The organism is Salmonella sp. JXY0409-18, from assembly GCF_020268625.1.
GTDB lineage: Bacteria > Pseudomonadota > Gammaproteobacteria > Enterobacterales > Enterobacteriaceae > Salmonella > Salmonella enterica.
This window is the reverse complement of sequence record NZ_CP084216.1, coordinates 2,814,755-2,872,425: the sequence shown is the minus strand read 5'-3', so window position 1 is coordinate 2,872,425 and position 57,671 is coordinate 2,814,755. Positions and strand designations below refer to the sequence as shown.

Below are 57,671 nucleotides of genomic sequence, written 5' to 3'. Positions count from 1 at the left end.
CAGCGGCGAAATGACTAATTTGTTGCGCCAGATATTGCGGATGGATGGCTTTGTCGCTGAGTTTGGCTAAGTCATCAAGTCCCTTACGGGCGTCCCGATAGTGCTCCAGAGCTTTATCGAGGAATTTACGATTGCTTTTTTCTTCCACCAGCGGCAGCAGGGCGCGAAGCGTGGCTTTAATATCGCCCACCAGCGCCATGTCGACTTTGCTGTGTGCGCCAATACTACCCGGGTTGATGTCAATCTGAATGATTTTGGCATCGCTCGGATAAAAGGCGCGGTAGGGGAACTGGGTGCCGAGCAGGATCAGCGTATCGGCGTTCATCATGGTGTGGAAGCCAGAAGAAAAGCCAATCAGGCCGGTCATTCCCACATCATAAGGGTTATCGTACTCAACGTGCTCTTTGCCGCGCAGGGCATGAACGATTGGCGCTTTTAGTTTTGCCGCCAACGCGACCAACTCCTCATGCGCGCCCGCGCAGCCGCTACCGCACATCAATGCGATATTGCTGGAGTAGCGCAGCAGTTGCGCCAGTTTTTTCAGCTCTTCCTCCGCCGGCGTGACGACGGGGTGCGGGGCATGGTACCAATGAGTGACGGCGTTTTCAGGCGCGGGTTTCAGCGCTACGTCACCCGGAAGTACGACCACGGAGACGCCGCGATTTAGCACCGCTTTGCGCATGGCGATGGCGAGTACCTGCGGGATCTGCTCCGGGCTGGAAACCAACTCGCAATAGTGGCTGCATTCACGGAACAACTCCTGCGGGTGGGTCTCCTGGAAATAACCGCTACCGATTTCACTGGACGGAATATGGGCGGCGATCGCCAGAACAGGGACGTGGTTACGGTGGCAATCAAACAGGCCATTGATCAGGTGCAGGTTGCCCGGTCCACATGAACCGGCGCACACTGCCAGCTCGCCGGTAAGCTGCGCTTGTGCGCCGGCGGCGAAAGCGGCGACCTCTTCGTGGCGGGTTGGCATCCATTCAATGGTTCCCATACGATTAAGACTATCGCTCAGGCCGTTCAGGGAGTCGCCAGTGACGCCCCAGATTCGTTTTACGCCAGCCTGTTCCAGCGTTTTGGCGATAAAAGCAGCAACGGTTTGTTTCATGGTTCTCCATCTCCTTAAATGTGATAACGGTTACAAGTTTAGTTGAAGATGACGATGACGTTTTTCTTTGGCGAAGAGAGGGGCGAAAGGATGAAGTGAGTGGTAAATCGCCCGGTGGCGCTAACGCTTACCGGGCCTACTATGGAACGTTTACCGATTATGCGAGAACAAGATCGCCCTGCGGATGGCAGGAGCAGGCCAGTACGTAACCTTCGGCAATCTCCGCCTCGCTCAGCGTCATGGTGCTGCTCACCGTATAGTCGCCGGAAACGACTTTGGTTTTACAGCAGCCGCAAACACCTGCCCGACAGGCAGCGGCAACCGGTACTTTATTACTCTCCAGCGCCTCCAACAGCGTTGTACCGATCGGGGCATAAAATTCCTGCGCTGGCTGTAGTTTGGTGAATTTCAGGCCGCTGGTTGCCGTTTCCGCCACCGGCGTGAAGAACTTCTCTTTAAAGAAGCGCGTTACGCCAAGCGCTTTCACGCCCTGTTCGACGAAATCCATATAGGGCGCCGGGCCGCAGGTCATGATGGTGCGCGATGCCAAATCCGGTACGCGCTGTAACAATTCCGTGGTCAGACGGCCCGCGACAAAACCTTCCGTGGCATGATTTTCCGCCACTAGCGTGACCGGATACTGTCGCCACTCGTCGGCAAAAATCACATCATCCGGCGAACGGACGTTAAAGATGACCTGCACATCGGCCTGCGGGCGGTATTTCGCCAGCCAGCGACGCATCGACATGATTGGCGTTACGCCACAACCGGCGGCGAGCAGCAGAAACTTATCTTCTGTTTTATCGTCACAGGTAAAATCGCCCATTGCATCAGACAGCCAGATGTAATCGCCGCGCTTGATGTCATGGGTCAACCACTGTGAACCCGTGCCATCTTCAATCCGACGAACGGTCAGCGTGATATATTCACTGACGCCCGGCGTAGACGAAAGGGTGTAGGCGCGCAGCGTTTCCGCTGAATTACGCACGCTCACCAGCGCATACTGCCCGGCGCGGTAAGGGTAGTAGTCATGGCATAATAGCGCAATTGTCCATACATCCGGCGTCTCCTGACGGATGTGATGCACCTGCATTCGCCAGGGACATTGTGAGGTTGGCATCGTCATCATTGGCCTCCTTACGCGCTCAGCAATTGCTTCATGTCTTCTTCAACGGTGGTCACGGAGCGCAGACCGAACTTCTCGTTGAGGATAGCCAGCAGATCCGGCGTGAAGAAGCCCGGCGCGGTCGGCCCGGTGACAATATTTTTCACGCCTAATGACAGCAGCGTCAGCAGAATCACGATCGCTTTCTGCTCAAACCAGGAGAGCACCAGCGATAGCGGCAGATCGTTGACGCCGCAGCCCAGTTTTTCCGCCAGCGTCACCGCCAGGATAATCGCGGAGTAAGCATCGTTACACTGACCGGCATCGACCAGACGCGGCAGCCCTTCGATGTCGCCGAACTCCAGTTTGTTGAAACGGTATTTACCGCACGCCAGAGTCAGGATCAGGCAGTCATCCGGTACGCTGGTGGCGAAATCGGTAAAGTAGTTACGCTCGCCGCGCGCGCCGTCACAGCCGCCGACCAGGAAGATGTGGCGCAGTTTTTTACGACTGACCAGATCGATGAGCGTATCGGCAGCGCCGAGCAGGGTCTGACGGCCAAAACCGACGGTGATGAGATGCGGAATTTCGCTATACGGGAAGCCCGCCATCTGCTGCGCCTGGGCAATGACCGGCCCGAAGTCATCACCTTCAAGATGGCTAACGCCCGGCCAGCCGACGATGCTACGGGTCCAGATACGGTCGTCATAGCTGCCCACGGTCGGGTCGATAATGCAGTTAGAGGTCATCACGATTGGGCCAGGGAAGCGGGCGAACTCGACCTGCTGGTTCTGCCAGCCGCTGCCGTAGTTACCGACCAGATGCTTGAATTTACGCAGTTCCGGATAGCCATGTGCGGGCAGCATTTCACCGTGAGTGTAGACGTTAACGCCGGTGCCTTCGGTCTGCTCCAGCAGGTTGTAGAGATCTTTCAGATCGTGACCGGAGATCAGAATGCACTTGCCTTCAGTCGCTTTGACGTTGACCTGAGTCGGCGTTGGGTGGCCGTATTTGGTGGTTTCACCGGCATCCAGAATGCTCATCACTTTAAAGTTCATCTGGCCGATTTCCATTGCGCACTCCAGCAGCGCGTTCATATCAGCAGGCCAGGTGCCGAGCCAGGCCATGATTTTGTGGTACTGGGCGTAAATGTCGTTGTCGTATTGACCGAGAACGTGCGCGTGCTCCATATACGCCGCCGCGCCTTTCAGACCGTACAGGCACAGCAGACGCAGGCCGAGGATATTCTCGCCAATGGCGGCTTTGTCTTTATTCGGGGTAAATTCCGCCGCCTGACGTTGCAGTTCGCCCAGATCGTCGCTAACCAGTTGCAGATCGGCCATCGGATTGTCGCAATGCGCATTGGCATCCACGCTCAGGCACTGCGCTTTCAACGCTTCACGCAAGGCAATCGCTTCACGGGCGTAGCCGACGATACGCGGAGAGTCGAAGTTAACGTTGGTCAGCGTGGAGAAAAACGCGCGCGGCGCAAAGTTATCAACGTCGTGATTAATGATGCCATATTCACGGGCCTTCACCGCCCAGGCAGACAAACCTTGCAAAGCCGCAATCAGCAGATCCTGCAGATCGGACGTTTCAGCTGTTTTACCGCACATTCCCTGCGCGTAGGAGCAGCCGTTTCCGGCTGGTGTACGGATGGTTTGTTCACATTGCACACAAAACATGGTCACACCTTTTAAAGTTATATTTAATATACATGTTTAAGGTTATGCCTGTGAACAAAGGGATAAAAGGGATTTCTGCCATAATGTGCAAGGAGATTGATTTAGCGCAATTTTGGCGGCAGATGCCTACCGCCAAAGAGGTATCAGGCCGAGAAGAACGCCATTAAGAGGGGGACCAGCAGGCTGAGGATAAAGCCATGTACGATAGCCGCCGGAACAATCTCTACGCCGCCGGAGCGCTGTAATACCGGCAACGTAAAGTCCATTGAGGTCGCTCCGCACAGGCCCAACGCCGTTGAACGGCTGCGGCGAACCAGGCCGGGAATAAGCATAATGGCTAAGAGTTCGCGGGCCAGATCGTTAAAAAATGCCGCGCTGCCGATAACCGGTCCAAACGACTCCGTCAGCAAAATACCGGAAAGAGAGTACCAGCCGAAACCTGACGCCATCGCCAGGGCGGTTTTTAGCGGTAAATCCAGGATAAACGCATTAATCACGCCGCCCAGTAATGAGCTTGCCACGACAACGACCGCGACCATCATTCCCCGGCGGTTAAGCACAATTTGCTTTAAGGTCATGCCGCTATTTCGTAGCTGAATCCCCACCAGGAACAATAAAAAGATCAGCGTATATTCACTGGCTTCGGTGGCGTGCTGTAAAACAGAGAGTCCGCTCAGGCCGATAACAAACCCCAATACCACTACGCCGCACAGTTGCAGCGACTCCAGCGCCATGGCAATACGCGAAGGCAGTTTTTCCTGCTGATGATGGTGACGCCACGGGAGGATACGTTCCAGCCACAATAAGGCAGCGATATTACACAATAAAATAATCGTAATACTGACGGCGGAATAATGAAAAATCGCCACCAGATTACTGGCGAGGTTATCCAAAAACGCCAGGCTTATTCCCATAAAAAAGAGAATAAGATACACGATCCAGCTCAGTAGCCGGTTAATAAGTTGTAATGCGGCTTTATGTCGCAGTGGAATGAGATAGCCCACAATCAGTGGAACCAGAATGATTAAAAGTCCTGAAAACATGAACAGCCGGGCCCTTTTTTATTGTTTGAATAGCGTACATGACACTACCGAATTCCAGACTATCAGTAAAGCGACACCGTCAGCCGTACATTTATCATACAGTTGCCTCAGGCAAAGGGGGGAATATCACGCCAGGCGGAAGCATTTGCCGTTATACTGCGGTGAGTTTAATGGAGTGGTGACGCTTTTCTGGAGGAAGCATGATTCTCGAACGCGTTGAAATAGTGGGATTTCGCGGTATCAACCGACTGTCGTTGATGCTGGAGCAAAACAACGTGCTGATTGGGGAAAACGCCTGGGGCAAATCCAGCCTGCTGGATGCGCTGACTCTGTTATTGTCGCCGGAACTCGATCTCTACCATTTTGTCCGTGAGGATTTCTGGTTTCCGCCTGGCGACATAAAAGGACGCGAGCATCACCTGCATATTATTCTGACTTTTCGCGAAACGCAGCTAGGGCGGCATCGGGTACGTCGTTATCGAGCGCTGGAAGCATGCTGGTCGCCTTGCGAGGATGATTTTCACCGTATTTTTTATCGGCTAGAGGGCGAATGCGGCGCCGATGGTAGCGTGATGACGCTGCGCAGTTTTCTCAATAGCGATGGGCAGCCATTGCCGGTGGAAAATATTAACGATCAGGTGCGCCACCTGGTTCGTCTGATGCCAGTGCTACGTTTGCGCGATGCGCGCTTTATGCGACGTATTCGCAACGGTACGGTGCCCAATGTGCCGGATGTTGAAGTCACGGCCCGACAGCTGGATTTTCTGGCGCGTGAGCTGGCGACCCGGCCGCAAAATTTAACCGACGGGCAGATTCGTCAGGGACTGTCCGCGATGGTGCAACTGCTTGAACACTATTTCTCAGAGCAGGGCGCAGGACAGGCGCGTCACCGACTCATGCGCCGACGTTCGCAAAATGAGCAGCGTAGCTGGCGCTATCTGGATATTATTAATCGGATGATCGACAAACCGGGCAGCCGGTCGCATCGGGTGATCCTGCTGGGGCTTTTCTCCACGCTGTTACAGGCGAAAGGGACGCTGCGGTTACATAAAGACGCGCGACCATTACTTCTGGTGGAAGATCCGGAAACCCGTTTACATCCCATTATGCTTTCAGTCGCCTGGCAATTGCTCAATCTGTTACCGCTACAGCGGATAGCGACGACTAACTCAGGCGAATTGCTCTCGCTAACGCCGGTGGAGCATGTCGTACGGCTGGTGCGCGAATCTTCCCGCGTCGCCGCCTGGCGTTTGGGCCCGGGCGGGTTAAGCGCGGAAGATGGACGGCGCATCGCCTTTCATATCCGCTTTAATCGCGCGTCGTCGCTGTTTGCGCGTTGCTGGCTACTGGTGGAAGGCGAGACGGAAACCTGGGTTATTAATGAGCTGGCGCGTCAGTGTGGACATCATTTTGATGCGGAGGGCATTAAAGTCATTGAGTTTGCTCAGTCCGGTCTGAAACCGCTGGTGAAGTTCGCCCGCCGTATGGGAATCGAGTGGCATGTCTTGGTGGATGGCGACGAAGCGGGGAAAAAATATGCCGCGACGGTCCGCAGCCTGCTTAATAACGATCGGGAAGAAGAACGCGAACATCTCACGGCGCTGCCTGCGCTGGATATGGAACATTTTATGTATCGTCAGGGCTTTGCCGATGTTTTTCACCGGGTTGCGCAGCTTCCGCCTAATGTACCGATGAATACCCGGAAAATTATCACTAAAGCTATCCACCGCTCGTCAAAGCCGGATTTGGCGATTGAAGTCGCGATGGAAGCCGGGCGGCGGGGAATTGACGCCGTGCCGCCGCTGTTCAGAAAGATGTTCTCGCGCGTGGTTTGGCTGGCGCGGGGCCGGGCGGATTAGCGTTTGAATGTGGCCGAAACCTGTTCGACAACGCTATCGAGTAAAGCATAGCGGCGGCGATACTCGGCCCGTTTTTTACTGGCGATCTCCGCTTCGCTTTTTCGGGCGATCGCCAGCGGTAGCGTATAGTAATTCCCTTTAATTCTTTCACCGCCTAACGATTCCCAAAACGCGTCATAGTCGGCATGCATTTGCGTCTTTTTATCCATGTATCGCCAGCTACGGTAAACGTGCGCATCGTTACTCACGGCTATAATCTGCTCCGCCTGAAAGACTTGCGCAAACTGACAGAGAGCCTCCATCACGATGCGTTTGGGAAAAAGACCATGGCAGGCTTTGGTCGCCTGCTGGATAATTTCGTGAGGAACGTCGTTTGCCGCGCCCTGTAATCCGCCGATAAATAGTGTGCGTTGTTGGTTAAAGCGACACAGGGTAAATGTGATCTCTGCCAGAATACGTAACTGTGCGTCGCGAACAACAATAGTGCTTTCACCTTCTTTATCCAGTGAGACCAGACTGACTAAATCAAGTTGAAACAACTCGCCGGTTTTAGTTTCAAATTTAGCAAGATTCAGGCCATACTGACTTAAATAGCTAACTTGTTGTTCCCGCGATAAAAGTTGGCGCATCTGTTGATAATGAAAACACAGAGCGTCTAAGGCGAAATCGCGTTTAATATTTACAGCCATATAAGGACGATGTAGCCGAATAGGCAAACGCGGCTGACGAGCAAGTAACGTATTTAACTCCGGCCATTGGGTGAGATTGGTCAGTAATTGGCTGGTCGCACGCGGCATGACTAATGAGCGGATTAAAAACTTGCGACGAAAGCTGGCTTTACGCCAGAATTTTCCTGGCTGTAATTGCCCGCGCGTCAGACGAATAAATAATTGTAAAGGAGAGATGTGATCTGAAGTGTACCAGGTATTATCTGTAAGCTGTGTCATGATCGTAATCCGCGACATAAGATTGTCGAGATTGAACCACAGGAAACATTAACCAATCGTCAATACAGCCGACGCTATCTTTATTGTGTCAGGTTTGTTTAGATACGGTTTACTTTCTGGTTAAAATTTTGCCGTCAGGGTTTCTATGCGTGCTAAGGGAAAGAAATTTAAAAAGCGTTATCTGGCCATTATTTTAATTCTTTTAGTGGGGGGGATGGTTAGCTGGCGAATGATAAATGCGCCGCTGCCAACTTATCAGACATTAATCGTGCGGCCAGGCGATCTTGAACAGAGTGTACTGGCGACTGGAAAACTGGACGCGTTGCGTAAAGTGGATGTCGGCGCGCAAGTGAGCGGCCAGTTGAAAACGCTGCTGGTCTCCATTGGAGATAACGTTAAAAAAGATCAGCTACTCGGCGTGATTGACCCAGATCAGGCGGAGAACCAGATAAAAGAGGTCGAGGCCACCCTGATGGAGCTGAACGCGGAGCGTCAGCAGGCAGCCGCTGAGTTAAAGCTGGCGCGGGTTACGCTGGCGCGCCAGCAGCAGTTAGCTAAGACTCAGGCGGTATCGCAACAGGATCTGGATACCGCGGCGACGGAGATGGCGGTTAAACAGGCGCGTATTGGCACCATAGATGCCCAGATCAAACGTAATCGGGCCTCGTTGGACACCGCGAAAACCAACCTGGAATATACCCGTATTGTTGCCCCCATGGCGGGGGAAGTGACGCAAATCACTACCCTGCAAGGACAAACGGTGATTGCAGCTCAGCAGGCGCCCAATATTCTGACGCTGGCGGATATGAGCACCATGCTGGTAAAAGCGCAGGTCTCGGAAGCGGACGTGATCCATCTTCGGGCGGGGCAGAAAGCATGGTTCACCATTGCAGGCGATCCGCAAACGCGCTATGAAGGCGTTTTAAAAGATATTCTGCCGACGCCGGAAAAGGTCAACGACGCTATTTTTTATTACGCCCGGTTTGAAGTGCCGAATCCCAAAAGAATCTTGCGTCTTGATATGACCGCACAGGTTTATATTCAACTCATGGATGTCAAAAATGTGCTGATTATTCCTCTCGCCGCGCTTGGCGAACCGGTGGGCGGCAATCGTTATAAAGTGGCGCTGTTGCGTAACGGCGAAAAACGTGAGCGCGAAGTGGTCATTGGCGAGCGTAACGATACAGACGTGGAAGTGGTTAAAGGTCTGGAAGCGGGCGATGAGGTGATCATCGGCGAGAGCAGGCCAGGAGCGGCGCCATGACAGCATTGCTTGAACTGCGCAATGTGAGTCGCAGCTACCCCTCAGGAGAAGAGCAGGTGGCGGTGTTAAAAGATATCTCCCTGCAAATCCACGCCGGGGAGATGGTGGCGATCGTCGGCGTTTCCGGTTCTGGAAAATCAACGCTGATGAATATCCTCGGGTGCCTGGATAAACCGACCAGCGGCACTTATCGGGTGGCGGGGCGGGACGTCTCTACGCTGGACCCGGACGCGCTGGCGCAGCTGCGGCGTGAGCATTTTGGCTTTATCTTTCAGCGATACCATCTGTTGTCGCATTTAACGGCAGCGCAAAATGTTGAAATCCCCGCCGTCTACGCCGGCATTGAACGCAAAAAACGCCAGGCGCGCGCCAGAGAGTTGCTTTTGCGGCTGGGATTAAGCGATCGCGTCGATTACCCACCTTCACAGCTTTCTGGCGGACAGCAGCAGCGTGTCAGCATTGCCCGCGCGCTGATGAACGGCGGACAGGTGATTCTGGCGGATGAGCCGACCGGCGCGCTGGATAGCCATTCCGGCGAAGAGGTGATGGCGATTTTGCGCCAACTGCGCGATCGCGGACATACGGTGATCATTGTGACGCACGATCCGCTGATTGCCGCCCAGGCGGAGCGGATTATTGAAATTCACGATGGCAAGATTGTCCATAATCCGCCCGCGCAGGAAAAGAAACGCGAACAGGGCGTTGACGTTGCCGTAGTTAATACGGCTCCCGGCTGGCGGCAATTTGCCAGCAGCTTTCGCGAAGCGCTGTCGATGGCGTGGTTAGCGATGGCCGCTAACAAAATGCGTACTTTACTGACCATGCTGGGAATTATTATCGGTATTGCGTCGGTGGTGTCGATTGTGGTGGTCGGCGACGCCGCAAAAAAGATGGTACTGGCGGATATCCGCGCTATGGGCACTAACACGATTGATATTCATCCAGGCAAAGATTTTGGCGACGACAACCCGCAGTATCGACAGGCGCTGAAATATGACGATCTGGTGGCTATTCAGAAACAGCCGTGGGTTAACTCTGCGACGCCCAGCGTTTCAAAGAGCCTACGTCTTCGCTATGGCAATATTGATATTGCCGTAAATGCTAATGGCGTCAGTGGCGATTATTTTAACGTTTACGGCATGTCCTTTAGGGAGGGGAACACCTTCAATGCTGTACAGCAACAGGATCGCGCGCAGGTGGTGGTGCTAGATGCCAACACGCGACGCCAGCTATTTCCAAATAAAGCGAATGTCGTAGGGGAAGTGGTGCTGGTGGGTAATATGCCGGTTATTGTTATTGGCGTGGCGGAAGAGAAACCGTCCATGTACGGCAATAGCAATCTGTTGCAAGTTTGGTTGCCCTATAGCACGATGTCAGATCGCATAATGGGTCAGTCATGGCTTAACTCGATCACCGTTCGTGTGAAAGATGGCGTTGATAGCGATCAGGCTGAACAGCAGCTTACCCGCCTGCTCACCTTACGCCACGGTAAAAAAGACTTCTTCACCTGGAATATGGACAGCGTCCTGAAAACGGCTGAAAAAACCACCTATACTCTTCAGTTATTTCTGACGCTGGTGGCCGTCATTTCGCTGGTTGTCGGCGGCATCGGCGTTATGAATATTATGCTGGTTTCCGTCACCGAGCGAACGCGTGAAATCGGCATCCGTATGGCGGTAGGCGCGCGCGCCAGCGATGTGCTACAGCAGTTTCTTATTGAAGCGGTGCTGGTTTGCCTGGTTGGGGGAGCGCTGGGGATTAGCTTGTCGATGTTCATCGCATTTATGCTACAGCTTTTCCTGCCCGGCTGGGAGATCGGTTTTTCACTGACTGCGCTGGCGAGCGCGTTTTTATGTTCGACGTTTACTGGGATACTGTTTGGTTGGCTACCGGCGAGAAACGCGGCGCGACTGGACCCGGTGGATGCGCTGGCAAGGGAGTAATCTTGCTGACGTCATTTGTCGGCCTGATAAGATGTAACAGTGTCGCTATCAGGAACTGGCGTTAAATAAAAATGCCAGCCGATCGGGCTGGCATTTTGCCTCCTGGATGTACACAATGAGACAGAGGAGCTATGCAACGGCCTCTGCTTCGATGGGCACGATGACGCTGGCGTGATTGCCTTTTGGCCCCTGGTGTACATCAAACCGGACAGACTGTCCGGCTTTAAGCGTTCTGTAACCATCCATTTGAATGGTGGAATAATGGGCGAAAATATCCTCGCCGCCGCCTTCAGGGCAGATGAAACCAAACCCTTTGGCATTATTGAACCACTTTACAGTACCCGTTTCCATGCTTCGACATCCTTCGTAAATCTTATATAAGTAAGATGGAATGAACCGGTGACGGAGTGGGGGCTGTTCAAAACCTCACCAACTCTCGACATTACAATTTAGAGAAATCAGGCGAGGCGTCAAGCATCAGGCAGGGGGGATCGGGTAAAAATGAATCAAAAATTTGAAGCAGTTAACGCTATTGCCGGGAATGTGACAGATGTCGCGGATGGTACTGATAGATGTTAGTTATCTATCAATTGAGGTAGATTGATTGTGTGCATAGACTCTGGTCAGCGGCAGATTTTCCTGCCGACAACCGTAACCGATAATGACGACTGACGATGGGTAAGACGAACGATTGGCTGGATTTTGACCAGCTGGTGGAAGATAGCGTGCGCGACGCGCTAAAACCGCCATCTATGTATAAAGTGATATTAGTCAATGATGATTACACTCCGATGGAGTTTGTTATTGACGTGTTACAAAAATTCTTTTCTTATGATGTAGAACGTGCAACGCAATTGATGCTTGCGGTTCACTATCAAGGCAAAGCCATCTGCGGCGTGTTCACCGCCGAGGTGGCGGAAACCAAAGTGGCGATGGTGAACAAGTATGCAAGGGAGAACGAGCATCCGTTGCTGTGTACGCTGGAAAAAGCCTGAATGCAGGTATAAAAATTGGGGGAGGTGCCTATGCTCAATCAAGAACTGGAACTCAGTTTAAACATGGCTTTCGCCAGAGCGCGCGAGCACCGTCATGAGTTTATGACCGTCGAGCATCTGTTGCTGGCGCTGCTCAGCAACCCATCGGCTCGCGAAGCGCTGGAAGCATGCTCCGTGGATCTGGTGGCGCTCCGTCAGGAACTCGAAGCCTTCATTGAACAAACCACACCCGTACTGCCTGCCAGTGAAGAAGAGCGTGATACGCAGCCGACGTTAAGTTTCCAGCGTGTCCTGCAACGTGCCGTCTTCCACGTTCAGTCTTCCGGGCGTAGTGAAGTGACTGGCGCGAATGTGCTGGTGGCTATCTTTAGCGAACAGGAATCACAGGCGGCTTATCTGCTGCGTAAGCATGAAGTGAGCCGTCTGGATATCGTGAACTTTATTTCTCACGGGACGCGAAAAGACGAACCGAGCCAATCTTCCGATCTCGGCAATCAGCCAACTGGCGACGAACAAGCTGGTGGGGAGGAACGTATGGAAAACTTCACGACGAATCTTAACCAACTTGCTCGCGTGGGCGGCATCGATCCGCTGATTGGCCGTGAAAAAGAATTGGAACGCGCGATCCAGGTCTTGTGTCGTCGCCGTAAAAATAACCCGCTGCTGGTGGGGGAATCCGGCGTTGGCAAAACGGCGATTGCCGAAGGGCTGGCCTGGCGTATCGTGCAGGGCGATGTGCCGGAAGTGATGGCCGATTGCACCATTTACTCGCTGGATATCGGTTCGCTACTGGCGGGCACCAAATACCGCGGCGATTTTGAAAAACGGTTTAAGGCGTTGCTGAAACAGCTTGAGCAGGATACCAACAGCATCCTGTTTATCGATGAAATCCATACCATTATCGGCGCTGGCGCGGCGTCGGGCGGACAGGTGGATGCGGCAAATCTGATTAAACCGCTGCTTTCCAGCGGCAAGATCCGGGTGATCGGCTCAACGACCTATCAGGAGTTCAGCAATATTTTTGAGAAAGACCGCGCATTAGCGCGCCGTTTCCAGAAAATTGATATTACCGAGCCTTCGGTAGAAGAGACGGTGCAAATTATCAACGGCTTGAAACCTAAGTACGAAGCGCACCACGACGTGCGTTATACCGCGAAAGCGGTGCGTGCGGCGGTCGAGCTGGCGGTAAAATATATCAATGACCGCCATCTGCCGGATAAAGCCATTGACGTGATTGACGAAGCGGGCGCGCGGGCGCGTCTGATGCCGGTGAGCAAACGTAAGAAAACGGTCAACGTGGCGGATATTGAGTCCGTAGTGGCGCGAATTGCGCGAATTCCTGAAAAGAGCGTCTCGCAGAGCGATCGCGATACGCTGAAGAACCTGGGCGATCGTCTGAAAATGCTGGTCTTCGGCCAGGATAACGCGATTGAGGCGCTGACCGAAGCTATTAAGATGAGTCGTGCGGGTCTGGGCCATGAGCATAAACCTGTCGGCTCATTCTTGTTCGCCGGGCCAACTGGCGTAGGGAAAACTGAAGTTACGGTACAGCTTTCAAAAGCGTTGGGTATTGAGCTGTTGCGCTTCGATATGTCCGAATATATGGAGCGTCATACGGTGAGCCGTTTGATCGGCGCGCCTCCGGGATACGTCGGTTTCGACCAGGGTGGGCTGCTGACGGATGCGGTGATTAAGCATCCTCATGCGGTGCTGTTGCTGGATGAGATCGAAAAAGCGCACCCGGATGTCTTTAACCTGCTGCTGCAGGTGATGGATAACGGTACGCTGACCGATAACAACGGCCGTAAGGCGGATTTCCGCAACGTGGTGCTGGTGATGACCACCAACGCCGGCGTGCGAGAAACCGAACGTAAATCTATTGGTCTTATTCATCAGGACAACAGTACCGATGCGATGGGCGAGATCAAGAAAGTGTTTACGCCGGAGTTCCGTAACCGTCTCGACAACATTATTTGGTTCGATCATCTGTCTGGCGAGGTGATTCATCAGGTTGTCGATAAGTTTATCGTCGAGTTGCAGGCCCAGTTGGATCAGAAAGGCGTCTCCCTGGAAGTCAGTCAGGAAGCGCGCGACTGGCTGGCGGAAAAGGGCTATGACCGGGCGATGGGCGCACGACCGATGGCGCGTGTGATTCAGGATAACCTGAAAAAACCGCTGGCCAATGAGTTGCTGTTTGGATCGCTGGTTGACGGCGGACAGGTCACCGTCGCGCTGGATAAAGAGAAAAATGCGTTGACGTATGGCTTCCAGAGTGCGCAAAAGCACAAGCCGGAAGCCGCGCATTAATCTTCGTTTCACTGCCGTACAAACCGGGCCTTAGCGCCCGGTTTTTTTACGCCGGCTAATAGTTAGCCTGATGGCGTTGTGCTCGCGGTAGGCGGACAAGGCGCTTGTAAATTGCGTCATCATCCGGTAATCGACGGGGGTTTAATGCGAAAAAAAGCCCGTACTTTCATACGAGCTCTTTCTTGAATATGGCGGTGAGGGGGGGATTGACTCGCTGCGCTCGCCCTTCGGGCAGTCTCCTCGCAGGCTCGTCGTCTGTCCAACTGGCTGCGCCAGTTGTCGAACCCCGGTCGGTGGTTCTCATCCCCCCTTGGTTTGGGGGATACATATAAGCAAAAAGCCCGTACTTCTGTACAGGCTCTCAACTTAAATATGGCGGTGAGGGGGGGATTGACTCGCTTTGCTCGCCCTTCGGGCAGTCTCCTCGCAAGCTCGTCGTCTGTCCAACTGGCTGCGCCAGTTGTCGAACCCCGGTCGGGTGTTCTCATCCCCCCTGTAGGGTGGCTTTATGTGAAAAAAAAGCCCGTACTTTCGTACGAGCTCTTTCTTGAATATGGCGGTGAGGGGGGGATTCGAACCCCCGATACGTTGCCGTATACACACTTTCCAGGCGTGCTCCTTCAGCCACTCGGACACCTCACCATATTGTATTGCTGCCTGACCACTTGGGGGGCAACGGGGCGCTACTATAGGGAGTTGCGCTAAAACGGTCAAGCAGAATTTACATATTCACTGTCGTTTGCTCATGCAATAGACATAATCCCCGCCCAAACTGGCGCGGGGGGGCAAATTAGCGCTGTGAATCCAACATTTCGTTGTTTTTCACCACATCCTGCGCTTTGCTGTAGCTTTCGATCAGCAGTTGATAGGCCGGGAATACCTGAGTATAAACGTCGGCCCACGCGGCGGCGTCTTCACGGTTCCAGGTGCCTTGCAGCTCAGAGGCGACCGCGGCAGTATCCATCGGTACGACGCCAGCCTGTACGATACGCGCCAGGGTGATCTCCTGCGCCATCTTACTGTAGGTACCGGATGCGTCGATCACGGCAAATACCTTATAACCTTCCGCTACCGCGCTAATGGCCGGGAATGCCATGCACACGCTGGTAATCGTCCCGGCAATGATCAGCGTCTTACGACCCGTCGCTTTTACCGCCTTAACGAAATCTTCGTTATCCCAGGCGTTAATTTCACCTTTGCGCGCAATGTACTGCGCATGTGGCGCATTAGCGTGGATCTCCGGGATCAGCGGGCCGTTCGGACCTTGCGGTACGGATGCCGTGGTAATGACCGGCATTTTCGCTAACGTCGCCATCTTCGCCAACGCCGCGGCGCGAGCGCGTAATTCCGGCATTGGCATATCGCCTACGGTCTGGAAAAGACCGCTTTGATGATCGATTAAAAGCATTACGGAATCGTTAACATCAATTACCGGGCGCAAACCATTAAAATTAGCAGGACTTGACATCGTGTTCTCCTTCATGTTTTCAGATTTGGCCAAAACGGCCGGAGTTGAAATCGCGGACTGCTTCTGCGATCTCTTGTTTCGTGTTCATAACAAATGGGCCGTAACCCACAATCGGTTCATTCAGCGGCTCGCCTGATAACAGCAATACGCTGGCGTCGCTGCTGGCCTCAAGGTGCAGCGTTTTCCCTTGCTGGCTCAATACCACCAGTTGCGCTTCGTTGACCGGCGTCGTGCCGTTCACCGTGATATTGCCTTTCAGTACCACCAGCGCGGTGCTCCATCCTTCCGGCTGTGCCAATGTAAGCTGGCGATTGCGTTGCAGGCGCATATCCCAGACATTGAGCGGCGAGAAAGTGTGCGCTGGGCCTTTTGTCTCTTCATAACGCCCTGCGATGACCCGCACGACTCCGGCGTCATCCGGCAACGTAACGGTCGGGATAACATCGTGGGTAATGCTTTGATAACCCGGGGTGGTCATTTTGTCCTTCATGGGAAGGTTAACCCACAACTGCACCATTTCCAGTTCGCCGCCCCGACGGGTAAACGCGTCGGAGTGGAACTCTTCATGCAAAATGCCTGCGCCTGCGGTCATCCACTGAACGTCGCCCGGGCCGATAACGCCGCCGCGACCGGTAGAGTCCCGGTGCTCGACTTCGCCACTATAAACAATCGTCACGGTCTCGAAACCGCGGTGTGGATGCTCTCCAACGCCGCGTTTTTCATTACCCGGCGTAAATGTGTGCGGCCCGGCATAATCCAGCAGCAGGAATGGACTCAACTGCTGCGCATGTGACTGATAAGCAAAGAGTGAACGAACCGGAAATCCATCGCCAACCCAGTGCGGGCGAGGTGCGGTATAGACGCCTGTAATCTGTTTCATGGTGTTCTCCTCAGTGGCGTTGTCTTGATGTGAATAAGCTTATATTCATGACAAAAGGTTCGGTAGTGGCTAAAATGGCTCATACCGTTCCATTAATAGGACAATGTAATGATAAAAACGGATCTCAATGATTTTGCGTGGTTTGTGCATGTGGTCGAAGAGGGTGGGTTTGCCGCGGCGGGGCGTGCGCTTGATGAACCAAAATCAAAACTGAGCCGGCGTATTGCGCAACTGGAGGAACGGCTGGGCGTGCGATTGATTCAGCGAACTACCCGGCAGTTTAACGTTACCGAAGTGGGACAAACATTCTATGAGCACTGTAAAGCGATGCTGGTGGAAGCTCAGGCGGCGCAGGATGCCATTGCCGCATTGCAGGTAGAGCCTCGCGGTATCGTGAAGCTGACCTGCCCGGTGACGCTGCTGCATGTACACATCGGCCCAATGCTGGCGAAATTTATGGCGCGTTATCCTGATGTTTCGCTACAGCTTGAAGCGACCAATCGTCGGGTGGACGTCGTAGGGGAGGGGGTGGATGTGGCGATTCGCGTCAGGCCGCGCCCGTTTGAAGATAGCGACTTGGTGATGCGCGTCCTGGCTGACAGAGGGCATCGCCTGTTTGCCAGCCCGGATCTTATCGCACGGATGGGAATCCCTTCCGCGCCGGCGGAGTTGAGTCATTGGCCAGGGCTAAGTCTTGCATCCGGCAAGCATATCCACCGCTGGGAACTTTACGGCCCGCAGGGCGCGCGTGCGGAAGTCCATTTTACCCCGCGTATGATTACTACAGACATGTTGGCGCTACGCGAGGCGGCGATGGCGGGCGTGGGGCTTGTGCAGTTACCTGTCTTAATGGTGAAAGAACAGCTGGCCGCCGGTGAACTGGTCGCGGTGCTGGAAGAGTGGGAGCCCCGGCGGGAGGTTATTCATGCTGTGTTCCCATCCCGGCGAGGATTATTACCTTCCGTACGCGCGTTGGTCGATTTTTTGACGGAAGAGTATGCGCGGATGGTGGAAGAGTAACCTGCTCGTCATTCATCGACTTAATGGACGCAAAAAAGGCCGGTTAAACCGACCTTTTATCCAGCCGCCCTTCAGGGCGTGAGGAGACAATTAGCGACTACGGAAGACAATGCGGCCTTTGCTCAGGTCGTACGGGGTCAGCTCAACGGTCACTTTGTCGCCCGTCAGGATGCGGATGTAGTTCTTACGCATTTTACCGGAGATGTGTGCAGTAACCACGTGACCGTTTTCTAACTCTACGCGGAACATGGTATTAGGTAACGTTTCGAGAACGGTACCTTGCATTTCAATATTGTCTTCTTTGGCCATCTAATCCTCTGGGGTATCACTACCATAATTTGAACCGGCAAGATAATGCCGAACTTCTTTTGATAAGTAAAGATTTGTGCGTTTAAAACACAGCAAACCAGGTTTAGCACATGATTCCGCGACACACGACAACGCCGCGTTATACACCCTTTCCCTGATACTACCGCCTGATGTATCGACATAAGCGCAACATATAAGGGAACGGTGAAATAAACGATGGGCGTTACCTGACAACGGGCTGCGGGATAATATGCTAAACCAATTCTGCGGCAGCAATTATAACACCCCAATAAAAAATGTGCCGAAAACATTCACTTCCGGGGCAAAAATAATGTCCGCGGCACCCAAAAACGGGAGGCCAGCGGTTGTTGGCGTAAGGCCGCGAGGTGATCGAGGTAGTCACGACGTGGAATTTCAATGGCGCCGAGCGAGGCGGTATGACTATTAATTACCTGACAATCAATAAGTTTACCGCCGTGACGGGTAAATTCAGCGCAAAAAACCAGCAGTGCGGTTTTAGAGGCATTCTCCTGGCGGCTAAACATCGATTCGCCGCAAAACAGCGCCCCCTGCGAGACGCCATACATCCCGCCGACCAGTTCCTGATCACGCCACACTTCAATGGAGTGCGCGTGGCCCAATTCATGTAATCGGCGATAGGCTTCCTCAATACCACGCGTTATCCAGGTGCCTTCGTCACGGTGATTGGCGCATCCATCAATGACCCGATCGAAAGCGTAATTGAGCGTCACGCGGTAAGGGGATGCGTTGTGAAAGCGCTTCATGCTGCGACTGAGGTGAAACTTTTCAGGCCACAGCACGGCGCGCGGATCGGGCGACCACCACAGAATCGGGTCGCCCGGCGAAAACCACGGGAAAATCCCGTGCTGGTAGGCCATTAACAACCGGGCAGGGCTGAGATCGCCGCCCAGCGCCAGTAAACCGTTAGGCTCGCGTAAAGCGCCTTCCGGCGAAGGGAAGGCGATAGAATGTCGGGAAAGCTGAACCAGACGCATGACGGCGAAACTCCAGTACGCAAGTCGGATCGTTCAATAATAGCTTACAGACGTTGTTTAAACTGATAATAGCGCCCTTGTCCGGCTAACAATTCTGCATGAGTGCCTCGCTCAATGATACGCCCGTCGTCCATTACGATGATTTGATCAAAACGGGCCAGGCCGCGCAAACGGTGAGTCACCATCAGGACGGTTTTCTCGCGCATCACATCGGCAAGTAATTCCAGCATTTCGCTCTCGGTGGTCGCATCCAGCCCCTCAGTAGGCTCATCCAACAGCATCAACGGGGCATCGTGCAACAGCGCGCGGGCGATGGCCAGGCGACGAAGTTCGCCGCCGGATAGCAGACGACCGCCTTCGCCAAGCCAGCTATTAAGCCCACTATCTTCGAGCAGATTTTCGAGGCCGACGCGACGCAGCATGTCGGAAAGGGCTTCGTCGCTGGCATTGGGTGCCGCCAGTAATAAATTATCACGCAGCGTGGCGCTGAACAGGTGGACACGCTGCGGCACCACGCTGATAGTCCGGCGTAAGGCGGATTCGCTCAGCGAGGATAGCGGAAGATCGTTGAGCAGAATTTCGCCTTGTTGCGGGTCCCAGGCGCGGGTGAGTAGCTGCAACAGCGTTGATTTTCCGCAGCCGGTACGCCCCAGAATAGCGACATGCTCGCCAGGATTAGCCTGTAATGAGAGGGCATTGAGCGCATTAATCGGCTGGTCGGGATAACGAAACGAAACGTCCCGCAGGGTGAGTGTGACCTTTTCCGGCGCGGGAGTTTCTGCCTGCGGAAAGGTCACCTCCGGTTTTTGCTCCGTTAATTCAGTGATACGAAGCGCAGAGGCGATAACCTGCCCCAGATGCTGGAATGCGCCGGTAACGGGCGCAAGTGCCTCGAAAGCCGCCAGCGCGCAGAAGACAAACAGCGCGATGAGCGCGCCGGGCTGCGTATTGCCGCCAACGCCGCCGGAGGCCATCCACAACATTAACATCACCGCCAGCGCGCCAATCAGCAGCATTAACGCCTGCGATAAGGCGGTCAGTTCAGACTGTCGGCGTTGGGCCTCATGCCATTGTAATTCGGTGGCTTCCATTTGCGCCCGATAGCGTTTGCTGGCGCCAAAAATGGTGAGTTCCGCCTGGCCCTGTAACCATGACGTGAGCTGTTGGCGATACTGACCTCGTAGATGCGTCAGATTTTGGCCGGTATTTTTGCCGGCGCGATAAAACACCGGCGGCATAATAAACAGCGTCAACAGCATAATGCCGCCCAGCGTGATCGCCAGCGTCACGTCGAGAACGCTAAGCCCCAGGGTGACAATCATAATCACTACAAAAGCGCCGACTAGCGGGGAGATGACGCGCAAATAGAGATGATCCAGCGTGTCGACGTCGGCAACGATGCGGTTCAGCAGTTCACCTTGCTGATATCGCGCCAGACCCGCGGGGGAGAGCGGTAGAAGTTTGCTGAAGGTGTAAATACGCAGATGTTGCAGCACGCGGAACGTGGCGTCATGACTTACCAGACGTTCAAAATAACGACCGGCGGTACGGGTAATGGCCGCGCCGCGCACGCCGGCTGCCGGGAGCATATAGTTAAAACTGTAAATTCCCGCGAAGCCTGCGATAGCGGACGCGGACAGGAACCAGCCGGAAAGCGTCAGCAGCCCGATACTGGCAAGCAGGGTCAGGATTGCCAGCGCAATTCCCAGCGTTAGCATCCATTTGTGGCGTTTATAAAGCGTCAGATAAGGGAGTAGCGCGCGCATTTAAATATCCTCCTGACGGTGAGCCAATAACGTCGCAAAAGCGCCGTTGGCGGCGCTGAGTTCGGCATAACTGCCTTGTTCGACAATCGCGCCATCTTGCATAACCCAGATAGCGTCCCAGTCGGCGAGATCTTCCAACTGATGCGTCACCATTAATGTGGTCTGGCGTTTTGACGCCGCTTTTAACGCCTGCATGACGCGTTGCTCGCTGTGAGCGTCCAGGCTTGCCGCCGGTTCATCCAGCAGTAGCAGTTGACAGGGATTAAGTAGCGCACGGGCGACCGCTACACGCTGTGCCTGGCCGACGGAAAGTCTGCTGGCATGATTGCCGAGCGGGGTGTCTACTCCCTGCGGCAGCAGCGGTAAAAACTCGCTTACCCATGCGGCGTCAAGCGCGGCATAAAGTTCCTGCTCGCTGGCGTCCGGGCGCGCCAGTAATACATTTTCGCGTAGCGTCGCCGCAGGTAATTGCGGGTTTTGTCCGACCCAGGAGAGATGCTGGCGCCAGGATTCCGGCGAGAGATCGCGAAGCTCGACACCGTTAATACGCAAAGATCCCTGATAGGAGAGAAAACCGGATAATACATTCAACAGAGAGCTTTTACCGGAACCGCTGCGTCCTACCAGGACGGCGCGTTCTCCTGCCGCTAATGAGAAATTCAGCGGCCCGGCAAGCGTTTTGCCTTCTGGCGAGGTGATAATAAGATTGACTGCGTCAATGGTTACAGGTTCGTTTTCCGCCAGCTCAACTTCGCCGCGCGCCGGGTGGGCGAGGGGTGTTTCCAGAAATGTCTTCAGACTATCCGCCGCGCCAACCGCCTGCGCCTTAGCATGATAAAACGTGCCGAGGTCGCGTAACGGCTGGAAAAACTCCGGCGCGAGGATCAAAGCGAGGAACCCGGCGGCGAGCGTCACACCAGTACCGTAATGACCAAAGTTCAGCTCGCCCAGGTAAGAGAAGCCAAAATAAACGGCGACCAGCGCAATAGAAAGCGAGGTGAAAAACTCCAGCACGCCGGAAGATAAAAAGGCGAGGCGCAGTACTTCCATCGTGCGTTGACGAAAATCCTGCGATGCTGCGCGAATGTTCTCGGTTTCCGCTTCTCCACGACCGAAAATTCGCAGCGTTTCCATCCCGCGCAGACGGTCAAGAAAATGGCCGCTTAGCCGGGCAAGCGCCAGGAAATTGCGGCGGTTGGCGTCGGCCGCGCCCATTCCCACCATCGCCATAAATAGGGGAATGAGCGGGGCAGTGCCCAGCAGAATCAGCGCCGCCGCCCAATTTGACGGGAAAATCGCCGCCACGATTAAGAGCGGTACGCAAACGGCAAGCGCCATTTGCGGCAGATAGCGCGCATAATAGTCATGCATATCGTCAATCTGTTCCAACACCAGCGTCGCCCAGCTACCGGCGGGCTTGCCCTGAATCCAGGCAGGGCCGGCTTGCTGCAGACGATCCAACACCTGACGGCGGATCTCAAAGCGAATATGTTGTCCGGCATGAAAACCGACGCGCTCGCGCAACCACACCACCCAGGCGCGAAGGACAAAGACCAGTATCAGCAGGATAAAAGGGAGCAACAGCGCTTCCCGTGGAATGTTCTCCATGATCATATGTTGCAGGATACGCGCCATGATCCAGGCCTGAGCGACAATTAATACGCCACTCATGAATCCCAACAGGCGGGAAATATTCAACCACCGTTGGGAGATTACGCTTTGCTGTTTTAACCAGCGGGTCAGCTCTTTTTGACGGGTTTTATTCATTGCACGCTTAGCAGGTGAGTTATTAGAATTTCAGGCAAGGGCAATGTTACAACGACGCAAAAATAAAGGCGACTTATAGTCGCCTTTTTTACTTTTGTTACTGATTTGTAAAAACTATTTGCTCGCGTCGGCCAGACCATCGAGATAGCGTTCAGCATCCAGCGCCGCCATACAGCCCGTACCTGCAGAGGTGATCGCCTGACGGTAAATATGATCCATAACGTCACCCGCCGCGAATACGCCAGGGATGCTGGTTTGTGTGGCGTTGCCATGGGTGCCGGACTGAACTTTGATATAACCATTTTCCAGCTCAAGCTGGCCTTCGAAGAGCGCCGTGTTTGGGCTATGACCGATGGCTACGAAAAGTCCGGCGATGTCCAGCGTCTCGATATTATCGCTCTGCTGCGTGTCGCGAAGACGCAGACCAGTGACGCCCATCTGATCGCCGGTCACTTCTTCCAGCGTCCGGTTGGTGTGCAGGATGATATTGCCATTTTCGACTTTATCCATCAGGCGCTTAATGAGGATTTTTTCAGCGCGGAAACCGTCACGGCGATGGATAAGGTGTACTTCCGAAGCGATGTTGGACAGATAAAGCGCTTCTTCAACTGCGGTGTTGCCGCCGCCGATCACCGCCACTTTCTGGTTGCGGTAGAAGAAACCGTCGCAGGTTGCGCAGGCGGAAACGCCGCGCCCTTTAAAGGCTTCTTCCGATGGCAGCCCCAGATAGCGCGCGGAAGCGCCGGTCGCAATGATCAACGCATCACAAGTGTACTCTGCGCTGTCACCTGTCAGACGGAACGGACGATTTTGCAGATCCACTTTGTTGATGTGATCAAAGATTATCTCAGTTTCAAATTTTGCCGCATGTTCATGCATGCGTTCCATCAGCAGCGGGCCGGTCAAATCGTTTGGATCGCCGGGCCAGTTTTCCACTTCCGTCGTGGTAGTCAGTTGACCGCCTTTTTCCATACCGGTAATAAGTACTGGCTGTAAATTTGCGCGCGCGGCATACACCGCCGCGGTATATCCCGCCGGTCCTGAGCCCAGAATAAGCAGCTTACTGTGTTTGGTCGTGCCCATGAGATCCCCATAGTTGTTGGCAGACAATGAGCAGAATTGTAGGGAATTTACAGACGTAAAAAAAGAGCATAACGATTTTGTTAACAATATGTGTAATAGCATGAACCGATGAACGACCGGGACAGCGACGTTATCATCACAAATTTTACTTGAAATCGGTAACTTATAAGGTGACGAAATGACAGTTTACCGCCCTCTCTAATGAATAACTGGCATGTTGTACTAAAAATCGATGTTTTGCTTTGACAATCACCTGCTGTTTTGCGAAAACATTCGAGGAAGAAAAAAACTGTGTTATGTATGTGCTGCATAATCATGCATGTAAATACCATGTTTACCGGGCTAGTGAAATCTACGCATGGCGTGGACAGACGCCATTCGTGATGTCGATAGCTGCCGCGAGGCAACGGTCTTCTCACCATAGACCAGGCATTGCGCGCCGTTAATCCCTCTGGGTTTCGGTCTATTGTGATGGGCAGCGACTCTGAACAGTGATGTGAGTAGAGTCAGGCAGGAGTAGGGAAGGAATACAGAGAGACAATAATAATGGTAGATAGCAAGAAGCGCCCTGGCAAAGATCTCGACCGTATCGATCGTAACATTCTTAATGAACTGCAAAAGGATGGGCGTATTTCCAACGTCGAGCTTTCTAAACGAGTAGGGCTTTCGCCGACACCTTGCCTTGAGCGTGTGCGTCGGCTGGAGCGACAGGGGTTTATCCAGGGCTATACGGCGCTGTTGAACCCGCATTATCTGGATGCGTCACTTCTGGTATTCGTTGAGATTACCTTAAATCGCGGCGCGCCGGATGTGTTTGAACAGTTTAATGCCGCCGTGCAAAAGCTTGAAGAGATTCAGGAGTGTCATTTGGTTTCCGGCGATTTCGACTACCTGTTGAAAACCCGTGTACCGGATATGTCAGCGTATCGAAAACTATTGGGAGAGACGTTGCTGCGCTTGCCAGGTGTGAACGACACCCGAACTTACGTAGTGATGGAAGAGGTAAAACAGAGTAATCGTCTGGTTATTAAGACACGCTAACACGGAACAGGTGCAAAATCGCCGTAGTTTGATTACACTCCTGTTAATCCATACAGCAACAGTGCCGGGGTAACCCGGTGCTGTTGTCCGTTTTAGCATCGGGCGGGAAAAGCCTGGAACCTGGAGAGCCTTTTTTGAGCCAGGAATATACTGAAGACAAAGACGTCACATTGACGAAGTTAAGCAGCGGGCGCCGACTTCTGGAAGCGTTGTTGATACTTATTGCCCTTTTTGCCGTCTGGCTGATGGCGGCCTTGTTGAGCTTTAACCCTTCGGACCCCAGTTGGTCGCAAACCGCCTGGCATGAACCCATCCATAATTTAGGCGGCGCGCCGGGCGCGTGGCTGGCCGATACACTGTTCTTTATTTTTGGCGTAATGGCCTACACCATCCCTGTCATTATTGTCGGCGGGTGTTGGTTTGCGTGGCGTCATCAGTCTACGGATGATTACATCGACTATTTTGCTGTGTCGCTACGCCTTATCGGCGTGCTGGCGCTGATTCTCACTTCCTGCGGTCTGGCGGCCATTAATGCCGACGATATCTGGTATTTCGCCTCCGGCGGCGTAATTGGCAGCCTGTTAAGCACCACGCTGCAGCCGTTGTTGCATAGTAGCGGCGGAACGATAATGCTTCTCTGTATTTGGGCTGCCGGGCTGACGCTCTTTACCGGTTGGTCCTGGGTTAGTATCGCCGAAAAATTAGGCGGCTGGTTGCTTAATATACTGACCTTCGCCAGCAACCGTACCCGGCGTGATGATACGTGGGTTGACGACGAAGAGTATGATGACGAATACGATGAAGAAACCGACGGCGTGCAGCGTGAATCTCGCCGGGCGCGTATTTTGCGCGGCGCGTTGGCGCGTCGTAAGCGACTGGCTGAAAAATTCAGCAATCCACGGGGCCGTCAGACCGATGCCGCGCTCTTTTCCGGCAAACGGATGGATGATGACGAGGACATTCAGTATAGCGCGCGCGGCGTCGCTGCCGATCCCGACGACGTTCTGTTTTCGGGCAACCGTGCGACGCAGCCGGAATATGATGAATATGATCCGCTGTTAAACGGCCATTCTGTCACCGAACCGGTTGCCGCCGCTGCGGCCGCAACTGCCGTCACCCAGACGTGGGCAGCGTCCGCCGATCCCATAATGCAAACGCCGCCCATGCCGGGGGCTGAGCCGGTTGTCGCGCAACCGACCGTGGAGTGGCAGCCCGTACCGGGGCCGCAAACCGGCGAGCCGGTTATCGCGCCTGCGCCGGAGGGGTATCAGCCGCATCCGCAATATGCTCAACCGCAGGAGGCGCAAAGTGCGCCGTGGCAGCAACCTGTGCCTGTCGCTTCCGCGCCGCAATACGCCGCGACGCCAGCGACCGCAGCAGAGTATGACTCTCTTGCGCCGCAGGAAACACAGCCGCAATGGCAGGCGCCGGATGCCGAACAACACTGGCAGCCGGAGCCGACCCATCAGCCGACGCCGGTTTATCAGCCGGAGCCGATAGCGGCTGAACCTTCCCACATGCCGCCGCCGGTTATCGAACAGCCGGTTGCCACCGAGCCTGAACCTGTCATAGAAGAGACCAGACCCGCCCGTCCTCCGCTTTACTATTTTGAAGAGGTGGAAGAGAAACGCGCCCGTGAGCGCGAACAACTGGCGGCATGGTATCAACCGATTCCGGAGCCGGTAAAAGAGAACGTGCCGGTCAAACCTACGGTATCTGTCGCGCCATCCATACCGCCAGTGGAAGCGGTAGCCGCCGCCGCGTCGCTTGACGCAGGTATTAAGAGTGGCGCTCTGGCAGCAGGCGCCGCGGCCGCTGCGCCTGCATTTGGTCTGGCTACCGGCGGCGCGCCGCGTCCGCAGGTGAAAGAGGGGATTGGTCCGCAACTGCCGCGTCCGAACCGCGTTCGCGTGCCGACCCGACGGGAACTGGCGTCGTACGGTATTAAGCTGCCGTCACAGAGGATTGCAGAAGAAAAAGCCCGCGAGGCGGAGCGCAATCAGTACGAGACGGGCGCGCAGCTAACCGATGAAGAAATAGATGCAATGCATCAGGACGAGTTAGCCCGTCAGTTTGCGCAGTCGCAGCAGCATCGTTATGGTGAGACGTATCAGCATGATACTCAACAGGCAGAAGATGACGATACCGCTGCGGAAGCTGAATTAGCCCGCCAGTTTGCCGCTTCGCAACAGCAGCGATATTCCGGCGAGCAACCCGCTGGCGCGCAGCCGTTCTCACTGGACGATCTGGATTTCTCGCCAATGAAAGTATTGGTTGATGAAGGTCCGCACGAACCGCTGTTCACGCCGAGTGTCATGCCCGAATCAACGCCTGTTCAGCAGCCGGTAGCACCGCAGCCGCAGTATCAACAGCCGCAACAGCCGGTAGCGCCGCAGCCGCAGTATCAGCAGCCGCAACAGCCGGTAGCGCCGCAGCCACAGTACCAGCAGCCGCAGCAGCCGATAGCACCGCAACCGCAGTATCAGCAGCCGCAACAGCCGGTAGCGCCGCAGCCACAGTATCAGCAGCCGCAGCAGCCGGTAGCGCCGCAGCCACAGTATCAGCAGCCGCAGCAACCGACAGCGCCGCAGCCGCAGTATCAGCAGCCGCAACAGCCGGTAGCGCCGCAACCGCAGTATCAGCAGCCGCAACAGCCGACAGCGCCGCAAGACAGCCTGATTCACCCGCTGTTGATGCGTAACGGCGACAGTCGTCCATTACAGCGTCCGACGACGCCGCTGCCTTCGTTAGATCTTCTGACGCCGCCGCCGAGCGAAGTTGAACCGGTAGATACCTTTGCGCTGGAGCAAATGGCGCGTCTGGTTGAAGCGCGTCTGGCGGATTTCCGCATTAAAGCTGATGTGGTGAACTATTCGCCAGGCCCGGTCATTACTCGCTTTGAACTGAATCTGGCCCCGGGCGTTAAAGCGGCGCGTATCTCCAACCTTTCCCGGGATCTGGCGCGCTCATTGTCAACGGTAGCCGTACGCGTTGTGGAGGTCATTCCAGGCAAACCTTACGTAGGGTTGGAATTGCCGAACAAGAAACGGCAAACCGTTTATCTGCGCGAAGTGTTGGATAACGCCAAATTCCGCGAGAATCCGTCGCCGCTTACCGTGGTGTTAGGTAAGGATATCGCGGGCGATCCGGTAGTGGCGGATCTGGCGAAAATGCCTCACCTGCTGGTGGCCGGTACGACCGGTTCCGGTAAGTCGGTCGGAGTTAACGCCATGATCCTCAGTATGCTGTATAAAGCGCAGCCGGAAGACGTTCGCTTTATCATGATCGACCCGAAAATGTTAGAACTCTCGGTCTATGAGGGTATACCGCATCTGCTGACAGAAGTTGTTACCGACATGAAAGACGCGGCTAACGCGTTACGCTGGAGCGTCAATGAGATGGAGCGTCGCTATAAGCTGATGTCCGCGCTCGGCGTGCGTAATCTGGCTGGGTATAACGAGAAAATCGCCGAAGCGGCCCGCATGGGGCATCCGATTCCGGACCCGTACTGGAAGCCGGGCGACAGTATGGATGTTCAGCATCCGGTTCTGGAAAAACTGCCGTATATCGTGGTACTGGTTGATGAATTTGCCGACCTGATGATGACCGTCGGTAAAAAAGTTGAAGAGCTGATCGCGCGTCTGGCGCAGAAAGCGCGCGCCGCGGGGATTCACCTGGTACTGGCGACGCAGCGTCCGTCGGTCGATGTGATTACTGGTTTAATTAAAGCCAACATTCCAACCCGTATTGCTTTTACCGTATCCAGCAAGATCGACTCCCGCACCATTCTTGATCAGGGTGGCGCTGAGTCGTTATTGGGAATGGGGGACATGCTCTACTCCGGACCAAACTCCACCATGCCGGTACGTGTCCATGGGGCGTTTGTGCGTGACCAGGAAGTCCATGCGGTGGTGCAGGACTGGAAAGCGCGCGGTCGTCCGCAATATGTGGATGGCATTACCTCCGACAGCGAAAGCGAAGGTGGTGGTGGCGGTTTTGACGGCGGCGAAGAATTAGATGCGCTATTCGATCAGGCCGTTAATTTCGTCACCCAGAAGCGTAAAGCGTCCATTTCCGGCGTTCAGCGTCAGTTCCGCATCGGCTATAACCGTGCGGCGCGTATTATCGAACAGATGGAAGCGCAGGGTATTGTCAGCGCTCAGGGGCATAACGGTAATCGTGAAGTGCTGGCTCCGCCGCCTTTTGAGTAAACCTGTAAGCCGGATGGCGCTGTGCAGGCTGCCATCCGGCAACAAAATTCAGTATTTTCTTCTTTCCTCATGCTGATTTTTGGCCTGGAATAGAAAGCAAAAGGAGCTCCTGGTCGGGAGTGTCGAAACCTGAGGAATAATGATGAAAAAAATGGCAATCGCCTGTGCATTACTTTCAAGCGTTGTAGCCAGCAGCGTATGGGCTGACGCCGCCAGCTCTCTGAAAAGCCGTCTGGATAAAGTGAGCAGCTTTCATGCCACCTTTACTCAAAAAGTCACCGATGGCAGCGGTGCCGCGGTGCAGGAGGGACAGGGTGATTTATGGGTTAAGCGGCCAAATTTATTCAACTGGCATATGACGCAACCTGACGAGAGTATTCTGGTTTCTGACGGCAAAACGTTATGGTTCTATAACCCGTTTGTAGAACAGGCTACCGCCACGTGGTTGAAAGATGCCACCGGAAATACACCGTTTATGCTGATTGCCCGCAACCAGGCCAGCGACTGGCAGCAGTATAATATTAAGCAGGATGGCGATAATTTTGTGCTGACGCCGAAAGCCAGCAACGGCAATCTGAAACAGTTCACCATCAATGTGGGACGCGACGGGACTATCCACCAGTTTAGCGCCGTAGAACAAGACGATCAGCGTAGCGCCTATCAGCTAAAATCCCAGCAAAACGGCGCTGTTGATCCGTCAAAATTTACGTTTACTCCGCCGCAAGGGGTAACGATAGACGACCAACGTAAGTAGAGGCGATGAGTGAGCAATCTGTCGCTCGATTTTTCTGATAATACGTTTCAACCGCTGGCCGCGCGAATGCGGCCGGAAAATTTAGCGCAGTATATCGGCCAGCAGCATTTGCTGGCCGCAGGTAAGCCGTTGCCTCGCGCTATTGAGGCCGGGCATCTGCACTCCATGATTTTATGGGGGCCGCCAGGGACGGGGAAAACCACGCTCGCTGAAGTGATCGCCCGCTACGCCAGCGCCGATGTCGAGCGTATTTCCGCCGTCACTTCTGGGGTAAAAGAGATTCGCGAAGCTATCGAGCGCGCCCGCCAGAATCGTAATGCCGGTCGCCGTACCATCCTGTTTGTCGATGAAGTGCATCGCTTTAACAAAAGCCAGCAGGACGCCTTTTTACCGCATATCGAAGATGGCACTATCACCTTTATCGGCGCGACCACGGAAAATCCCTCTTTTGAGCTGAACTCGGCGCTCTTGTCGCGAGCGCGGGTCTATTTGCTGAAATCGTTGACCACTGACGATATTGAGCAAGTACTGGACCAGGCGATGCAGGACAAAACGCGTGGTTACGGCGATCAGGATATCGTGTTACCGGATGAGACACGGCGAGCGATTGCTGAGCTGGTCAATGGCGACGCGCGGCGCGCCTTAAATACGCTGGAAATGATGGCCGATATGGCGGAGGCGGATGATAGCGGCAAACGCGTTTTATTGCCCTCCTTGTTGACCGAGATCGCCGGCGAGCGCAGCGCGCGTTTTGATAACAAAGGCGATCGCTTCTACGATCTTATTTCCGCCTTACATAAATCAGTGCGCGGCAGCGCGCCGGATGCCGCCCTCTATTGGTATGCCCGTATCATTACCGCGGGAGGCGATCCGCTGTACGTGGCGCGTCGCTGCCTGGCGATTGCCTCGGAAGATGTGGGTAATGCCGATCCGCGCGCGATGCAGGTCGCTATTGCCGCGTGGGATTGTTTCACCCGCGTTGGTCCGGCTGAAGGCGAAAGGGCGATCGCGCAGGCTATCGTTTATCTCGCCTGCGCGCCGAAGAGCAACGCCGTCTATACCGCCTTTAAGGCTGCGCTGGCCGACGCGCGCGAACGTCCTGATTATGACGTTCCTGTCCATCTGCGTAATGCGCCAACCAAACTGATGAAAGAGATGGGTTATGGCCAGGAGTACCGCTATGCCCACGATGAGCCCAATGCCTATGCTGCGGGTGAAGTGTACTTCCCGCCGGAAATCGCGCAAACGCGCTATTATCATCCGACAAATCGTGGTCTGGAAGGCAAGATTGGCGAAAAGCTCGCCTGGCTGGCTGAACAGGATCAAAATAGCCCCACAAAACGCTACCGCTAGTGTAAACGTTGCGGTAAGGTTATCTCTAAATATGATGCTCCAGGTATCATGGCGTTGATGATGAATCTCGTTATGCCTGATAGCACGTTGCTTATGAGGTCCGCAGGTATAGCGCAATGGATGCGTTGTTGCTGTCGTCGGTCAGGTAAGGCGAAAACGTCGCTATTACGTAAACGTGGTTTACGTTCATCAATACAATCAGAGGCGATCATCAATTGATCGCGTTTCCTTTTATTATTCGATAAGCACAGGATAAGCATGCTCGATCCCAATCTGCTGCGTAATGAGCCAGACGCAGTCGCTGAAAAACTGGCACGCCGGGGCTTTAAGCTGGATGTAGATAAGCTGCGCGCTCTTGAAGAGCGTCGTAAAGTTTTGCAGGTCAACACGGAAAACCTGCAGGCGGAGCGTAATTCTCGATCGAAATCCATCGGCCAGGCGAAAGCGCGCGGGGAAGATATCGAGCCTTTACGCCTGGAAGTGAATAAACTGGGCGAAGAGCTGGATGCGGCGAAAGCCGAGCTGGATACCTTGCTGGCGGAGATCCGCAATATCGCGCTGACCATCCCAAACCTGCCTGCGGATGAAGTGCCGGTAGGTAAAGATGAAAACGACAACGTTGAAGTCAGCCGCTGGGGTACCCCGCGTGAGTTTGATTTTGAAATCCGCGATCACGTCACCTTAGGGGAAATGCACTCCGGCCTCGACTTTGCCGCCGCGGTTAAGCTGACCGGCTCCCGTTTTGTAGTGATGAAAGGACAGATTGCGCGTATGCATCGCGCATTGTCGCAGTTCATGTTGGATCTGCATACGGAACAGCACGGCTATAGCGAAAACTACGTGCCGTATCTGGTTAACCACGACACGCTGTATGGCACCGGTCAACTGCCGAAATTCGCAGGCGATTTGTTCCATACCCGTCCGCTGGAAGAAGAAGCAGACAGCAGCAACTATGCTTTGATCCCGACGGCGGAGGTTCCGCTGACCAATCTGGTACGCGATGAAATCATCGACGAAGATCAGCTGCCAATTAAAATGACGGCGCATACGCCTTGTTTCCGTTCTGAAGCAGGTTCTTATGGTCGTGATACCCGTGGCCTGATTCGTATGCATCAGTTTGACAAAGTGGAAATGGTGCAGATCGTTCGCCCGGAAGATTCTATGGCTGCGTTGGAAGAGATGACCGGTCACGCGGAAAAAGTGCTCCAGCTACTGGGACTGCCGTACCGTAAAATTATTCTGTGCACTGGTGATATGGGCTTCGGCGCCTGCAAAACCTATGACCTCGAAGTCTGGGTTCCGGCGCAGAATACCTACCGCGAGATCTCTTCCTGCTCTAACGTCTGGGACTTCCAGGCGCGTCGTATGCAGGCACGCTGTCGCAGCAAGTCCGACAAAAAGACCCGTCTGGTCCATACCCTGAATGGTTCTGGTCTGGCGGTAGGTCGTACCCTGGTGGCCGTGATGGAAAACTATCAGCAGGCTGATGGTCGCATTGAAGTGCCGGAAGTATTACGTCCGTACATGAACGAACTGGAATATATCGGCTAATCCTCGCTTTCTCTTCTTCTAAAAAGCGCCTTCGGGCGCTTTTTTTATGCCAGTTTGATACCGGACAATAATCCCTACCCTATTAGGGGTAATACTGATTTCGAATGAAGGTCAGTTTTTAACGCTATTTTTCTATTTTTTCGATATATATCAGACTTTATAGCGACGTTATCGCTATATAAAATTCTATACATCGTTTTATTGTTTTTTTTATTGTGAGCAGCAGAGTGAGCCCTTATGAAAACTAAGATCCCTGATGCCGTGCTGGCAGCCGAGGTGAGCCGTCGTGGTTTAGTCAAAACCACCGCGATAGGCGGCCTGGCGATGGCCAGTAGCGCATTTACCCTGCCATTTACCCGCATCGCTAACGCCGCAGAGGCGATAAGCCCGGCGAAAACCGGCGAGAAAGTCGTCTGGAGCGCCTGTACGGTAAACTGTGGCAGCCGTTGTCCGCTACGTATGCATGTTGTGGATGGCGAAATCAAATATGTAGAAACGGATAATACCGGAAACGATGGTTACGATGGCCTGCACCAGGTTCGCGCCTGCCTGCGCGGTCGTTCTATGCGTCGTCGCGTCTATAACCCGGATCGGCTCAAGTATCCGATGAAGCGCGTCGGCGCGCGCGGCGAAGGTAAATTTGAGCGTATTAGCTGGGACGAAGCCTACGATATCATTGCTACCAATATGCAGCGTCTTATCAAAGAGTATGGCAACGAGTCCATTTATCTGAACTATGGCACGGGTACGCTGGGCGGCACTTTGACACGTTCATGGCCGCCAGGAAAAACGCTGGTCGCCCGTCTGATGAACTGCTGCGGCGGTTATCTTAATCACTACGGTGATTACTCTTCCGCGCAAATCGCAGCGGGTCTGAATTACACCTATGGCGGCTGGGCGGATGGCAATAGTCCATCCGACATTGAAAACAGTAAGCTGGTGGTGTTGTTTGGTAATAACCCTGGCGAAACCCGCATGAGCGGGGGCGGTGTAACGTATTATCTTGAACAGGCGCGGCAGAAATCAAACGCGCGGATGATCATTATCGATCCTCGTTACACCGACACCGGCGCCGGTCGCGAAGATGAGTGGATTCCGATTCGTCCAGGTACCGATGCGGCGCTGGTCAATGGTCTGGCATATGTCTTAATCACCGAGAACATGGTCGATCAGCCGTTCCTGGACAAATATTGCGTCGGTTATGACGAAAAAACCTTGCCTGCCAGCGCGCCGAAAAACGGTCACTACAAAGCCTATATTCTGGGCCAGGGTAAAGACGGTATCGCGAAGACGCCGGAGTGGGCGGCGCAAATTACCGGTATCCCGGCGGATCGCATTATTAAGCTGGCGCGAGAAATCGGCAGTGCTAAACCCGCCTATATTTGCCAGGGGTGGGGGCCACAGCGTCATGCTAATGGAGAAATCGCCACGCGCGCCATCTCAATGCTGGCGATCCTGACGGGTAATGTTGGGATTAACGGCGGTAACAGCGGCGCGCGCGAAGGGTCTTATGCCCTGCCATTTGAACGTATGCCCACGTTAGAAAACCCGGTTGAAACCAGCATCTCCATGTTTATGTGGACCGATGCCATTGAACGCGGCCCGGAAATGACGGCGCTGCGTGATGGCGTGCGGGGGAAAGATAAGCTGGACGTGCCGATCAAAATGATCTGGAACTATGCTGGCAACTGTTTGATTAACCAGCACTCTGAGATTAACCGCACCCACGAAATCCTGCAGGATGACAAGAAATGCGAAATGATCGTCGTTATCGACTGTCATATGACATCGTCGGCAAAATACGCCGATATTCTGTTGCCTGATTGCACTGCTTCTGAGCAGATGGACTTTGCGCTGGATGCCTCCTGCGGGAACATGTCTTACGTTATCTTCACTGACCAGGCGATTAAACCGCGCTTCGAGTGTAAGACGATTTATGAGATGACCAGCGAACTGGCGAAACGTCTTGGCGTGGAACAACAGTTTACCGAAGGACGGACGCAAGAAGAGTGGATGCGTCATCTGTACGAACAGTCGCGTAAATCCATTCCGAATCTGCCCACCTTTGAGGAGTTCCGTAAGCAAGGCATCTTCAAACAGCGTGACCCCGAAGGCCACCATGTCGCCTATAAAGACTTCCGCGAAGATCCGCAAGCGAATCCACTTACAACGCCATCGGGCAAGATTGAAATCTATTCACAGGCGTTGGCGGATATCGCCGCCACCTGGGAGTTGCCGGAAGGTGACGTGATCGATCCATTACCGATCTATACGCCAGGTTTTGAAAACTATAACGATCCGCTAACGGATAAATTCCCGCTGCAGTTGACGGGTTTCCACTATAAAGCGCGTGTGCATTCCACTTATGGCAACGTAGACGTACTGAAAGCCGCCTGTCGCCAGGAAATGTGGATTAACCCAATGGATGCGCAGAAACGCGGTATCAACAATGGCGATAAAGTCCGCATCTTCAACGATCGCGGCGAAGTACATATCGAGGCTAAAGTGACGCCGCGCATGATGCCGGGCGTGGTCGCCCTGGGAGAAGGCGCATGGTACGACCCGGATGCAAAACGCGTGGATCAGGGCGGATGTATTAACGTACTGACGACCCAACGTCCTTCTCCGCTGGCGAAGGGGAACCCGTCACATACGAACCTCGTTCAGGTTGAAAAGGCGTAAGGAGTAACCGATGACAACCCAGTATGGATTTTTTATTGATTCCAGCCGTTGCACCGGTTGCAAAACCTGCGAACTGGCCTGCAAGGACTACAAAGATTTGACCCCGGATGTCAGCTTCCGCCGCATTTATGAGTATGCAGGCGGTGACTGGCAGGAAGATAACGGCGTCTGGCACCAGAACGTCTTTGCCTATTATCTCTCTATTTCATGCAACCACTGCGAAGACCCGGCCTGTACCAAAGTCTGCCCGAGCGGCGCGATGCACAAGCGCGATGACGGTTTTGTGGTGGTGAACGAAGAGGTCTGTATCGGTTGCCGCTACTGCCACATGGCCTGCCCGTACGGCGCGCCGCAATACAACGCGGCCAAAGGTCATATGACCAAGTGCGACGGCTGTTATGACCGGGTGGCGGAAGGCAAGAAACCGATCTGCGTCGAATCCTGTCCGCTGCGGGCGCTGGATTTCGGCCCGATAGACGAACTGCGCAAAAAACACGGTGAGCTGGCTGCCGTCGCGCCGTTGCCGCGCGCGCATTTCACGAAGCCGAATATTGTGATTAAACCCAACGCCAACAGCCGCCCGACCGGGGACATCACCGGTTATCTGGCCAATCCGAAGGAGGTATAAGATGGGAAGTGGATGGCATGAATGGCCGTTGATGATCTTCACGGTCTTTGGTCAGTGCGTGGCCGGTGGTTTTATTGTTCTGGCTCTGGCGCTGATGAAGGGCGACCTGCGCGCGGAAACGCAGCAGCGGGTGATCGCCTGTATGTTTGGTCTGTGGGTGCTGATGGGGATTGGCTTTATCGCCTCGATGCTGCATCTGGGCTCGCCGATGCGCGCGTTTAACTCGCTTAACCGCGTAGGTGCTTCCGCACTGAGCAATGAAATTGCCAGCGGCTCGGTGTTTTTTGCGGTCGGCGGGATTGGCTGGCTGCTGGCGGTACTGAAAAAGCTGCCGCCGGCACTGCGCACACTCTGGCTGATTATCACGATGGTACTGGGCGTCGTCTTCGTCTGGATGATGGTACGCGTCTATAACAGCATCGATACAGTACCGACCTGGTATAGCGTCTGGACGCCGCTGGGCTTCTTCCTGACGCTCTTTATGGGGGGGCCGCTACTGGGTTATCTGCTGCTGCGCATCGCGGGCGTGAACGGTTGGGCGATGCGTTTGTTACCTGCGGTGTCGGTGCTGGCGCTGGTGGTTATTGCCATTATGGTGGCCATGCAGGGCGCGGAACTGGCGACGATTCACAGTTCCATTCAGCAGGCGTCTGCTCTGGTACCGGATTATGGTTCGCTGATGGCCTGGCGTATGGTGCTGCTTGCGGCGGCGTTGTGCTGCTGGATTGTGCCACAGTTAAAAGGGTATCAACCTGCGGTACCGTTGCTCTCTGTCGCCTTCATTCTGATGCTGGCGGGGGAATTGATTGGCCGCGGCGTATTCTATGGGCTGCATATGACCGTGGGCATGGCGGTAGCCAGCTAACGCGTTGACGCGTATTCGGCCTGCAGAACGTGCAGGCCGAATACGCCTTTAGCCGCCATCAATTTAAGGGATATAACCGGGGCGGAGAAGGTGCATATAAATCCATAGAGAAGAAAACGAAGCTAAAGGAACCATGAAATTTTTCGACTGAACAAAACGCCGATTTTGCGGGTTAGATCAATAAAAACAAGGGGATGAATTTTTAGCCTTTTAATATATTCACGTACAGAATAAGTAAATCAAATCGATAGTCTCAAAACTTGCGGATCGCCCATGCGGAGCCGATTGACAATGTTTTTGGCGATGGCATGATGCGCATGAAATTTGAACTTCCTCACGGTTTTTATTCATGTCCACCTATACCCGTCCCGTCATGCTTTTGCTGTGCGGGCTACTTTTGTTGACCCTGGCCATTGCGGTACTGAATACGCTTGTGCCGCTGTGGCTTGCTCAGGCAAACCTTCCGACCTGGCAGGTGGGGATGGTCAGCTCGTCTTATTTTACCGGCAATCTGGTCGGGACGTTATTTACCGGGTATTTAATTAAACGCATTGGGTTTAACCGTAGCTATTATCTTGCCTCGCTGATCTTCGCCGCGGGTTGTGTCGGGTTGGGGGTGATGGTGGGGTTCTGGAGCTGGATGAGCTGGCGTTTTATTGCCGGTATCGGCTGCGCTATGATTTGGGTGGTTGTCGAAAGCGCGTTGATGTGCAGCGGAACCTCGCATAATCGCGGGCGCCTGCTGGCTGCCTATATGATGGTCTATTACATGGGGACCTTCCTTGGACAATTATTGGTCAGTAAAGTGTCTGGTGAATTGCTGCACGTCCTTCCCTGGGTGACCGGAATGATTCTGGCGGGAATTCTGCCGCTACTCTTTACCCGGATTGTAAATCAGCAAACACAGGCACGTCATTCCTCTTCTATTAGCGCCATGCTGAAGCTACGCCAGGCGCGTCTTGGCGTGAATGGTTGTATTATTTCCGGCATTGTTCTTGGTTCATTATATGGTCTGATGCCGTTATATCTGAAGCATCAGGGGATGGCTAACGCCAGCATCGGTTTCTGGATGGCGGTACTGGTGAGCGCCGGTATTTTGGGGCAATGGCCAATGGGACGTCTGGCGGACAAATTTGGTCGCTTGCTGGTATTACGCGTACAGGTATTCGTTGTCATACTCGGTAGTATTGCCATGTTAACCCAGGCGGCGATGGCGCCAGCTCTGTTTATTCTGGGGGCGGCGGGTTTTACGCTTTATCCCGTCGCAATGGCCTGGGCCTGTGAAAAAGTCGAACATCACCAGCTTGTGGCAATGAACCAGGCGCTGTTGTTAAGTTATACAGTAGGGAGCCTGTTGGGGCCGTCTTTTGCTGCGATGTTAATGCAGAATTATTCAGATAATCTGCTGTTTATTATGATCGCCAGCGTATCGTTTATTTATCTGCTGATGCTGTTACGTAACGCCGGCCAGACGCCTAATCCTGTCGCCCACATCTAACTGTTCTCTGAATCGTATGCAGGACGTGAGTCTTGCATACTCTTTGTTTATGTTTTACGTAAAATAATTGACCTGCATAATTTTCTTGCTTTACTGAAAAATAAAATGTGCCGAAGGTTATAATTTTGCGCTCCTCTATTTTCTCTCTTCGTCTTTACCGCGCATAATTCCCCGCTTCATTTATAGTAATAGCATTGTGTTCACGAAGGATCACGTTATGCCGAATGTGCAGGAAAAACAGTTGCGATGGTACAACATCGCCCTGATGTCGTTTATTACCGTTTGGGGATTCGGCAATGTTGTCAATAATTATGCTAACCAGGGGTTAGTGGTTGTCTTCTCCTGGGTGTTTATTTTTGCGCTCTATTTTATTCCTTATGCCTTAATCGTGGGGCAACTGGGCTCAACCTTCAAAGAGGGAAAAGGGGGCGTCAGTACCTGGATTAAGCATACGATGGGGCCGGGGTTGGCTTACCTTGCGGCATGGACTTATTGGGTCGTGCATATTCCCTACCTGGCGCAAAAGCCGCAGGCGATACTCATTGCATTGGGATGGGCTTTAAAAGGCGACGGCTCGTTGATAAAAGAATATACCGTCGTTGCCTTGCAGGGGCTGACGCTGGCATTGTTTGTTTTCTTTATGTGGGTTGCTTCCAGGGGGATGAAATCGCTAAAGGTTGTTGGGTCTGTGGCCGGGATTGCCATGTTTATCATGTCAATTTTATATGTTGTGATGGCAGTGACCGCGCCAGCAATTACAAACGTTGAAATTGCGACCACTAACATCACCTGGCAGTCATTTATTCCTCATATCGATTTTACCTATATCACCACCATCTCTATGTTGGTTTTTGCGGTTGGTGGGGCAGAGAAGATCTCGCCTTACGTTAACCAGACGCGGAATCCAGGAAAAGAATTTCCGAAGGGGATGCTCTTTTTAGCCGTCATGGTTGCGGTCTGCGCTATCCTCGGTTCGTTGGCGATGGGAATGATGTTTGATTCCCGGCATATACCTGACGATTTAATGACCAATGGGCAATATTATGCATTCCAGAAATTGGGTGAGTATTACCATATGGGTAATTCATTAATGGTGATTTATGCCATTGCCAATACTCTGGGGCAAATCGCCGCGCTGGTGTTTTCTATTGATGCGCCACTAAAAGTATTGCTGGGTGATGCAGACAGTAAATATATCCCGCAGCGCTTATGTCGTACTAACGCTTCAGGTACGCCAGTTAACGGTTATTTGCTGACATTGGTGTTGGTCGCTATCTTGATTATGTTGCCAACGCTTGGCATCGGCGATATGAACAACCTGTACAAATGGCTGCTTAATCTCAACTCAGTTGTTATGCCGCTGCGCTATCTGTGGGTATTTGTCGCCTTTATTGCTGTCATTCGACTGGCGCAAAAGTACAAACCCGAATATGTGTTTATTCGCAACCGGGCGTTGGCGTTAACTGTGGGAATATGGTGTTTTGCCTTCACCGCGTTTGCCTGCCTTACCGGTATTTTCCCCAAAATGGAGGCGTTCACACCGGAGTGGACATTCCAGCTGACGTTGAACATCGTGACGCCTTTTGTCCTGGTCGGGTTGGGATTAATTTTCCCACTGCTGGCGCGTAGAAACACATAACGACGCTCTTTTCCACGGCGCTCCTGTCAGACGAGCGCCTTTTAAGGTCACAGGTGCCTGGGTTCCAGGCGGAGACCATGGTATTAACAGGCACCGGGTCAGCAATAGTTGTCAGACCTTCAACCCAGCAGCAGATAAGCGACTCTGTATTTAATACCTGGTAAGCGCAATATTGTTAACCAGGCCTGTCTGACGGCGGAGTCGGGTATTTTAGCGGTAAGAGCGTTATCCAGACAGCAAAACGGCTACCGTCACGGGTAGCCGTTTAAAAGCGGATAAGATAGCAGGCGATTAATACATCACTTTATGACCATACTGCTCAAGAATGCCCTTCACACGCTCCATGGTCTCTTTTTTAGGCGGCTTCACGCCATCCAGTTTATATTCTTCGCCCATTGCCACCCATTTATGTTTGCCCAGCTCATGATAGGGCAGCAGTTCGATTTTTTCGACATTCCCCATATCGCGGGTAAACTCACCCAGGCGATGCGCGGAATCATCGTCGTCAGACCAGCCGGGAACGACAACGTAACGGATCCAGACCTTCACATTTTTCTTTGATAAATACTGAGCGAATTCCAGCGTCCGGTGATTAGAGACACCGACCAGATTCTGGTGGATCTCATCATTCATCTGCTTGAGATCGAGCATCACCAGATCGGTAACGTCCAGCAGTTCATCAATCACTGGGTCATAACGGCGCACAAAGCCGTTGGTGTCGAGACAGGTGTGGATACCTTCTTTTTTACAGGCGCGAAACCAGTCGCGTACAAATTCTGCCTGCAAAATGGCCTCGCCGCCGGATGCCGTCACGCCGCCGCCAGAAGCATTCATAAAATGCCGATAGGTCACCACCTCTTTCATTAAGTCTTCAACGGTGATTTCTTTACCGCCATGCGTATCCCATGTGTCGCGGTTATGGCAATACAGGCAGCGCATCAGGCAGCCCTGGAAAAAGGTAATAAAGCGGATGCCTGGGCCATCAACGGTGCCACAGGATTCAAAGGAGTGAATGCGACCAATAACCGGCTTTTTATCAGCAGTTACTGCAACACTTTCATTTGTAATACAATCGGTTAAGTTACTCATATCGCTTCGGCTAGCTCTAAATAACATGGGGTTTATGGACACATTCCGGGCATGTTGAGCACCCTGGTAAGGGGGTTGCATCCTGTAAAAAAGCGGTACTGCGAGCGTAAATTTTGGACTACAGAATGTGTGGCTGTTCCAGAATGTGCTGCAATGGAGCTATTTTACCTCTATTCAGTATAAAATATACGGCAAATCTATGCTGTATAACTTGCACCACCAGAAATTCTGGCTCATTCATCAGCTCGTAACGCCCGAACCGCAATACATACTGCAAGTGTATCATCCATAGCGCCCTGGTTTTGCTGTTTATGATCCGCCTCTTTTTTCAAATGGTTGGCGCCGTTTTGTTGTGGTCAGAACGAAAATAATTCTCAACATAATTCAGATGTGTCCAAAGAACGTTATGCGCTGTCCAGCGCCTGGCGCCGCATTCAACATGCAATCAGGTCTAAATCTGATGTTATTTCTAAAGCCGGACTGATTCAATCTCTTAAATAGAGTGTGGCTTTAATCAAAAAATGAGAGCAACGGATTGAATTTTGCTTTCGCGGTAAATAATCAAAGGAGTTATTATGCCAGTTACGTTAAGTTTTGGTAATCGTCATAACTATGAAGTTAATGCTTCACGGCTAGTCCGTTTGATGAGTTCTGACAAAGAAGAAGCGCTATACATGGGGGTATGGGATAGATTTAAGGACTGCTTCAGAACACACAAAAAAAGAGAGGTGCTGGAGGTATTATATACACTCATCCATGGATGTGAACGTGAAAATCAAGCTGACCTTAATGTTGATACAGTCGGCATGGAGAAGATATATGCCTTTGCACAATTAAAACAATATGCTAATCCATCTCAACAAGACCGCTTTGTTATGCGTTTTGATGTGAGTCAGACACAAGTTTCATTTGAGATTGATGGCAAGGTTATTGATAAATGTAATTTGCATCGTATCCTCAATGTTTCAGAAAACTGTATTTTTAAAGTGATGGAAGAAGATGAAGAAGAGTTGTTTTTTAAAGTATGTATTAAGTATGGAGAAAAAATTGCTTGCTATCCAGAATTATTAGAAAACTTTGCTTTTAAACTTAGGCAGGAAGTTAATGAAGATGATGAAATTAAGGATGAAGTTTATAAGCTTATGCGATCTGGAGAAGATCGAAAAATGGCATGTGTTGAATGGAATGGTACGCTTACTGAGGATGAGATGGATAAACTACGCTGTCTCCAAATGGGGTCTTTTGAGATTTCTACCCAATTTTGTAAAATAGGTTACTGGGAATTAGAGGGAGAAGTCCTGTTTGATATGTTTCATCCAACACTTATCTATCTGCTACATGGATATATGCCGTCATTGTCATGTGATTTTACAGAAGCTAACACCATGCTGTTTTCTGATGTATTAAATAAGGATTATGATGATTATCAAAATAATAAAAGAGAAATTGATGCTATTCTGAGAAGAATATATAGATCACATAATAACACTTTATTTATAAGTAAAAATTCTGGTTGTCGAAATATGCTTTTATAAAAATTAAAAAGGCCCCACTGACATGGAGCCTTTTTTGTACGCTTTTTATAGCGTAATTTCAGTCAAACCCATTACATGGTCTGCGTGAAGGTACGAGTAATAACGTCCTGCTGCTGTTCTTTCGTCAGGGAGTTAAAACGTACTGCGTAACCAGATACACGGATGGTCAGCTGCGGATATTTTTCCGGATGTTCCATCGCGTCCAGCAGCATTTCACGGTTCATGACGTTGACGTTCAGGTGCTGACCGCCTTCGATGGACGCTTCGTGGTGGAAGTAACCATCCATCAGACCTGCCAGGTTAGTCTTACGAACTTCGTCGTCTTTACCCAGTGCGTTCGGAACGATAGAGAAGGTATAAGAAATACCATCTTTCGCGTAAGCAAACGGCAGTTTAGCAACGGAGGTCAGAGAAGCGACAGCGCCTTTCTGGTCACGACCGTGCATCGGGTTAGCACCTGGTCCGAACGGCGCGCCAGCACGACGACCATCCGGGGTGTTACCAGTTTTCTTACCATACACAACGTTAGAAGTGATGGTCAGAACAGACTGCGTCGGGATAGCGCCACGGTAGGTGGTCAGTTTCTGAATTTTCTTCATGAAACGTTCTACCAGGTCAACCGCCATGTCATCTACACGAGCGTCGTTGTTACCAAACTGCGGGTATTCGCCTTCGATTTCGAAGTCGATAGCCAGACCATCTTCGTCACGAATCGGTTTAACTTTCGCATATTTGATGGCAGACAGGGAGTCAGCCGCAACGGACAGGCCTGCGATACCACACGCCATGGTGCGGATAACGTCACGGTCGTGCAACGCCATCAGAGAGGCTTCGTAGCTGTACTTGTCGTGCATGTAGTGGATAACGTTCAGCGCGGTGACATACTGTTTAGCCAGCCAGTCCATGAAGTGATCCATGCGATCCATCACTTCGTCGAAGTTCAGAACATCGCCTTTGATCGGTTCGGATTTCGGACCAACCTGCATTTTCAGTTTTTCATCAACGCCGCCGTTGATTGCGTACAGCATGGTTTTCGCCAGGTTTGCACGCGCACCGAAGAACTGCATTTGTTTACCAACGATCATCGGGCTTACGCAGCATGCGATAGCGTAGTCATCGTTGTTGAAGTCCGGACGCATCAGGTCATCGTTCTCGTACTGCAGAGAAGAGGTGTCGATGGAGACTTTAGCGGCGAATTTCTTGAAGTTCAGCGGCAGTTTTTCAGACCACAGAACGGTGATGTTCGGTTCCGGAGACGGCCCCATGGTGTACAGGGTGTTCAGGAAGCGGAAGCTGTTTTTGGTAACCAGAGTACGGCCATCAACGCCCATACCACCGATAGATTCAGTTGCCCAAATCGGGTCGCCGGAGAACAGTTCATCATATTCAGGAGTACGCAGGAAGCGAACCATACGCAGTTTCATGACCAGGTGGTCAATCATTTCCTGTGCGTCTTGCTCGGTGATTTTGCCTGCTTTCAGGTCACGTTCGATGTACGCATCCAGGAAGGTGGATACACGACCGAAGGACATTGCTGCGCCGTTCTGAGATTTAACCGCAGCCAGGTAACCGAAGTAAGTCCACTGGATTGCTTCCTGAGCGTTAGTCGCCGGGCCAGAGATATCGCAGCCGTATTTAGCCGCCATTTCTTTGATCTGACCCAGAGCGCGGTGCTGTTCAGCGATTTCTTCACGCAGACGGATAGTCGCTTCCAGATTTACGCCGTTTTCCAGATCGGATTGCAGAGACGTAAACTGCGCGAATTTGTCTTTCATCAGGTAGTCGATACCGTACAGCGCTACGCGACGGTAGTCACCGATGATACGGCCACGGCCATACGCATCCGGCAGACCGGTCAGAACGCCAGATTTACGGCAACGCAGGATGTCCGGAGTATAAACGTCGAATACGCCCTGGTTGTGGGTCTTACGGTATTCGGTGAAGATTTTTTTGAGCATTGGGTCCAGCTCGCGATTGTACGCTTTGCAGGAACCTTCAACCATTTTGATGCCGCCGAACGGGATAATCGCACGCTTCAGCGGAGCTTCAGTCTGCAGACCAACAATTTTCTCAAGCGCTTTGTTGATGTAGCCAGCGTCGTGAGAAGTGATGGTGGAAGCAACGGAGGTGTCAAAGTCAACAGGCGCGTGAGTGCGGTTTTCCTGTTTAACGCCTTCCATTACGCTGTCCCACAGCTTGGTGGTCGCGTCAGTAGCGCCAGCCAGGAAGGACTCGTCACCCTCATACGGAGTGTAGTTTTTCTGAATGAAGTCACGGACGTTTACTTCATTCTGCCAGTCACCTTTGGTAAAACCTTCCCAGGCTGTGGCTAACTTTTCATTAAGCTCGGACATGTAACACCTACCTTCTTAAGTGGATTTTTTATTTACTGCGTGTAATGGGCATCAACAGATTAATGATGCTCGTTACCACGCAGGTAAATGACCCAGTATGTCAACCCGACCAACAAACCGCCGCCGATAATATTACCGATCGTGACCGGAATCAGGTTATCAGTGATGAAGCTCATCACGGTCAGGTGAGAAAAACTTTCCGGAGACGAACCGACTGCGGTCCAAAACTCCGGTGTAGCGAAATCGCGTATTACAATACCCATAGGAATCATAAACATGTTTGCGATACTGTGCTCAAAACCGCTGGCGACAAACATGGCGACGGGCAGTACCATGATGAACGCTTTGTCCATCAGGCTACGACCTGAATAGCTCATCCACACGGCCAGACAAACCATCAGGTTCGCCAGAATACCGAGGCAGACAGCTTCAATAAAAGTGTGGTGCATTTTGTGGTCGGCGGTTTGCAGGACGTTAAGTCCCCATTGACCGTTGGCAGTCATATACTCGCCGGAAAGCCACATCAGTAACACGAAAAGCAGAGCGCCAATCAGGTTACCAAAATAGACGTTTAACCAGTTTTTAGCCAGTTGCCCCCAGGTGATGCGACCGCTAGCTTTAGCTACAACGATCAGAACAGTAGAGGTGAAAAGATCAGCGCCGCAAATAACACAGAGAATCAGTCCCAAAGAGAAACAGATACCCCCGATAAGTTTCGCCATGCCATAAGGCATCGCGCCAGTACCGGTTGTCGCAGTAATATAAAAAACAAAGGCAATTGAAATGAATACGCCGGCGGTAATCGCCAGATAGAAAGTCTTAAGCGGATGTTTCGTTGCTTTATAGACGCCTGCTTCTTCAGCCACTTTGGCCATTGCTGCAGGGAGTAAAAGGTCAAAAGGGTTGTCAGCTTTCACACTAACTCTCTCTTTATTAAGTCGGCGACGAGATACTAACAAAGCATTATAGATGAGAATTTGATATAGATCATATCTCGCCTGGCTTATAGGCCCGTAAGTCGCATGGCTTTTATGCAATTACGGTGTAACTTTTTGATTATCCTAATAAAAATAAATTTTAAAAATTATAAATAGAGTTGAATTTTTTCCTGACTCCTCCTGCTGCACGGTTAATTAATATGGAGTAATCAACAAATAAAGTAACATCACTATGTCAATTAATTTAATATCAACAACCAATATTTAACCTTGTTATTACATTTTTCGCCGTTTAGTGAAAATAAATAAAACGGGGCCGCAAAGGCGCCCCGTAATATAACGCAGCCGAGAGGGTAAACCTACCCTAAGTCACTCATATGGCCTTATTTTGACCAGTATGCCGCTTTCGCGCGCTGTAATTTATCATACGCTTTTAACAAGGACTGATGCGCCGGGAACGCTTGTAGATCGTGGTCGACAGCCGGTAGTCCATAAAAAGCCGCTTCACCGCTAAGCGCGGCGCTGGCGGCTTCTACAGCCTCTGCGCCATACATTTTTATAAAAGCATTGAGATATTGCAGCGGCTGACGCGCATCTTCTTGCGACAGGAGCAGCAGCGTTTGCAGGCAACGGTAATAGTTTGCGCGTGCCGGACTAAAGACCGACGAATTGAACTCCATCGTCCATTCTGTCCAGATTAGCGCCTGCTCCAAATCGCCGCCCGCTAACGCTAGCATTGCTTTTAATTCGCCGACGCGCAGTGTATACCAACCATTGTCCGCTCCGGTCGCCAGACCCAACAGTTCACGCACGCGGGTGAAATCGTCAAAACCTTCTTCATCCAATTGTTCAATCAGATTGAGATAGTCTTCTTTATTCCAGGCGCTACCGGGCAGCGAAAGCAGAGTCTCACGAAGATGGCTACCCATATTGTTGTTGGCCAGCCACAGATCTTCGGCAGGATAAATATCAGACATTCCCGGTACGATAATACGACAGGCGTATACGCCGAGATGCTCGTAATCGGCAATGTAAACTTCTTTATCTTCAGCAGCAAAGATGGCCATCAGCGTGGCGAATTCTTCTTCGGTAGTGCCGGAAAAACTCCAGTCCGTGAACGGGTAATCGGCGTCCTGTTTGAACAGATCCCAGGAAATCAGGCCGCTGGAGTCGATGAAGTGGGTCTCCAGATTAGTGTGCTCCGCGACTTCTTCATCATCGAACGTTGGTGGGGTGAAGACATCAAGATCTTTCAGACCGCGTCCCTGGAGTAGTTCGGTCACTGTACGTTCCAACGCAACGCCAAAGTCAGGATGGGCGCCAAAAGAAGCAAAGCAGGTACCGTTAGCCGGGTTGAACAGCACGACGCAGATAACCGGATACTTACCGCCCAGCGAGCCGTCATAGGCGAAAATCGGGAAACCCTCGGCTTCCAGCGTGGCGATTGACTCCATTACCGCCGGATAACGCGCCATCACCTCTGCGGGAATCTCCGGCAGACTGATACTTTCCGCAATGATGCGATTTTTCACATAGCGCTCGAAGACTTCCGACAGTCCCTGAACGCGGGCTTCATTACGCGTATTGCCGGCGGACATTCCGTTAGAGACATACAGGTTGCCGATAATATTCATCGGAATATACACGGTCTGGTTATCGGACTGACGGGTAAATGGCAGGCCGCAGACGCCGCGTTCTTCATTGCCGGACTGAAGATCAATTAACTGGCTTCCGGTGAGTTCATTTTCCGGATCGTAAAACGCGCGCAGACGGGCATCAAGCAAGCCTTCCGGTACGTCGTCATTTTCAGTCAGCGGGAACCATTTTTCATTCGGATAATGCACGAATGGCCCGTTGGCGACCGTTTCGCCAAGCCAGAAATCAGCAAAAAAGTAGTTGGTTGACAGACGCTCGAAGTATTCGCCCAGCGCCGAGGCCAGCGCCGCTTTTTTGGTCGCGCCTTTTCCGTTGGTAAAGCATAACGCGCACTCTTTATCGCGAATATGCACTGACCAGACGTTTGGCACCGGGTTCAGCCAGGAGGCCTCTTCGATGTGAAAGCCGAGGTCGAGTAACTTTTGCTGGAAGCGGGCGATGGAGTCTTCCAGCGCGGCGTCTTTGCCGGGAATAAATGTTTGCGTCATGAAAATCACTTTTGTCGTACGGAAAGCGCGCAATGATACGGGTTTTATGTGACGGGCGCTATCTCGCCGGGACATCGGCGGAAATAAAAGTATTGGCTATGCTTTTACACTGGAATTCACAGGAAGAGCATAAAAAATGAAAGCATTTGATTTGCAACGAATGGCGCTGGATAACGTGCCGGTAGCGTTTTTGGGGGAAGTGGCGCTACGTAGCTTTTACACCTTTGTTCTGGTGTTTCTTTTCTTAAAGGTGACAGGACGACGCGGCGTACGGCAAATGTCGCTTTTTGAAGTGCTGATCATTTTGACATTGGGGTCGGCGGCAGGCGACGTCGCGTTTTATGATGACGTTCCGATGCTCCCTGTTCTGGTGGTATTCATCACCCTGGCGCTGCTCTATCGCCTGGTCATGTGGCTGATGGCGCATAGTGAAAAGTTGGAAGATCTGCTGGAAGGCAAGTCGGTGGTCATTGTTGAAGACGGCGAACTGGCGTGGGAAAAACTGCAGCGCTCGAACATGACGGAGTTTGAGTTTTTTATGGAGCTTCGCTTGAATGGCGTTGAGCAACTGGGGCAGGTCAGACTGGCCATCCTGGAGACAAACGGACAAATCAGCGTCTATTTCTTTGAAAATAAAGACGTTAAGCCGGGGTTAAGCATTCTTCCTGAGCACTGTACGCCACGCTTTATCGTGGCGCCGGAGGCTGGCGACTATGCCTGCGTACGTTGCAGTGAAGTGATACGCATGAACGTCGGGAAAAAGCAATTATGTCCGCGCTGCGCAAATCCAGAATGGACGAAGGCAAGCCGGGCTAAACGCGTTGTTTAACAGCGAAAATATCGGATTTATACGGTTAATCCGGAAGATTCTGTTGTGTGACGCATGCCGCATTTTCTCCTCGCATTGTTTTACCCATTGCGGCGCGTGTCACTGAATGATAAAACCGATATTCACATGAATAACGTTTGCCTGATGTCTGTCAGGCAGGAAACAATGCAGCGTGGTGAGGGGAAATGGCTCAGGTCTTTAATTTTAGTTCAGGTCCGGCGATGCTACCGGCGGAAGTACTTAAACTGGCGCAACAGGAACTGCGTGACTGGCACGGTCTTGGTACGTCGGTAATGGAAATTAGCCATCGAGGCAAAGAGTTTATCCAGGTCGCTGAAGAAGCGGAGCAGGATTTTCGCGATCTCCTTAATATCCCCTCCAACTATAAAGTTTTATTTTGTCACGGCGGCGGTCGCGGGCAGTTTGCTGGCGTGCCGCTCAATCTGCTGGGCGATAAAACCACGGCGGATTATGTCGATGCTGGTTACTGGGCGGCGAGCGCCATCAAAGAAGCCAAAAAATACTGTGCGCCGCAGATTATCGACGCCAAAATCACCGTTGACGGCAAACGTGCCGTAAAACCGATGCGCGAGTGGCAGCTTTCCGATAACGCCGCTTATTTACACTATTGCCCGAATGAGACCATTGACGGCATCGCCATCGATGAAACGCCGGATTTTGGCCCGGAGGTGGTCGTCACGGCGGACTTTTCTTCTACCATCCTGTCTGCGCCGCTGGATGTCTCTCGCTATGGCGTAATTTATGCTGGCGCGCAGAAGAATATCGGTCCGGCAGGACTGACGCTGGTTATCGTCCGGGAAGATCTGTTAGGCAAGGCGCATGAGAGCTGCCCGTCCATCCTCGACTACACCGTCCTGAATGATAACGACTCGATGTTTAATACGCCGCCGACTTTCGCCTGGTATCTTTCCGGTCTGGTGTTCAAATGGTTGAAAGCGCAGGGCGGCGTGGCGGCGATGCACAAAATCAATCAGCAAAAAGCGGAGTTGCTGTACGGTGTGATTGATAACAGCGATTTCTACCGTAACGATGTCGCACAGGCCAACCGTTCGCGGATGAACGTTCCGTTCCAGTTAGCGGACAATGCGCTGGACAAGGTCTTTCTGGAAGAGTCTTTCGCCGCCGGTCTGCACGCCTTAAAAGGGCACCGTGTTGTTGGCGGTATGCGCGCCTCTATCTATAACGCCATGCCGATTGAAGGGGTAAAAGCGCTGACCGATTTCATGATCGATTTTGAGCGTCGTCACGGCTAATACGTTTCTTTTTTCATCCCCACGGCCAGTCTGTGGGGTTTTTATTTCTGTTTTTTGAGAGTTGAGTTTCATGGAATCCCTGACGTTACAACCCATCGCGCGGGTCGATGGCGCCATTAATTTACCTGGCTCCAAAAGTGTTTCAAACCGTGCTTTGCTCCTGGCGGCTTTAGCTTGTGGTAAAACCGTTCTGACGAATCTGCTGGATAGCGATGACGTCCGCCATATGCTCAATGCCCTGAGCGCGTTGGGGATCAATTACACCCTTTCTGCCGATCGCACCCGCTGTGATATCACGGGTAATGGCGGCGCATTACGTGCGCCAGGCGCTCTGGAACTGTTTCTCGGTAATGCCGGAACCGCGATGCGTCCGTTAGCGGCAGCGCTATGTCTGGGGCAAAATGAGATAGTGTTAACCGGCGAACCGCGTATGAAAGAGCGTCCGATAGGCCATCTGGTTGATTCGCTGCGTCAGGGCGGGGCGAATATTGATTACCTGGAGCAGGAAAACTATCCGCCCCTGCGTCTGCGCGGCGGTTTTACCGGCGGCGAGATTGAGGTTGATGGTAGCGTTTCCAGCCAGTTCCTGACCGCTCTGCTGATGACGGCGCCGCTGGCGCCTGAAGACACAACTATTCGCGTTAAAGGCGAACTGGTATCAAAACCTTACATCGATATCACGCTAAATTTAATGAAAACCTTTGGCGTGGAGATAGCGAACCATCACTACCAACAATTTGTCGTGAAGGGCGGTCAACAGTATCACTCTCCGGGTCGCTATCTGGTCGAGGGCGATGCCTCGTCAGCGTCCTATTTTCTCGCCGCCGGGGCGATAAAAGGCGGCACGGTAAAAGTGACCGGGATTGGCCGCAAAAGTATGCAGGGCGATATTCGTTTTGCCGATGTGCTGGAGAAAATGGGCGCGACCATTACCTGGGGCGATGATTTTATTGCCTGCACGCGCGGCGAATTGCACGCCATAGATATGGATATGAACCATATTCCGGATGCGGCGATGACGATTGCCACCACGGCGCTGTTTGCGAAAGGAACCACGACGTTGCGCAATATTTATAACTGGCGAGTGAAAGAAACCGATCGCCTGTTCGCGATGGCGACCGAGCTACGTAAAGTGGGCGCTGAAGTCGAAGAAGGGCACGACTATATTCGTATCACGCCGCCGGCGAAGCTCCATCACGCGGATATTGGCACGTACAACGACCACCGTATGGCGATGTGCTTCTCACTGGTCGCACTGTCCGATACGCCAGTCACGATCCTGGACCCGAAATGTACCGCAAAAACGTTCCCTGATTATTTTGAACAACTGGCGCGGATGAGTACGCCTGCCTAATCCTTCTGTTGTGCCAGTCGACAGGCTGGCGCATCGAGGTCCGCATTCGCACTATTTTTACAATTATGACTAATGCTAATTTGTTGATGATTTAACACATTGATTTATGTGTTTTTTATAATAGTTATCAACGGAAGATTAGTATGAAAAATAAATCATTATTACTGGCGGTGGCGATTTCCGCTACGCTACTGGCAGGATGTAAAAATGGCGTGAATGGCAATTTAATCGCCAGTTCCGGCATGTCAGCCTACAAAGCCGCCACACTGTCCGATGCGGATGTTAAGGCATTATCTAATAATGCCTGTAAACAAATGGACAGCGAGAATCAACTGGCAGGTACGAAAAGCAAATACACCAAACGTCTGAGCAAAATCGCCAAAGCGCTGGGTAACAACATTGACGGTACGCCGGTTAGCTATAAAGTCTATATGACCAGCGATATCAACGCATGGGCGATGGCGAACGGTTGCGTTCGCGTATACTCCGGCCTGATGGATCTGATGACCGATAATGAAATTGAAGGCGTACTGGGCCATGAACTGGGCCATGTCTCTTTAGGGCACTCCCGCAAGGCAATGCAGACCGCCTATGCCACGCTGGCGGCTCGCGATGCGATTTCCGCCACCAGCGGTGTCGCAGCGCAGCTTTCCCAGTCTCAATTGGGCGATCTGGCGGAAGGCGTCATCAATTCGGCGTTTTCTCGCAGTCAGGAGTCGGATGCGGATGACTTCTCTTACGATCTGCTGAAAAAACGTGGGATTAACACCCAGGGCTTAGTCACGGCATTCGAAAAATTCGCCACAATGGACGCAGGTCATGCAAAATCATTGATGGACTCCCACCCGGCTTCAGCCGATCGCGCGCAGCATATGCGCGACAGAATTGCCGAAGATAAAAAGTAAATCATTGTCATCTTTCGGGCTGGTTTCTCGCCGGCCCGCTATAATTGCGCAATTATTCCGCATCTGATTACAGACAAAACTGGTTTTTGCACGCAACGTTAACGGTCGCGAGCGTTGGCGCGTATAATGCGCGGCGTTTACGTTAACGGTACGCCTGTTTAAGGAGATAAAGATGACGGCAATTGCCCCGGTAATAACCATTGATGGCCCAAGCGGTGCAGGTAAAGGCACCTTGTGCAAAGCAATGGCGGAAGCATTGCAATGGCATCTGCTGGATTCCGGCGCGATATACCGCGTACTGGCGCTGGCGGCATTGCATCACCATGTCGATCTCGCCTCTGAAGATGCGCTGGTGCCGCTGGCGTCCCATCTGGACGTGCGTTTCGTCTCAACGGACGGCAACCTGGAAGTTATCTTGGAAGGCGAGGACGTTAGCGGCGAAATCCGTACGCAGGAAGTCGCGAACGCGGCATCCCAGGTGGCGGCATTCCCACGCGTGCGTGAAGCGCTTCTTCGCCGCCAACGTGCATTCCGCGAAGCGCCTGGTTTAATCGCCGATGGACGCGATATGGGGACCGTGGTCTTCCCGGATGCGCCGGTAAAAATTTTCCTTGACGCCTCCTCGGAGGAACGTGCGCATCGACGTATGCTACAGTTGCAGGAGAATGGCTTTAGTGTTAACTTTGAACGCCTTTTGGCCGAGATCAAGGAACGCGACGATCGCGATCGTAATCGCGCTGTAGCGCCGTTAGTTCCTGCTGCTGATGCATTAGTTTTGGATTCTACCCGATTAAGCATTGAGCAAGTGATTGAAAAAGCGTTACAATATGCGCGCCAAAAATTGGCTCTCGCTTAAATGCGACCGAATTTGTAGTACCCCCGTTGCAAAGGATTGACAGCGGGTATGTTAAACAACCCCATCCGGCACGGAGCCAGGTGGACGTTAAATATGAAACCTGAAGATTAAACATGACTGAATCTTTTGCTCAACTCTTTGAAGAATCCTTAAAAGAAATCGAAACCCGCCCGGGTTCCATCGTTCGTGGTGTTGTTGTTGCTATCGACAAAGACGTAGTACTGGTTGACGCCGGTCTGAAATCTGAGTCTGCCATTCCGGCTGAGCAGTTCAAAAACGCCCAGGGCGAACTGGAAATCCAGGTTGGTGACGAAGTTGACGTTGCTCTGGATGCAGTAGAAGACGGCTTCGGTGAAACTCTGCTCTCTCGTGAGAAAGCTAAACGTCACGAAGCATGGATCACGCTGGAAAAAGCTTACGAAGATGCTGAAACTGTTACCGGTGTTATCAACGGCAAAGTTAAGGGTGGCTTCACTGTTGAGCTGAACGGTATTCGCGCGTTCCTGCCAGGTTCTCTGGTAGACGTTCGTCCGGTGCGTGACACTCTGCACTTGGAAGGCAAAGAGCTTGAATTCAAAGTAATCAAGCTGGACCAGAAACGTAACAACGTTGTGGTTTCTCGTCGTGCCGTTATCGAATCCGAAAACAGCGCAGAACGCGATCAGCTGCTGGAAAACCTGCAGGAAGGCATGGAAGTTAAAGGTATCGTTAAGAACCTCACTGACTACGGTGCATTCGTTGATCTGGGCGGCGTTGACGGCCTGCTGCACATCACTGATATGGCCTGGAAACGCGTTAAGCATCCGAGCGAAATCGTGAACGTTGGCGACGAAATCAACGTGAAAGTGCTGAAATTCGACCGCGAGCGTACCCGTGTATCCCTGGGCCTGAAACAGCTGGGCGAAGATCCGTGGGTAGCTATCGCTAAACGTTATCCGGAAGGTACCAAACTGACCGGTCGCGTGACCAACCTGACCGACTACGGCTGCTTCGTTGAAATCGAAGAAGGCGTTGAAGGCCTGGTTCACGTTTCCGAAATGGACTGGACCAACAAAAACATCCACCCGTCCAAAGTGGTTAACGTTGGCGACGTAGTGGAAGTGATGGTTCTGGATATCGACGAAGAACGTCGTCGTATCTCCTTGGGTCTGAAGCAGTGCAAATCTAACCCGTGGCAGCAGTTCGCAGAAACCCACAACAAGGGCGACCGCGTTGAAGGTAAAATCAAGTCTATCACTGACTTCGGTATCTTCATCGGCCTGGACGGCGGCATCGACGGCCTGGTTCACCTGTCTGACATCTCCTGGAACGTTGCAGGCGAAGAAGCAGTTCGTGAATACAAAAAAGGCGACGAAATCGCTGCAGTTGTTCTGCAGGTTGACGCAGAACGTGAACGTATCTCCCTGGGCGTTAAACAGCTCGCAGAAGATCCGTTCAACAACTGGGTTGCTCTGAACAAGAAAGGCGCTATCGTAACCGGTAAAGTCACTGCAGTTGACGCGAAAGGCGCAACCGTAGAACTGGCTGACGGCGTTGAAGGTTACCTGCGTGCTTCTGAAGCATCCCGTGACCGCGTTGAAGATGCGACTCTGGTTCTGAGCGTTGGCGACGACGTTGAAGCTAAATTCACCGGCGTTGATCGTAAAAACCGCGCAATCAGCCTGTCTGTTCGTGCGAAAGACGAAGCTGACGAGAAAGATGCCATCGCAACTGTTAACAAACAGGAAGATGCAAACTTCTCTAACAACGCAATGGCTGAAGCATTCAAAGCAGCTAAAGGCGAGTAATCCTCTGAAACTTCGGGCCTTTTAGTCCGAAGTATAACGAGATTACTTGACAGATTGCAGGTTTCGGCCTGTAATCAAGCACTAAGGGCGGCTACGGCCGCCCTTAATCAATCTCACGGCTGCAGCCAATTTGCCTTTAAGGAACCGGAGGAATCATGACCAAGTCAGAATTGATTGAAAGACTTGCAACCCAGCAATCTCACATTCCCGCTAAGGCGGTTGAAGATGCGGTAAAAGAGATGCTGGAGCATATGGCCTCGACTCTTGCGCAGGGCGAGCGTATTGAAATCCGCGGTTTCGGCAGTTTTTCTTTGCATTACCGCGCGCCTCGTACCGGACGTAACCCCAAGACCGGCGATAAAGTGGAACTGGAAGGAAAATACGTTCCTCACTTTAAACCGGGTAAAGAACTGCGCGATCGCGCCAATATTTACGGTTAAGTTTTAACGCAAAACTTGAACCCGAAAAAAGCACCTCCAGGGTGCTTTTTTCATTTATACGCCGTCAGGCGCAAACGCTATTCGACCGAAAACTGGAAAACGTTTCGCATTTTTTGCTGCGTCTTACATTTATCAGGTAAAAAACCTGGAATCCGCGCCGTATAGCACAAAATCCCCTCCAGACAATGGCGTCCTGAACCTGCACACTTTCCCGCACAGGGAGGTGTCTATGAAGATAACGACGGTCAGCGTATGCGTAGTATGCGGCATACTTCCGCTCATGATATTGCCAGTATTACCTGACACGTGGATTCTCGCAGTACTGTTTTGTCTGGCATGTTTGCTTTGCCTCATACCCCATCACTATGCGCGCTACGCGGCATTAATCTTGCTCTTTTTCATGTGGGGGATATTTGCCGCCAGGCAGGCCATCTGGGCGGGAAACGTCCTGCCCGCCGCGACGCAGGAGGCGACAGTCGTCATTACTGCCACCGATCATATGACCACTCATTATGGGCGAATCACCCATTTGCGTGGAAAGCCGCTCTTTCCTGCTGTAGGGATTGTCCTGCATGGCCAGTACTTACCCACGGAAGTGTGTGCCGGACAACAGTGGGCGATGACGCTGAAGGTCAGAGCGGTACACGGACAGCTTAACGAAGGCGGTTTTGATAGCCAACGTTACGCGCTGGCGCAGCATCAACCGTTGACCGGACGTTTTCTACAGGCTAAAGCGATTAACCCTGAGTGTAGCTTGCGAGGGCGCTATCTTGCTTCGCTTCGCGCTACGCTTGCGCCTTATCCGTGGCAGCAGGTTATTCTGGCGTTGGGAATGGGGGAGCGGGGAGCGGTGTCGCAGGAGGTGAAGGCCGTTATGCGCGATACGGGGACTGCCCATTTGATGGCGATTTCCGGCCTGCATATCGCTTTTGCTGCGTTATTGGCTGCCGGATTAATCCGTGGCGGACAATTCTTTTTGCCGGTCAGATGGATTCGTTGGCAGACGCCATTGCTGGGCGGCATTCTTTGCGCGATATGTTATGCCTGGCTTACCGGCTTACAACCGCCTGCGCTGCGCACGGTGGCGGCACTGAGCGTCTGGGGAGGATTAAAATTAAGCGGACGACAGTGGAGCGGCTGGCAAGTCTGGTGCTGCTGTCTGGCCGCGATTATTTTCGCCGACCCTGTGGCGGTTATATCACAAAGTCTTTGGCTGTCAGCATTTGCGGTTGCCGGCCTGTTATTCTGGTATCAGTGGTTTCCTGCGCCAAACGGGAATTTTCCACGGGGCGTACGCTGGTTGCTTAACCTGCTTCACCTACAGGCAGGCATTACACTTCTGCTTTTGCCTCTCCAGGTGGCGCTTTTTCATGGCATAAGCGTTACCGCAATGCTGGCGAATCTTTTTGCCGTACCCTGGGTCACATTTGTGACGGTTCCGCTCATCCTGGCGGGAATGATTCTGCATTTAACCGGGCCGTTTTTTCTTGAAGAGTGGGTATGGTACCTGACCGATCGCGCGTTAGCCGCGCTATTTTACCTGTTGAATGCTTTACCGCAGGGCTGGGTGAATATTGATAACCGTTGGCAGTGTCTGACGTTTTTGCCCTGGCTAATGCTTATCGCGTGGCGATTAAACGTCTGGCGTACCTGGCCGGCGGTCTGTTTATGCGGGTTATTGTTGATGAGCTGGCCACTCTGGCGGCCGATAAACGCCAGTGGATGGCAGGTGCATATGCTGGATGTTGGTCAGGGGCTGGCGATAGCGATCGTCAGGGGCGATAAAGTAATACTCTACGATACCGGTCGGGCATGGCCGGAGGGCGACAGCGGGCAACAGGTTATTATTCCCTGGTTGCGCTGGCATAATCTGACGCCGGAGGGCGTTATTTTGAGTCATGAGCATCTGGATCATCGGGGCGGGCTGCGTTCGCTACAGCAGGTCTGGCCGTCAATGTGGATTCGCAGCCCGTTAGGCTGGCAGGGACATTTGCCCTGTTTTCGCGGCGAGCAGTGGCAATGGCAGGGGCTAACGTTTCAGGCGCACTGGCCGTTACGCGAAAGTGCCGATCGAGGAAATAACCGTTCTTGTGTGGTCAAAGTGGATGACGGTGTACATAGCATCCTGCTCACGGGCGATATCGAAGCGGGCGCTGAACAAAAAATGCTAAGTCGTTACTGGCGACATCTTGCGGCGACGTTTATCCAGGTGCCGCATCATGGTAGTAATACGTCGTCGTCGCTACCATTTATTCAGCGCGTACATGGTGAAGCGGCGCTGGCGTCCGCATCGCGCTATAACGCATGGCGGCTGCCGTCCCGCAAGGTAAAACAGCGCTACCGACAGCAGGCGTATCAGTGGTTTGATACACC

At 52.6% G+C, this 57,671-nt stretch carries 43 protein-coding genes, 1 tRNA gene, 1 other RNA gene and 1 pseudogene (2 of these 46 running past the window's edge); 26 read left to right on the top strand and 20 right to left on the bottom strand.

Features of this window, described 5'->3' with window-relative positions:
- From poxB to LDB27_RS13900, 4 genes are all read right to left on the bottom strand, one after another.
- Positions 1-1,114 carry the 5' portion of a ubiquinone-dependent pyruvate dehydrogenase gene (gene poxB / locus LDB27_RS13915; protein ID WP_000815324.1) on the bottom strand. Its footprint begins 605 nt before the window's first position, so the window shows 1,114 of its 1,719 coding nt (coding positions 1-1,114); the start codon lies at positions 1,112-1,114; the stop codon falls past the left edge of the window.
- A 157-nt stretch (positions 1,115-1,271) separates the two neighbouring features.
- Positions 1,272-2,240, bottom strand: a complete 969-nt coding sequence (hcr, locus tag LDB27_RS13910; RefSeq protein ID WP_000178698.1) for an NADH oxidoreductase — start codon at positions 2,238-2,240, stop codon at positions 1,272-1,274.
- An 11-nt stretch (positions 2,241-2,251) separates the two neighbouring features.
- Positions 2,252-3,904: a hydroxylamine reductase gene (gene hcp, locus LDB27_RS13905; RefSeq protein WP_000458787.1), complete on the bottom strand. Its 1,653-nt coding sequence runs from the start codon at positions 3,902-3,904 to the stop codon at positions 2,252-2,254.
- A 143-nt stretch (positions 3,905-4,047) separates the two neighbouring features.
- Positions 4,048-4,947: a lysine exporter LysO family protein gene (locus LDB27_RS13900; RefSeq protein WP_000491118.1), complete on the bottom strand. Its 900-nt coding sequence runs from the start codon at positions 4,945-4,947 to the stop codon at positions 4,048-4,050.
- A 200-nt stretch (positions 4,948-5,147) separates the two neighbouring features.
- On the opposite strand from LDB27_RS13900, the gene LDB27_RS13895 reads away from it, so the two are divergent.
- Positions 5,148-6,806: an ATP-dependent endonuclease gene (locus LDB27_RS13895; protein WP_000599759.1), complete on the top strand. Its 1,659-nt coding sequence runs from the start codon at positions 5,148-5,150 to the stop codon at positions 6,804-6,806.
- Here LDB27_RS13895 and LDB27_RS13890 read toward each other — a convergent pair.
- The gene (locus LDB27_RS13890; protein WP_001530492.1) at positions 6,803-7,753 is read right to left on the bottom strand and encodes a VirK/YbjX family protein; all 951 of its coding nucleotides are present in this window, start codon (positions 7,751-7,753) and stop codon (positions 6,803-6,805) included. The genes LDB27_RS13895 and LDB27_RS13890 overlap by 4 nt on opposite strands.
- Positions 7,754-7,898: 145 nt before the next feature.
- Between LDB27_RS13890 and macA the strand changes: the two genes are divergently transcribed.
- Both macA and macB read left to right on the top strand, forming a co-directional pair.
- Positions 7,899-9,017: a macrolide transporter subunit MacA gene (gene macA, locus LDB27_RS13885; RefSeq protein WP_001201742.1), complete on the top strand. Its 1,119-nt coding sequence runs from the start codon at positions 7,899-7,901 to the stop codon at positions 9,015-9,017.
- Entirely contained in the window at positions 9,014-10,960 is a 1,947-nt protein-coding gene (gene macB, locus LDB27_RS13880) for a macrolide ABC transporter ATP-binding protein/permease MacB (protein ID WP_000125899.1), read from the top strand. The genes macA and macB overlap by 4 nt, the downstream gene beginning before the upstream one ends.
- A 129-nt stretch (positions 10,961-11,089) precedes the next feature.
- On the opposite strand, the gene cspD is transcribed toward macB, so the two are convergent.
- Positions 11,090-11,311, bottom strand: coding sequence for a cold shock-like protein CspD (cspD, locus tag LDB27_RS13875; protein ID WP_000447499.1), 222 nt, complete (start codon positions 11,309-11,311; stop codon positions 11,090-11,092).
- Positions 11,312-11,461: 150 nt separating this feature from the next.
- Here cspD and LDB27_RS13870 point away from each other — a divergent pair, with 150 nt between their 5' ends.
- The 3 genes from LDB27_RS13870 to clpA all read left to right on the top strand — a co-directional run bounded on the left by LDB27_RS13870 (position 11,462) and on the right by clpA (position 14,262).
- Positions 11,462-11,539, top strand: a complete 78-nt coding sequence (locus tag LDB27_RS13870) for a hypothetical protein (protein ID WP_212742690.1) — start codon at positions 11,462-11,464, stop codon at positions 11,537-11,539.
- Positions 11,540-11,634: 95 nt separating this feature from the next.
- Complete coding sequence (gene clpS / locus LDB27_RS13865) at positions 11,635-11,955, top strand: ATP-dependent Clp protease adapter ClpS (RefSeq protein WP_000520789.1); 321 nt, start codon at positions 11,635-11,637, stop codon at positions 11,953-11,955.
- 30 nt (positions 11,956-11,985) lie between these two features.
- On the top strand, positions 11,986-14,262 hold the full coding sequence (gene clpA / locus LDB27_RS13860; protein ID WP_000934064.1) for an ATP-dependent Clp protease ATP-binding subunit ClpA: 2,277 nt from the start codon (positions 11,986-11,988) through the stop codon (positions 14,260-14,262).
- A gap of 189 nt (positions 14,263-14,451) precedes the next feature.
- On the opposite strand, the gene LDB27_RS13855 is transcribed toward clpA, so the two are convergent.
- The 4 genes from LDB27_RS13855 to LDB27_RS13840 form a co-directional block, all read right to left on the bottom strand.
- A non-coding RNA gene (locus LDB27_RS13855) (RtT sRNA) lies at positions 14,452-14,587 on the bottom strand.
- Between the two features lie 229 nt (positions 14,588-14,816).
- Positions 14,817-14,904: transfer RNA gene (locus LDB27_RS13850), tRNA-Ser, on the bottom strand.
- Between the two features lie 148 nt (positions 14,905-15,052).
- A complete protein-coding gene (locus LDB27_RS13845) occupies positions 15,053-15,730 on the bottom strand; it encodes a hydrolase (protein ID WP_000097893.1) in 678 nt (225 codons plus the stop codon).
- 19 nt (positions 15,731-15,749) lie between these two features.
- The gene (locus LDB27_RS13840) at positions 15,750-16,610 is read right to left on the bottom strand and encodes a pirin family protein (protein ID WP_000809961.1); all 861 of its coding nucleotides are present in this window, start codon (positions 16,608-16,610) and stop codon (positions 15,750-15,752) included.
- Between the two features lie 108 nt (positions 16,611-16,718).
- Here LDB27_RS13840 and LDB27_RS13835 point away from each other — a divergent pair, with 108 nt between their 5' ends.
- Positions 16,719-17,630 carry a LysR family transcriptional regulator gene (locus LDB27_RS13835; RefSeq protein ID WP_000597928.1) on the top strand — a complete coding sequence of 304 codons (912 nt, stop codon included), beginning with the start codon at positions 16,719-16,721 and terminating at the stop codon, positions 17,628-17,630.
- Between the two features lie 90 nt (positions 17,631-17,720).
- Here LDB27_RS13835 and infA read toward each other — a convergent pair whose 3' ends face one another.
- The 5 genes from infA to trxB form a co-directional block, all read right to left on the bottom strand.
- Positions 17,721-17,939, bottom strand: coding sequence for a translation initiation factor IF-1 (gene infA, locus LDB27_RS13830; protein WP_001040187.1), 219 nt, complete (start codon positions 17,937-17,939; stop codon positions 17,721-17,723).
- A gap of 311 nt (positions 17,940-18,250) precedes the next feature.
- Positions 18,251-18,955: a leucyl/phenylalanyl-tRNA--protein transferase gene (gene aat / locus LDB27_RS13820; protein WP_001241643.1), complete on the bottom strand. Its 705-nt coding sequence runs from the start codon at positions 18,953-18,955 to the stop codon at positions 18,251-18,253.
- Between the two features lie 44 nt (positions 18,956-18,999).
- Positions 19,000-20,721 (bottom strand): heme ABC transporter ATP-binding protein/permease CydC, encoded by a 1,722-nt coding sequence (gene cydC, locus LDB27_RS13815; protein ID WP_001202257.1) that lies wholly within the window; start codon positions 20,719-20,721, stop codon positions 19,000-19,002.
- On the bottom strand, positions 20,722-22,488 hold the full coding sequence (gene cydD / locus LDB27_RS13810; protein ID WP_001044531.1) for a heme ABC transporter permease/ATP-binding protein CydD: 1,767 nt from the start codon (positions 22,486-22,488) through the stop codon (positions 20,722-20,724).
- Between the two features lie 114 nt (positions 22,489-22,602).
- Entirely contained in the window at positions 22,603-23,571 is a 969-nt protein-coding gene (trxB, locus tag LDB27_RS13805; RefSeq protein ID WP_000537406.1) for a thioredoxin-disulfide reductase, read from the bottom strand.
- Between the two features lie 546 nt (positions 23,572-24,117).
- Between trxB and lrp the strand changes: the two genes are divergently transcribed.
- The 10 genes from lrp (at position 24,118) to LDB27_RS13755 (ending at position 39,793) form a co-directional block, all read left to right on the top strand.
- On the top strand, positions 24,118-24,612 hold the full coding sequence (lrp, locus tag LDB27_RS13800) for a leucine-responsive transcriptional regulator Lrp (RefSeq protein ID WP_000228469.1): 495 nt from the start codon (positions 24,118-24,120) through the stop codon (positions 24,610-24,612).
- 134 nt (positions 24,613-24,746) lie between these two features.
- Positions 24,747-28,823, top strand: coding sequence for a DNA translocase FtsK (gene ftsK, locus LDB27_RS13795; RefSeq protein ID WP_225519852.1), 4,077 nt, complete (start codon positions 24,747-24,749; stop codon positions 28,821-28,823).
- 142 nt (positions 28,824-28,965) lie between these two features.
- Complete coding sequence (lolA, locus tag LDB27_RS13790) at positions 28,966-29,577, top strand: outer membrane lipoprotein chaperone LolA (protein ID WP_001519746.1); 612 nt, start codon at positions 28,966-28,968, stop codon at positions 29,575-29,577.
- Positions 29,578-29,586: 9 nt separating this feature from the next.
- Entirely contained in the window at positions 29,587-30,930 is a 1,344-nt protein-coding gene (gene rarA / locus LDB27_RS13785; RefSeq protein WP_000067786.1) for a replication-associated recombination protein RarA, read from the top strand.
- Between the two features lie 258 nt (positions 30,931-31,188).
- Positions 31,189-32,481 (top strand): serine--tRNA ligase, encoded by a 1,293-nt coding sequence (serS, locus tag LDB27_RS13780; protein WP_000886698.1) that lies wholly within the window; start codon positions 31,189-31,191, stop codon positions 32,479-32,481.
- Between the two features lie 237 nt (positions 32,482-32,718).
- Entirely contained in the window at positions 32,719-35,163 is a 2,445-nt protein-coding gene (gene dmsA / locus LDB27_RS13775) for a dimethylsulfoxide reductase subunit A (RefSeq protein ID WP_000850256.1), read from the top strand.
- Positions 35,164-35,173: 10 nt separating this feature from the next.
- The gene (gene dmsB, locus LDB27_RS13770) at positions 35,174-35,791 is read left to right on the top strand and encodes a dimethylsulfoxide reductase iron-sulfur subunit DmsB (protein ID WP_000213068.1); all 618 of its coding nucleotides are present in this window, start codon (positions 35,174-35,176) and stop codon (positions 35,789-35,791) included.
- Position 35,792: 1 nt separating this feature from the next.
- On the top strand, positions 35,793-36,656 hold the full coding sequence (locus LDB27_RS13765; RefSeq protein WP_000534681.1) for a dimethyl sulfoxide reductase anchor subunit family protein: 864 nt from the start codon (positions 35,793-35,795) through the stop codon (positions 36,654-36,656).
- A gap of 349 nt (positions 36,657-37,005) precedes the next feature.
- Positions 37,006-38,154: an MFS transporter gene (locus LDB27_RS13760; protein WP_000109271.1), complete on the top strand. Its 1,149-nt coding sequence runs from the start codon at positions 37,006-37,008 to the stop codon at positions 38,152-38,154.
- 217 nt (positions 38,155-38,371) lie between these two features.
- Positions 38,372-39,793 carry an APC family permease gene (locus LDB27_RS13755; protein ID WP_001134264.1) on the top strand — a complete coding sequence of 474 codons (1,422 nt, stop codon included), beginning with the start codon at positions 38,372-38,374 and terminating at the stop codon, positions 39,791-39,793.
- Positions 39,794-40,084: 291 nt separating this feature from the next.
- Here the strand turns inward: LDB27_RS13755 and pflA are convergent, their stop codons facing one another.
- Both pflA and LDB27_RS13745 read right to left on the bottom strand, forming a co-directional pair.
- A complete protein-coding gene (gene pflA, locus LDB27_RS13750; protein WP_000067928.1) occupies positions 40,085-40,882 on the bottom strand; it encodes a pyruvate formate lyase 1-activating protein in 798 nt (265 codons plus the stop codon).
- A gap of 118 nt (positions 40,883-41,000) precedes the next feature.
- Positions 41,001-41,327 (bottom strand): annotated as a pseudogene (locus LDB27_RS13745) (cytoplasmic protein).
- A gap of 130 nt (positions 41,328-41,457) precedes the next feature.
- Between LDB27_RS13745 and sopD2 the strand changes: the two are divergent.
- Positions 41,458-42,417: a type III secretion system effector SopD2 gene (sopD2, locus tag LDB27_RS13740; RefSeq protein WP_001145572.1), complete on the top strand. Its 960-nt coding sequence runs from the start codon at positions 41,458-41,460 to the stop codon at positions 42,415-42,417.
- Positions 42,418-42,488: 71 nt separating this feature from the next.
- Here the strand turns inward: sopD2 and pflB are convergent, their stop codons facing one another.
- From pflB to ycaO, 3 genes are all read right to left on the bottom strand, one after another.
- Positions 42,489-44,771: a formate C-acetyltransferase gene (gene pflB / locus LDB27_RS13735; protein ID WP_001292803.1), complete on the bottom strand. Its 2,283-nt coding sequence runs from the start codon at positions 44,769-44,771 to the stop codon at positions 42,489-42,491.
- 59 nt (positions 44,772-44,830) lie between these two features.
- On the bottom strand, positions 44,831-45,688 hold the full coding sequence (gene focA, locus LDB27_RS13730) for a formate transporter FocA (protein ID WP_000642539.1): 858 nt from the start codon (positions 45,686-45,688) through the stop codon (positions 44,831-44,833).
- Positions 45,689-46,092: 404 nt separating this feature from the next.
- Positions 46,093-47,853, bottom strand: coding sequence for a 30S ribosomal protein S12 methylthiotransferase accessory factor YcaO (gene ycaO, locus LDB27_RS13725; RefSeq protein WP_001530487.1), 1,761 nt, complete (start codon positions 47,851-47,853; stop codon positions 46,093-46,095).
- A gap of 136 nt (positions 47,854-47,989) precedes the next feature.
- Between ycaO and LDB27_RS13720 the strand changes: the two genes are divergently transcribed.
- The 8 genes from LDB27_RS13720 to LDB27_RS13685 all read left to right on the top strand — a co-directional run.
- Complete coding sequence (locus tag LDB27_RS13720) at positions 47,990-48,682, top strand: DUF421 domain-containing protein (RefSeq protein WP_000642869.1); 693 nt, start codon at positions 47,990-47,992, stop codon at positions 48,680-48,682.
- A 185-nt stretch (positions 48,683-48,867) separates the two neighbouring features.
- Complete coding sequence (gene serC, locus LDB27_RS13715) at positions 48,868-49,956, top strand: 3-phosphoserine/phosphohydroxythreonine transaminase (protein WP_000079590.1); 1,089 nt, start codon at positions 48,868-48,870, stop codon at positions 49,954-49,956.
- Positions 49,957-50,026: 70 nt separating this feature from the next.
- On the top strand, positions 50,027-51,310 hold the full coding sequence (gene aroA / locus LDB27_RS13710; protein WP_000445192.1) for a 3-phosphoshikimate 1-carboxyvinyltransferase: 1,284 nt from the start codon (positions 50,027-50,029) through the stop codon (positions 51,308-51,310).
- A gap of 143 nt (positions 51,311-51,453) precedes the next feature.
- Positions 51,454-52,215 carry a M48 family metallopeptidase gene (locus LDB27_RS13705; RefSeq protein ID WP_000792308.1) on the top strand — a complete coding sequence of 254 codons (762 nt, stop codon included), beginning with the start codon at positions 51,454-51,456 and terminating at the stop codon, positions 52,213-52,215.
- A gap of 172 nt (positions 52,216-52,387) precedes the next feature.
- A complete protein-coding gene (gene cmk, locus LDB27_RS13700) occupies positions 52,388-53,071 on the top strand; it encodes a (d)CMP kinase (RefSeq protein WP_000125007.1) in 684 nt (227 codons plus the stop codon).
- 113 nt (positions 53,072-53,184) lie between these two features.
- On the top strand, positions 53,185-54,858 hold the full coding sequence (rpsA, locus tag LDB27_RS13695) for a 30S ribosomal protein S1 (protein ID WP_000140324.1): 1,674 nt from the start codon (positions 53,185-53,187) through the stop codon (positions 54,856-54,858).
- A 155-nt stretch (positions 54,859-55,013) separates the two neighbouring features.
- On the top strand, positions 55,014-55,298 hold the full coding sequence (gene ihfB, locus LDB27_RS13690) for an integration host factor subunit beta (RefSeq protein ID WP_000167332.1): 285 nt from the start codon (positions 55,014-55,016) through the stop codon (positions 55,296-55,298).
- 229 nt (positions 55,299-55,527) lie between these two features.
- On the top strand, positions 55,528-57,671 hold the 5' portion of the coding sequence (locus LDB27_RS13685; protein ID WP_000705769.1) for a ComEC family protein. Its footprint extends 121 nt past the window's final position; only the first 2,144 of its 2,265 coding nucleotides appear in the window; the start codon lies at positions 55,528-55,530; its stop codon lies off the right edge, out of view.

Bases quoted from the DNA above. Each gene is read 5' to 3' on its own strand.
- hcp (WP_000458787.1), bottom strand. From the start codon at position 3,904: ATGTTTTGTGTGCAATGTGAACAAACCATCCGTACACCAGCCGGAAAC.
- trxB (WP_000537406.1), bottom strand. From the start codon at position 23,571: ATGGGCACGACCAAACACAGTAAGCTGCTTATTCTGGGCTCAGGACCG.
- LDB27_RS13765 (WP_000534681.1), top strand. From the start codon at position 35,793: ATGGGAAGTGGATGGCATGAATGGCCGTTGATGATCTTCACGGTCTTT.
- dmsB (WP_000213068.1), top strand. From the start codon at position 35,174: ATGACAACCCAGTATGGATTTTTTATTGATTCCAGCCGTTGCACCGGT.
- aat (WP_001241643.1), bottom strand. From the start codon at position 18,955: ATGCGTCTGGTTCAGCTTTCCCGACATTCTATCGCCTTCCCTTCGCCG.
- ycaO (WP_001530487.1), bottom strand. From the start codon at position 47,853: ATGACGCAAACATTTATTCCCGGCAAAGACGCCGCGCTGGAAGACTCC.
- cmk (WP_000125007.1), top strand. From the start codon at position 52,388: ATGACGGCAATTGCCCCGGTAATAACCATTGATGGCCCAAGCGGTGCA.
- LDB27_RS13900 (WP_000491118.1), bottom strand. From the start codon at position 4,947: ATGTTTTCAGGACTTTTAATCATTCTGGTTCCACTGATTGTGGGCTAT.
- serS (WP_000886698.1), top strand. From the start codon at position 31,189: ATGCTCGATCCCAATCTGCTGCGTAATGAGCCAGACGCAGTCGCTGAA.
- ihfB (WP_000167332.1), top strand. From the start codon at position 55,014: ATGACCAAGTCAGAATTGATTGAAAGACTTGCAACCCAGCAATCTCAC.
- macA (WP_001201742.1), top strand. From the start codon at position 7,899: ATGCGTGCTAAGGGAAAGAAATTTAAAAAGCGTTATCTGGCCATTATT.
- lolA (WP_001519746.1), top strand. From the start codon at position 28,966: ATGAAAAAAATGGCAATCGCCTGTGCATTACTTTCAAGCGTTGTAGCC.
- aroA (WP_000445192.1), top strand. From the start codon at position 50,027: ATGGAATCCCTGACGTTACAACCCATCGCGCGGGTCGATGGCGCCATT.
- LDB27_RS13890 (WP_001530492.1), bottom strand. From the start codon at position 7,753: ATGACACAGCTTACAGATAATACCTGGTACACTTCAGATCACATCTCT.
- clpA (WP_000934064.1), top strand. From the start codon at position 11,986: ATGCTCAATCAAGAACTGGAACTCAGTTTAAACATGGCTTTCGCCAGA.
- LDB27_RS13895 (WP_000599759.1), top strand. From the start codon at position 5,148: ATGATTCTCGAACGCGTTGAAATAGTGGGATTTCGCGGTATCAACCGA.
- pflB (WP_001292803.1), bottom strand. From the start codon at position 44,771: ATGTCCGAGCTTAATGAAAAGTTAGCCACAGCCTGGGAAGGTTTTACC.
- LDB27_RS13835 (WP_000597928.1), top strand. From the start codon at position 16,719: ATGATAAAAACGGATCTCAATGATTTTGCGTGGTTTGTGCATGTGGTC.
- LDB27_RS13845 (WP_000097893.1), bottom strand. From the start codon at position 15,730: ATGTCAAGTCCTGCTAATTTTAATGGTTTGCGCCCGGTAATTGATGTT.
- cspD (WP_000447499.1), bottom strand. From the start codon at position 11,311: ATGGAAACGGGTACTGTAAAGTGGTTCAATAATGCCAAAGGGTTTGGT.
- lrp (WP_000228469.1), top strand. From the start codon at position 24,118: ATGGTAGATAGCAAGAAGCGCCCTGGCAAAGATCTCGACCGTATCGAT.
- LDB27_RS13755 (WP_001134264.1), top strand. From the start codon at position 38,372: ATGCCGAATGTGCAGGAAAAACAGTTGCGATGGTACAACATCGCCCTG.
- rpsA (WP_000140324.1), top strand. From the start codon at position 53,185: ATGACTGAATCTTTTGCTCAACTCTTTGAAGAATCCTTAAAAGAAATC.
- pflA (WP_000067928.1), bottom strand. From the start codon at position 40,882: ATGAGTAACTTAACCGATTGTATTACAAATGAAAGTGTTGCAGTAACT.
- LDB27_RS13840 (WP_000809961.1), bottom strand. From the start codon at position 16,610: ATGAAACAGATTACAGGCGTCTATACCGCACCTCGCCCGCACTGGGTT.
- clpS (WP_000520789.1), top strand. From the start codon at position 11,635: ATGGGTAAGACGAACGATTGGCTGGATTTTGACCAGCTGGTGGAAGAT.
- sopD2 (WP_001145572.1), top strand. From the start codon at position 41,458: ATGCCAGTTACGTTAAGTTTTGGTAATCGTCATAACTATGAAGTTAAT.
- macB (WP_000125899.1), top strand. From the start codon at position 9,014: ATGACAGCATTGCTTGAACTGCGCAATGTGAGTCGCAGCTACCCCTCA.
- dmsA (WP_000850256.1), top strand. From the start codon at position 32,719: ATGAAAACTAAGATCCCTGATGCCGTGCTGGCAGCCGAGGTGAGCCGT.
- LDB27_RS13720 (WP_000642869.1), top strand. From the start codon at position 47,990: ATGAAAGCATTTGATTTGCAACGAATGGCGCTGGATAACGTGCCGGTA.
- serC (WP_000079590.1), top strand. From the start codon at position 48,868: ATGGCTCAGGTCTTTAATTTTAGTTCAGGTCCGGCGATGCTACCGGCG.
- hcr (WP_000178698.1), bottom strand. From the start codon at position 2,240: ATGACGATGCCAACCTCACAATGTCCCTGGCGAATGCAGGTGCATCAC.
- LDB27_RS13760 (WP_000109271.1), top strand. From the start codon at position 37,006: ATGTCCACCTATACCCGTCCCGTCATGCTTTTGCTGTGCGGGCTACTT.
- LDB27_RS13870 (WP_212742690.1), top strand. From the start codon at position 11,462: ATGAATCAAAAATTTGAAGCAGTTAACGCTATTGCCGGGAATGTGACA.
- cydC (WP_001202257.1), bottom strand. From the start codon at position 20,721: ATGCGCGCGCTACTCCCTTATCTGACGCTTTATAAACGCCACAAATGG.
- LDB27_RS13705 (WP_000792308.1), top strand. From the start codon at position 51,454: ATGAAAAATAAATCATTATTACTGGCGGTGGCGATTTCCGCTACGCTA.
- infA (WP_001040187.1), bottom strand. From the start codon at position 17,939: ATGGCCAAAGAAGACAATATTGAAATGCAAGGTACCGTTCTCGAAACG.
- cydD (WP_001044531.1), bottom strand. From the start codon at position 22,488: ATGAATAAAACCCGTCAAAAAGAGCTGACCCGCTGGTTAAAACAGCAA.